Raw genomic sequence first — 56,642 nt, 5'->3', positions numbered from 1 at the left:
CCAAGTCAGCAAATGCTTCTTGAAATTCCTCAGCATGATTCTCTCTAAGATCATTTTTAATCTCTAATAAGAGATCCTCAGATATAGACATTACATACCTTCCTTTCTCCTAAGCTCTTAACCATTTACAATATCTGTTACAAAAGTCGTTTGATACACCGTATCCTCATCATCTGTAACTTTTATTTTCACTGCTTTTAAATAACCATCACTGGTTTTTAAATATTCAAAGCTATAACTTTTTACATTGACTTTCACATTTGACTTTTCAAATTGATTCTTAAACTTTTCCTCAAATACTGGTTCAACTATAGCTGCTTTATCTTCAATAGCCCTTGTGCTGTTATCCAGGCTTTTAGTAAGTGCAATATTAGCAGCCTCATTTAAAACATTGGTTAAATCGTTATATCTGTAACTTTGCATGGAATAGATGCTAACTGTAACAATAGCGATGATTCCTATTAAAAATAAAATCATCCACTTGGGAGCATGTCTCATCTAAAAAAGTCCATTTTATAAGCGATTAATAGTAGAAAAACAACTACAAGAATTACACTATAGATGTTATAAAGTACTTTATCTCTCTTTACCTTCGCCAATTTAACTCTAGTCACGATTGTTAGAACCATTAACAAACCACTAGCTATTAGTACTATCCAAAAGTAATCATTTAAAATATTTATCATATTAATTTCCTCCTAATAAAAAAAGAAGTCTTTTTAATAAAAGACTTCTTTTCTTCTGAATTTTATTTTGTTATCCAATCTATATCTGATTGAGTCCAGCCAGCTGGAAGCCCTTCAGGGAATGGATCATCACCATTAACTGGTTTTAAAAGTATTGCGTCCTGATCAATCGTCTCAGAATCTATATGAACATACATATGAGCAAAAAGATTAATATTATCTTCTATTTGAAGCTTCACCTTATTTGCTCCGATTTCTGTAGACTTATAAGATACGTCATATGTTCCTAAGTCATTCCAGATTGGTGTATAGAATTTATTACCACCATCTCGAATCTCATCTGTAATGTTACTATCTTTATTAGCTACTTGCTCATCCGTGAATAGATTTCCTGTAAGTTTTTCAACATTCATATGAGGAAAGATAAACTCATTGGAACGGACAAAATCACCATTTAGCTGTTTGGAAGTTTCCTTATTGAGAAGTTCTATTTTCATATCAGATCCTTCAGTTGGATAATCAAGATAGGAATCTCTTAAACTATCAGGAGCATAGAAGGAAATTTTATTTTCATTAACCTTTGTAGCGAACTGATAATCTGTTCCCAGCTCATTGCTGTAATCAAAACTCACTTTTGTTTCTACTCCATATCCAGTTCTTACCTTTTCTAAAGGTGTAGCCTCATATTTAATAGTCTCATAAAATGATTTCATTGTTGTTTCAGGTGTCTTTTCTGTCATAACAACATAAGATTTACTACCTTCATGTGCAGACTCTCTTTTCACATCGAAGGTAACAGTACCTTCAAAGGCTGTATACCCTTTTGTCGCAAGACTCTCCTTCCCTTTAATTACATCAAAATCATTTTTATTAAACCCTTCAAGTTTAACGGTATATGTTTTATTTTCATTAACTGCTAACTTATTTTTAGGGATTTCAAACTCCAAATACTCAGGAAGTTTGGAAGCCGTGTATTTCTTATCTGTAATCTTTGTAGACCCTTGATATAAAGAAACGTTTATTGTTTTATTCGTATCATCATAGTCTTTTATTTTAGTACTATCACCTTTGTAATTTATTACTTTTGAAAGATAAACTCGAACTGGTAATCCTTCTTCTGCTTTAGCTGTATATATTTGTACTTTCTCTAAACCAGTTTTAATCAACGGTTTATCGTAATAATAGTTAATAACAATATTGTTAGTTCCCATTATTCCACTTTCCGTATCCCCATCAGTTCTGACATACCGAAGGGTATATTCACCATCTTTTATAGTGATTGGACCTTCTGAGTATTTATCCTTTTCGTGTAGATTATATGTCTTTACTTCAGCAACCTTTTCCCCTGTTCTTTCATCCAAATAATTGACTGTAACACTTCTGCGAAGCTTATAATCAAAAGTGTGCGAAGCATCATTATTATGTGGAGTTAAAATTGATACGGAATTGTTGCCAAATAAATCATAAATTCTATTACCACTTAACTCATGTGTATCTGGAGCCGTAAATTTATTTGTTGTACCTACTTTATATCTTTCCTTTATATGATTAAATACATCATTTTCAGGATACATATTTTGTTCCCAAACATTCACCCACACATAAGGATCATAATTAAGTGTAATTGTTTTGTCTTTCCTTGGCATTGTACCCGATTTAGCTGCAGAACCTCTTAATTTATAAGAAATATCCTGATAAGTTATACTTGTCCTGGCATCGAAGTTATAATCTGTACCTACTTTATAAGTACCGATCTTATCCGTCTTTCTTATGGTTTCACCTGTTTGGTAGTCCTTATATTCTGCATATAAATCCCATGCTGTAGTGTACCAAAATGTTACAGTGAAATTCTTATTTGGTACAGTTCCACTCTTTGATTTATCATCATCGAGTAAGGCATCCTGACCATCTGATTTCAAGTTATTCTTATATGACACTTTATAACTGTCACCTATTGTAACTGTTTTCTTTTCTCCTAAAATCTTTTCTCCTGTTTGTCTATCTTTATGGTCGATCCACATTGTAACTTCTTGCTTTTCAAATTGAGCTTGAATTCGGACTGTTTGAGCAGGGTCAGTATACCATTCTCCATAACCCAATGTTTGATAGCCAGAAGATTTAGGAACTGAGATTATAGATTGGAAAGCTTTCATAGAACCTCGAATATTTCCTGTATCCAGCTTTCCAGCATAATCTGAAGGTGCCTCAAAATAGAACCAATCCCCACCAGAAACTGTTACCTTCCCACCACGTTTAGAGTAGTTATCCGTCTCATTAATCAACTTAACTTCATCAGGAATAGTAAAAGTTAAAGTATTTGATTTATCTGCTTCAAATTTAGTAGTTTGGGTTTTTTGAACTCCATTAGAAAAGCTTACTGTCAGCTTTTCTCTATACATTGATACATCATCATCAGGTACAGACCCATTTTGAGATAAGTCCCACAGTTTATCGTAACCTGAGATACTTTGACCACCTGCATAATCCCCATTGTAAAGCCTAGATAAAACCAATGATGTGACCACAATACCGCGTGCTTTATCACTACCAAATATATTTTCAGGGCCATTCCAGCCATAATACAAAGCTTTCAGGATCTTAGCATTATTATAGGGAACAGGAGACTCATAAGATGCTCCAGTACCAGGAGTAGGCTTTTCGTGTTCAATACAGAAAGCTTGTACTCCATTAACTCGAAAATCACCTACAATTGAACCACCATAACTAATTTGTCCACGGTATTCAATATCTGGAGCAGACGCAGCACTTACGATTTTACCAAATATAATGCTTTTTACCGCTGTTGCTACTGTAAGTTTTTGCTTAACACCCTTTTTCATTAGATCATCAAGCTTGGCAGGTATCAGTTCGTTACCTGCACCAACATATAAAGGCTCATCTCCATACATTAACTCGCCTTTTTCGTTAACTGTAAGGTAGTCTATTTCTTTTTCAGCCTCTTTTTCACCTACAATTTCCTCCAAAGTCGGCTTTGCTATAGGCTCATCTCCTGAGACGTATTCTCTTCCAGTCAACTTTTCAGTCTCGTTTACATTCGTTTCATTAATTTCTTCAGGAGAATTTTCATCCTCTAAGGAAATCGTTTCTGCAAAAGTCACAGATAAAGGGTACTCAAGTATTTGTAAAAATAAAGTCATTAATACAAATACAGAAATTAACTTAAAGCTAGTTTTTTTAATTTTATTACCCATTAAAATAATTCACCTCAAAATCCGTTTAAAGGCATAAAAAAAGTCTAGCAACTATATATTAGTTACTAGACTTTTTTCTTTATTACCAGCCGCCCCACTCAAAAGTTCCTTTTTCATAAGTCGATGAACCTTGTTCTGCAGTTTTACCATTACCAGTAGGATCAATTGTTCCTTCCCCTGTCTTCTCAACATTTGAAACTTTTCCAGTGTTATTAGAAGAAGTAGAACCACTAGACTTACTAGAAGAACTAGATTTATTTGTAGAACTGCTATTTGACTTGCTAGTACTACTTGAACCATTTGACTTATTTGAAGTCGCTGAATTGTTTGAGGTAGCAGTTGTTTTATTGCTTGATCCAGTTGAAGAACTACCACCACTTGTCGAACCAGTAGAACTACTATATGTAGCACTTGAGCTTGGATTACTTGCCCCACCTGAGCTTGAGCTATTTGAGCTTGAGCTTGAGTTAGAAACTGAACTTGCACTTGAGCTTGAGCTTACACTAGTTGTAGAAGAAGTATTGTTAGAAGAAACTGCAGAAGTTTCTTTAGCAGCAATTGCCTCAGCTTCTTTTCGTTTAGCTTCTTTTCGTTTAGCTTCTTCTGCTTTAGCAACTAGCTTTTCATTTACAGTCTTCAATTGTTTAGTAAGCTCACTTTGCTTTTCATCATTCTTCACTTTTGCAACAAGTTTGGATGCAGAATCATAATCCTTTTCCTTCAATGTCTTTTCTGCTTCTTTCACTTTTTTAGATGCCTCATTAATTGTAGCTAATTGCTTACTAGCCTCATCTAATTGCTTTGTTAATGAACTATAAATTGCTTCATTCCAATCTTTAACCAAGCTTACCTTCTCAGAAACTGTTTTAACTTGTTTTTCAGAAGCTTTCTCAACAACCACTCCATTCTTTAGGATGCTGGAAACTTCTGATTGAATATTGGATATCTCTTCGGCATTACTAATCTCTTTTGATAGAAGGGATTTTTCATCTGAATCTCCTACCTTCTTAACCGCAGCCTCAGCAGCTTTCAACTTACTTTCAAGGCCAGAAGCTAAAGCTGTTCTATCGCTGTTATAAAGAGCTTTTACAGCCTTCTCAGCCTTCTCGACTGTATGAATTCTTTGTTGCTCTAGTTGAGCAGCTTCAACTTTCTCATTATAAGCATAAGCACCTGTTCCTACGGCAAGTAATGAAATTGTTATTGCAGTTGCGAGTACCTTTTTTTTCATTATTTACCAACACCTCCTCAATTTTATTATCGTTCTTTATTAACAACTGTTAAGGATTAATTAAAGGAAAATCTAATTTGTTTCATACGTTATCATGTTTACAATTCATTTTTACTATATCGGAGGTCGCATAATAGCAACCTCCGTTAATTTTATAAAAACGCTATTGCGAGTATATTCATATTCATTCGAGAACAAGGGTTTATTACTTTATATCGTCCTACCGATAGCAATAAACAATCTTCTCCCCATTTTTGTTGGTTTTTGGCTTGTTCCAACAACCTTACCAATAGTTAATATTACTGGACGTTTTATTAGGTTTTGGCTTGTCCTAACAACCTTACGATTAAACATCGACGTGTTTTTTGCTGGATTTTGGCATGTTCCAACAACCTTACGATTAATAGTGTTTAATATTAACCGATGCAGTCAATTTGTGGATTTTTAGCAGTTCCCCCACTAACTCAAGTAAGTCGTATAGTACTCGAATATGACCATTTCCATCGAGACCACGCATATTTTATTTTCAAGGATCATTGGTGCAAATAAATAAATTGCACACATCATAACGTATTTTTAACAGTTTGTATTAAATAACTTTTGCTTTTGCTCTTGCTTTTGTTGAATTAAAGTATAATTCTTTTCTTCTATTTGTACGTTTAGCTATAATATTTCCACTAATGTTTCTTACAGTTCTTATGTCATAATAGATATCTTCAAGCCTTTTAATTTCATCCGTTTCCATATTTTTAACCATTAAGTTTGACTTTAATATGTAAACTTCTTTGCCAAAAGTTCGAACAGTTACCCGATTGACATAAGGTAAAAAATGAAATCTACACATTTTCACTAATACTACCTTGTTCACCGAACACATCACCTTTCATACAATTTTCTTGATAGTCTAAATTAACTTCCTCTTGTACAAAAATTTCTTCAACTTTAATATTTAAAGCCCTAGAAAGTTTCATAACAATAGAATGACTAGGATTTTTTCGGTTTCCTGTTTCAATATGAGAAATTGTAGGTTGTGGCACACCCGACACTTCAGATAATTTAAATTGGGTCCAGCCTTTTCCTAGTCTTAGATCCCTTAATCTACTAATGGTATTCACCTCCTTATGTATATAATATTCCATTTGTAATATTTATGTCAATAATAAAATTATTTCATTTGGAATATTTCGTTGAACAAATTATAATCACATATTTTTTTTGATATTATTATCATAATTAGGTATTTGTGAGGGACGTATATGAATGAATTTAACGAAGAATTAGGGAGAAATATATATAATTTTAGAAAAGCTATTAATATGTCTTCAACAATGCTTGCAGAACTGTCTGAAACATCCCAAAGTAATATTAGTAAAATAGAAAATGGATTAACAACAGTAAATATACAACTATTAATAAAGATATGTGAGGCTATGGGAATTACTCTTTATGATGTACTTCCAAATACCCCACCCCCAAAATCTTTAGAAATCAATTCTGTTGATCCTAAAAAGACACAGCTATTCAATCTAATTGAACGCATGTCAGAGAGTGAAATAGAACTCATTTTTACTTTTGTATTAACTTTTCTCAAAATAGATATAGCTCCAGCATTAAATAATATTTATTCTCTCGCAAAAAAATTCGAAACCCTTAGTGATAAAGAACGCGAATACATAATTACTTTCTTTAATTCCATTACGAATAAGTGATTATAGTAAAATCTTACTAGATATAGTTCTTTTTGGGGAGGGTTAAAATATTACCCCCCCTTTTTTCATGAGACAGAATCATTAAGTTTCTTCTTAATAATTTGTAATTGCTTCTTAATTGTTTCTGTGGATTTAACTAATTTTTGCGCTATTTGACTACGTGTAAATCCTTTTATTTTCAGCCTATAGACTTCACTTTCTATTGGCGTTAGCACTCTTGTTTTACGCTCTAGCTTTAATTCATTCATAATGACATTAAATATATCTGGTCTTATATTCACTTTATTTAAATGGGCTTCTCTAATTACGTTAGGAATCTCTTTATAGGAACTTTTACTTATAAAATTAATCGCTCCATTATCAAAAGCCTTCAAAATTACAGCTGGATCTTCCCATGAAGTTAGCATGATAACTTTATCTATTCCTTTTTCCTTCAAATGCTTAACTACTTCTAAACCACTAAAATCTTCTTTTTTAGATAAAGAAATATCTAAAAGAGCAACATCTATATTAGAGCAATCTATATTTAAAGCTTCTTCTTTAGAGTATGCTTTTTTATTAACAGTTAAGTCTTCTTCAGCCTCGATATAATTCGCTATACCCTTCATCCAAACAGGATCATCTTCTACTAACATTAATTGTATTTTATCCATAAGTTATTTCCCCTGATAATTTATTTATTGAATTCTTTTTAGGCCATATTTTTAAAATTCTCTTTTTAGGTAGTAATAATTTTATGGTTGTACCTAAATTAAGTTGGCTTTCTATCTCTATATCTCCCCCATGTTTAGCCAGGACGTTATAGCAATAGGTTAAACCAAGACCATAGTTTCCCACTTCTTTTTTTGTACTGTAGAAAGGTTCTATTATCTTAGTAAGATTCTCTTTCTCGATTCCTTTGCCATCATCTGAAAATTCAATACAGAGATTTTTTTTATATTGATAAACTTTTATTAACATTGTTCCATTCTTATTCATAGCTTCAATGGCATTTTTCATGATATTTAAACATGTTTCTTCAAGATGAATAAAATCACCATAAACTTCAAAATCAGCTTCCAGATTTTTTATCACTTTCACGCAAAAAAGATGAGGTTTCATTAAATCTATAGATGATTGAATTAAATGGCTTATTAGGAACTTAGATTCTTTAAGTTGCATTATGTCTAGCTTTCCTTGTATTCGGCTAGTTAACTCCATCATATGATTTGTGGACTTTAATATTAGATCAACGTTTTCTATAGCATCCTTTGAAACATTTTCTTTTAATTCATTTGTTAATAAATCAATCTTACCTATTTCATTTTTGATTGTATGATTTAGTAAGGTTGTTCCTGAGGTTACAGCTTGCATAGTGGAACTTAACCTTTGTTTTTCAAACTTTATTTTCACTCCTAAAAAACCGTACCTGCTGCCAAAATAAATAAAAAATAGAAACTCAGTAATCATAATCAAAGGATTTAGCTGCCACCCCCCCCTAACACCAAATGCTGGAAGAATTACATTAGTAAGCATTACAAAAATAAATAAAGGAATAACAATAATACATGTAATAATTTTATGATTTTTAATGGTTTTCCTTTTCTCTCTAAAGGCAGCGAATGTTAATAGGACGCAAGTTATTAATATATAAGGAATAATCCAAATTGCAATAAGTGGAAAGTTCGTCTCGAATACTGGATATAAAGAAAATGAAAATATTGGAGTATATGCAAGTATAGTTGGTATAACTAATATGATTTTCGAAACAAATTTCATTTTCTTACTTTTAATCGCATCCGAATATAACAATCCGAATATCAAAATGATATAAGGTGTCCAAAAGTGACCGATAGATGTTGAAATACTATCCATTATGATTAACCATTCTGGACGATCTGCTCCCTTTCCTAGAACAATCCCTAAGCCTCCAAATCCTTCACAAAATCCTATATAGCTCCCCCACCTTGTTTTATCCTGTTTTATATTTACAAGCAATAAGATGAAGGCCATAAGCCAGGATAATAAAACAAAGGAAATCATCTCATTACACCACTTAGCTTACGCTGATCAGGTTTTTCTTTAGTTTCATTATTCTTGTTGTTAGTGGGATTATTCCATATAGAATACGTTTGTATTTTTTTGCTTGAATCATTTATAAAGGCAGCACTGTAATAGTTGAGATTGTTTAGGACCCAAATATCAATGTAAATAAACTGTTTCAAGGCTAGTGAATCCTTAGCAGTGGTAATTGGATTAGTTTGTATAAAATTCTTTACAGAACTTAAATAGGAGTGAGCTGGAGTCTTTTTTCTGTGATAAGAAAGTGGAAGTGTAAACATATGTTGTCCTATAACCAATATTCGATCATGATAAATCTCGGCTAACTTCGAGTAAGAATTTATTTGTTTTTCGATAGTTAGTACTTGATTTACTTTTATAGCTTCGTAACTCTTTTTATTTGAAAACATGGTGTATCCTCCTTTATGAAATTACCGAATAATCATTACTAAAATAACTCAATTATAGGAATAATTACCCGTGTATATTATACCATCAGAAATAAGAATATCTATTCCTTTTTTATAGATAAATGCTTATATTAAGCTCATATTTAAATAAAAATGTAGATGTTATAAGCATCATGTAAAAAAAAACTGTAAAAATTATATACTAGTTTTATGAAAACATTAGGCGATCGTTTAAGAGAATTAAGAAAAGGAAGACGTTTAACGCAGACCGAACTTGCTAGCCAGCTGCATCTAACAAGGCACCAAATCAGTACATATGAAAATGATCAAGTATTGCCAAGTTTAGAAGTAATAATTAACTACTGTAAGTTTTTTAATGCTAGGGTGGATTTCTTATTAGATATAGATAATGATTTTGAACATGCTGATTTAGAGCAGCAGGTTATTAACCAGATTATAAAATCGTCTAATAGGTTATCTTCAAGTCAAAGGAAAAACTATTTGAATCAGGTTAGGTTATACGCTATTTTTTTGGAGAGACATAAAGAAAATTTATAACAAGTAAGATATATATTTATATTTATTTGTAAACACAAACGTTTAAGGAACAATAATATATAAAGAATCAATAATAATAAGAAATTCAATTAATAATAAAAAAAACAAATAAATATAAGGGGAAAATAATAAAAGGCTGAAACCTATATACACCAAGGGTTTCAGCCTTTTATTATTTCTATTAAAATACTATATTCACAGTTCACACATAATTTGAAATACAATATTCAGTTCACACATATTCTGAAATACAATACTCTAAATTTCAGATAACTAGAAATACAGTTAATGAATTTTAGATGTTTTGAAATACAGTTTAAATTCACTATACTTTCCCCTTGTTTTATACAATTGCCTTAATACCTGGTTATTGAAACCTGTATTCTTATATTCTATTAAAGGAAAATATAAATGATTCTTATTAAATTGCATGACAAAAAGCCCTCCCTATTTGAAAATTTTGAAAAGGCTACAGGTAGTTATTCGATTTTTTAAAATTACTTATTAGTGTTCTGTGGTGTTAAAAAGTCAGGGTAGGTACCATATGTTTTATTGTAAGCATGGCCTATCTCAATAACGTCAGACTCGTCCATATATTTTTCTTTAAAATTGAACAATGCTTTTGTAAATTGACTGTTTGCAAATCTACCAATAGATTTAATAGATTTTAATTGCCCTTTAATATGTAGTTCCTCCAGCGTGTCTGCAACTGACGAAATAGTGAAGCCTAACATATCTTTAGATAAGTTAACAACTTCAAAATGAACAGAATAGTTGACCATTCTACTTATAGATTTTTCTATGTCTATTTTATCTCTGAATTTCAAAGGAATTTTAGCGTTTTTAATTCTAGCTGACATTTCCTTTTTCCAAGTAGCAAATGTCTTCCTTTGACTTTTTTCATCAATTTTCTTATAACATGCGCTGTTTAGAGTGAAATTGAACTTTTCTATACACACTTGTACAAATTCTCTTCTTCTGTTCATACGATCTTTAGATGGAGTTTTAAGCGTTTTATCTACTGGAATAAAAGAAAATACATTATTGATTATAGATAAGAAATTCCTTACTCTTTTTGCTGTTGTGTTTAAAGTCTTTTTTAGATAAGACATAGTTCTATCACCTTTAACAAGCTCTACATCTTCAACCAATCTACGGTTAGTCCCAATTTGCCTTTGGAAAAATTCACACAACTTAAGTAAAAGGATTGGTCCTTTGTGATAACGTTGTTTTATTAGTTGACCGAAAACTTTCTCCTTGAATAGGGCTAATGGGATATGGAAATATGTTGATTTCTCAGGATTTTTACTAGCGATTAACTGATTATACTTAGCAAAATCAACAATTTCATAATGTATCCCAAATTCTGTATATACTTCTTGGATATATTTTCTTTCTATCAATCTATCAAAAGCCTTCTTTACTGTTTCATATGTAAGAGAATGCTCAGAAGCAATGTTAGAGATACAAAGAAGTTTACGATCACTTACATTTGGATCTTTTGTAAAAGAACGGATTTCTCCCATTTCATCAGTATATAGGTGAAGTATCATGTACAAAGAGATTTCAGATGTTGTTATTGGATGGTCTGTCACCTGTGAATCCAATTCAATTTTTTCTAAGTGTTTCTTGAAAAATTTAATGCCTTCGATGGTGAAGTTTTGAGGTTTAACTGGTTGTGTTAACACTGACATTTTCTTTGCTCCTTTTAGTACAACAAAAAAGACGATGTTCCCTTATGTATAAAAGGAAAACATCGTCTTTTTATGTCAGAAAATGGCACACAAAATAGACTGAAAAACGGGAAATAGCTTTGACTTTCTTCTTATATTCAGTTAAAATACTGATATATAAGTTTTAAAAAAATGATGTCAAAAACGACTTCCTGTCAGTGTTTTCCCTAGTGGTATTAGGGGAAACCGTCTAAGAGTGTGGGGACACTACTTAGATGGCGGGGGTCTTTTTTATTGTCGTTCGATTTATTTGTGATTAGTATAGCAATAATAACCAGCCGTTGCAATATGCGAACTTAGGCTAGAAGTGTATATACACCGCAGTTTATGGGTGTATTTTTTAGTATATATGTATGCATGTATGCGTGTATACTTATATAAAACCCTTGCATGTATTGATATAGCAAGGGTTTTATATATCTATTTTACATACATGTATGCAAGTATGCAAGTATGCATGTATATGTTTGTGGTTGAAATTTATTTAAAAATTTATTTTTTTTTGGAATAAATTTTTAAAAGAGTGTCGTAATCTTTCTTTTTATCTTTGGACAAAGTAGTTTCATGTTGAGTTAACACTACATCTAAAACTTGATCAATGGAGTCCTTTTCTAATAACGACATAAGGGCTTTTAATTTATCTCTATTCTTTGTCGTTAATCTTATTGAAGTAGTCTTTTCTTTTATAATTTCATCTTTTTTATTTTGCTCAGGAACAAATATGTTATTAGGGTTGAAAGTCCCCTTTGGAGGCTGATTTTCAATTCTATCTATCTTTTTATTTTTATTAAGTAAATCAGACATATAATTCTGTCTCCTTCTCAATTCGTTTTAAAAATTCTTCGGTCACTTCTTCATACAATTCTATAATTCTCTTATCATGAATATCTGCTTTTATATCTTTATCTGGATCAACAATACCTATCATGTCGTACCTTTTTAGTCTCTCCATATTTTTAACTATTGTTTTAAATATATTTTTTTCTCCAAACTTCTCTTTAGCATTTTCCAGAGTATTCATATCTACAGCAGCATTGTTCTTTAAAAGTACTGGAAGAATTCCTAATATATCAAATTGAGCATTATAATTATCAATTAATTCCTGTAGGTATTTTATATAAGATTCAGCTCCAACCAAGGACCTCTCCTGTGTTTGTAAAACAATCACAGTATAATCACTAGCCATTAGAGCTGTATCCGTATATATAGATAGTGTTGGTGGAACATCAATTAAAATGAAGTCAAATTCTTGCTTAAGTGGTTCTAATAGATAAGCTATTGATTTCGTTCTATCTACCAGGCTATCAGGGTGCTTTTTCTCTAAGAACAAGGGTAATGTTGAATAATCAGCATAACTAGGCAATAAATAAAGGTTATCTGTAATTTCGGTAATTACCTGTTGTAGATTTTCTTCTGCTACAGCTGCCATAAGTGTCTTGTCGATTTCTACTTTTGATTCAGGATTTAATCTAGCTTTTGTTTTTAGATATAGATCAGTTGCGTTTGCCTGAGGATCTTGATCAAGTACAAGAACTCGATAGCCTTTTTTCGCTAAAATATAACCAATCATAGTACAGTTAGTAGTTTTTCCAGTTCCACCTTTGAAATTAGCAAAGGTAATGGTTTTCGCTCGCATATATATCCTCCTTTTATGTAATTTCTATATTTGAATACATATATACAATTATACGAACATGCATGCATACAAGTATGCGTTCTTTCCTATTAGTATACTTTTATCAAACCTATCTTGTAAACATAGATTGATAAAAGGTAACAAAGTTCTACAATTTTCATTTTGAAATCTTCCCTTTAATGTTTTTATATATAGAAAATATATTGTATTTATATTAAAAGAATATATTAGTTATATAATTTGATATTGTATATTGTATTTATATAGCTAGTCCTTAATTAAAAGAATATAACTGTTATATAAAAAATATATAAAAAGAACTTAGATAAATAGTTTGTCGAATTTTTATATATTTTGTATTAAAAAATTATATAAAAAGTATATAAAAATTATTTACTTTTTAATAAAAATAGGTTATTATATATATAAGGTTAATAAAACAATATATGAGGTGAACGGAATATGAAATTGATCGTTGGTAAGGATATAGGGAATGCTAAAACTGAAATTACATATGAAGTAAAAGGAAAAGAGACTTCTGTAAGACAGCCTTCAGTTATCTCTTATTTACCTAGAACACCAGAATCAAATGATCAGCCTGTTAATCAAATAATGGACAACCTATTAGACAATCTTGTTGTTAATATTTCTTCTCCATCAATAAAAAGAAATGGAGATTACTATGTAGGTAAGAAAGCAATGCAACACGATGGAATCAAAACAAACATGATGATTAGCTTAGGTGGTAAGTCTACACATGATCTACCAATTATTACTTCATTAGCTTTAATTGCAGCTATTGGAGTAAAAGAAGAATATGAGAAAAATGGAGAGTTACCAGAAAGCTTATCTATGGAAATACAATCAGCAACAGCTATTCCTTCGTCTGAATACACTCGACAAAATGCTAAAATTTTGGAAGATAGATTTAAAAATAAACATATAGTTACTTTATACATCGGTGATAGCCAGGTGTTAGTTTCTATAAAATTCACTGACTGTAAAGTTACTGAAGAAGGAAAAACATCTATGTTAGCCTTTTTAAATAGTGATGAAGATATATTGAAAGATTATAATGAAACCTACAAAGAAAATAAAAAGCCATCTGACTTTACAAAGGCTAAATCTCTTCATACAGATATAGGAGACGGAACCTCTGAATTAACTGTTATTGAAGGAGTTAATCCAGTACAAGGATTAAGTAAGGGGAAAAGACTTGGAGTAGGTCATGCGTCGGATTTAGCAATTAGACTTTTGCGAGAGCAAATAAATATTAGCGACAAATTCACAAGACAGCAGCTGCAAGATTGGCTTGAACGTGATAACGAAAAGGGTGAGATTGCAAGAGATTTGATGAAAGAAGCAACATATGGACAAGCTCAATCTCTTCTAGAAGAAATACAATTAGCTTATCAAGAGTTAGCGTCATCGGATGTTGATTATGCATTTGTTCATGGTGGTGGAAGCGTAACATTTAAAGATGATTTACGTGAAGAATTAATGAGTTTTGCTGAAAGTAACCATTTTAGAGTAGTGTGGATTCCTAAAGAATTTGCAACGAATATGAACTCTCGTGGAACTTTCTACTTAGCAAAAGCTTTATATACTAAATAAAACTAAAAGGGGTCATCCTGGCCCCTTCTTATTAGTTTTTAGGAGTGTGGTTTTTATGTCTAACAATAATGAAGAAATAAAATTAAAAGAAACTTTTCTAATAAATATAAAATCTAGAAATGATGAGAAGAAATTAAAATTTAGTAAATGGCTCCAGGCACAAAGTAACCCACAAAATAGTTTTTTATCATTAATTGAACATTGTATAGATCGTTTTGGTTATGAAGATGTAACTGATCATGAAATCGCAAAAAAGTTACATACAGAAATACTTTACTTCAATAATCAGAAGATATCTGAGGTAACAGAAAAGTCAGAGCAGGTAATTAAATCACTAAATGAAACAAAAGCTAATCATATTGAAGAAGAATTGAAAACTAATAATTTTGTTACTGAATCTAAAAATAATGGTGTTGCTAATAAAGAAGAATCAACAGAAAATAAAAATGAAAAACCTGAAATAGACTTAACTTCATTTTGAAAATATTATCTAAACTAACTTTAAAGGAGTACATCTTTAATGAAAAATAATAATGTGAACGGCATTGAATCAGTAAAAGCATCATTAGGCATGGAAGGGTTAAAGTTATCCAAAGAACAAGAACAACTAATTATCGATAGTGTGGAAGGAAGAATTTCTGAAGAAGAATTTAACAAACGAGCAAGGGAATTAGCTAATGGCTAATTATAAAAGTCAATCAATTCATGAATACGAAGGTACAAATGTATTAATAAATAAATTTAATGAGAGAGATCCAGAAAAATTAAATCAATTAGATGCACTATATACTGGTAGAAGAATGTTGCAGCTGCAAAACAAACCAATGTATGGTGCATTTGGTTTGAAACATCTACAAAAAATACATAAATTTATTTTTCAAGATATATATCCTTTTGCTGGAGAACTTCGCCAAGAACAAATTGAAAAGGGAACTACACCTTTCGCCCATCCATTGCACCTTGATGAGAATGCAAGAAGTTTATTTAAGGATTTAAAAAATGAAAAGTTTCTAAAAGGTTTAGATAAAGAAAAGTTTAGTGAAAGAGCTTCTCATTATTTAACTGAAATAAATATACTGCATCCATTTCGTGAAGGAAATGGTAGAACACAACGTGAATTTTTAAGAACTTTAGGATTGAAAAATGGATTTGAAATAGATTGGTCACGTATGGATGGGAATGAGATGCTGCAAGCCTCAATAAAGTCTGTCTTTCGTGATAATCAATTTGTTGATATTTTTAAACAAGTCATTGTTAATGATGAACCTAATTTGGATTTGATAAAGGAATTTAATTCTTTATCCAAAAAGAATGAATTAGAATTATAAAATTCAATGGAATAAAAGAACTAATTTATAGTTTTATTCAATTAATAATCAAGTAGGAGTTATTATGTTTATTATTACTATGTTGATGGCTTTTTTTGTTTTTTCTATATTTGTTTTAATTTTCACCTTTATTATGTGTTGGCGATCCAGAGAAGTATTCCCAGTTGATATACTTAGATTTAAAGGAGCGTTAATAATGTTAGTTTCAACAGGGATATTATTAATACTCAAAGAGAAAGTAATTAACATTTATAATACGGTTAGTACATATATTTCAAATTTAAATACATTATTATTAATTATTTTAATTCTTGTTATTATAATTGGAATTGTGAAAGTAAGGTATAAAGATAATTAAATAAAATGATGTTAAAAATACTACTTTATTTGTTTTTTGTTATAAGTAGAGTAATCCATATGAAATAAAAAATAAATATCTTCGACCTTAATTTGTAAAACCAACTGCTGAAGAATTTTAAAGTGAAAGTATAAGAAATTATAAGAGAAGAAATGAATAATATCATTTCTTCTCTTTTTTGTGTTTTTCTAACTTGTTCGATTTTACATATAAAGAAAACTGAGAAAAAATTTCTTCAATATAGTGAAGATCATTCTCGAATAGATCAAAGTATTTTTCTGAGAGTGCCCCAATCTGAATTAATCTTCTGGTACGTTTCTTTCTGTTTTCTTTACTTAAAGAATGTTCAAATATTTTCTTTTCTCTTTCTAACTTTTTAATTTGAGCATCTATTTTATTGAGCTGGTTGTCCATTATTTACATCACTCGCAGATTCACTTGGTAATGAATCTTTTGTTAGTAATTCAAGAGTATCCATAAAGGAATATATCTCATCAAGTGATTTGTTTTCTAGATTGAATTTCTCAAGAAACTTTTTTCCAGTACTTCTCTCTAGTTTGGTGATTTCTCTTTTCTTTTTGTCTTGTAGCTTCTTAATCTGTTCGTCAATTGAAAGTATTTTTGATTGTGTATTTTGCGACATTTTAAATCCCCTTAAAGTATTTTCTATAATCTTATCAAATTTCCTTTTATGCTTCAAATACTATCGAAAATATTTAAGGTATTTATTGAGAGTGTGACTACATAGTGGTAGAATATATCCATAACGAAGTGACAAATGGCGCACTTATACACTCTACCGAGTGTGTGCTAAAATCTGTGAGAACTAGGTTCTCTCAAGATTTCCGTCAGGCGTGTTTGTTAAAATTCGCTTCGCTCATGTTTTATAGAAAGGAGATTCCTCAATGGCTATTTATCATTTTAGTGGACAGATTATGAGCAGAATATCTAAACACACTGGAAAACCTAAAAGTCCTTTAGCAGCTGCTGCATATCGTTCGGGAGAAAGGTTAACTGATGAAATAGATAATCAGGAATTCTTCTATAAACGTGATGTTGCGCCTGTCACTCATATTCTTTCACCAAAAAATGCTCCTGAATGGACTTCTAATCGTGAAAGATTATGGAATGAAGTTAATAAAATTGAGAAAAATTACAATGCTCAATTTGCGAGAGAATTTAATGTTGCTCTTCCAGTTGAGCTTTCAAATGAACAACAAGAGAAATTGACTTTAGATTTCTGTCAAACAGCTTTTGTTGATCGTGGAATGGTTGCAGATATAGCGATACATAGAGATGATAAAAATAATCCTCACTTTCATGTAATGTTAACAGTTAGACCTTTTAATGAAGATGGATCTTGGGGAATTAAAGCGAAAAGAGAATATAAGTTTGATCAGTCTGGTAATCACATTTTAGATAAAAAAGGAAAGAAAGCATTTAATAAAATTGAAACTACTGATTGGAACAATAAAGATGTTTTTAATTCTTGGAGAAAAATGTGGGCTGATAAAGCGAATAAATATTTAAATGAAAATGGAGTTAAAGAAACTATTTCCCACCTTTCAAATGAAGATCGTGGTATTGAGCAAATGCCAACAATTCATGAAGGTTACGTTGCAAGAAAAATGGAGAAAAACGGACAAAAATCTGAACGTGTTTCCTTTAATAAAGAAGTAAAAAAATACAATAAAACAATTTCAGATTTACAGAAATTCAAAGCAAAAAAGGAACAATTAAGTTATCAAGATAAATTTGTTAGAAAGTTCTCTCCGATGGAAAAAAAGCATCTTAGTGATATTGCAAAAGAATTAAAGATGTTTGTAAACTTTAAAACTATAAACGAGAGAAAAGAACAGCTCATAGGTTGGAAAAAGTCTATTCAATTTACTAAAGATAATGAAAAGAAATTGAGCCAATTATCTAAGATTGAAAAACAAGAAAATTTAATTTTCACTGCTGAAGAAATCTTTAATTCTGAAAGTACAAGATTTTTACAACAATATTACCCAACATGGGATGTCGATAGTTTTAATCTAGATGAAAAAATTGCAATTGTAGAAAGAACAATTGAAAATAAAATGTTACTGTCTGACGATGAATTGGATGAAATTGAATATGAAGTAACTTCAGATAAATTACTATCAGAAATCAACAGTTTAATCCACAATAGATATGCATTTGTTATAACCATTAATAACAAGTTAGAAGAATTAATTCATTCTAGAAATACTTTGGAAAAGCAATTAAATATTTCACCAAGTCAATTTGGTAAATCATTAAAAGAAGCAGCATTAAAGCATCCACAAGAGATTGAAAAGTGGAAACTTATTATGAATAATACTAAAGAATTATTTACAGCTCGTGACTTAATAAATGATTTTTATAACTTGGAAATCATTAAGTGGTATCCTTCTGTCAATGTTGAAAAATTATCACTCGAAGAGAAAGAAATTTTAGTTGTCGGTACAGAGTATTATGAAAAACCTATAACATTAGAATCTATTCATAATCTACAGCGCTATACAACTGAGGAGCAAACAATACTAATCAAGTTATTGACTAGTGGTGAATCTGGAAGTGCTGAAAATATTAATAACATGTTCCCTAACTTCCAAGTGAATAATCCTCGTTACCTAATGTTCTTTAAAGATGAGTGTTTAAGAAATATTAATGAATTACCGAAAAATGTAGCGAAAAAATTAAAAGAAATCGATCCGACTAAATTTGCTGAAGATGAGATTAGTAATAGCCTGCTTATTAAAGACGTGGATATGAGCATGAACGAAGAAATTGACAATTATAACACGGATAATTCAATTTCATTTATTCCTTCAGGTGTTACGAGTGGATTGTTCCAAGGTATTTTAGAAAAGAGAAACTTTGCATCTAAACAACAATTTGAAGATGACTTGAAATCTAAGAAAACCAAGAAGAAAAATATTCATAGATCTGGCCCATCACTATAGGTTCAATGAATAAATATTGGAGTGATACTAGTTGGCGAAAAGTAATTTCAAACGAAAATCTTATGAAGAAAGACAAGCCGAGATACAAGCGAATTACGATAAGTTAATGAACGGTGTTAAAAATGCAGCTGCAAGTCCTGAAGATTATATGCAATATTTAAACTTTGCTAGTAAGTTTCCAAAAAGATCTGTGCGAAATCAAATGTTAATTTACTTGCAAAAGCCTGATGCTCATTTGGTTGCTGGTATGAAAACTTGGAACAAGTTTGGAAGGCAAGTTGTAAAAGGATCTAAGGCAATTCAAATTTATGCTCCGATTAAAGTTAAAGAAAAAGAGATAGATAAAAAAACAAACAAGGAAGTAGAAAAAACTGTTCTTAAAGGATTTAAGATGGTTAATGTTTTTGATGTGAACGATACAAAAGGAGTACCATTACCACTTAATCCATTAGTACCTGAAAACGTAAAAGAAAGTGAGTTTGCAGAAAAAACGTATAAGCATGTTGTAAATGAATTACAAAAAGAGCTTCCTATAGAATTAGATGATAAATATTCAGATACTAGTAATGGTTATTACAATCGCTTAGAACATAAAATTGTGATAAATGCCAATGAACATCGTGATATTACAAATCAATATAAAACACTAATCCATGAATATGCTCACTCTATATTTCATAATGAAACAGGAAAATATAAAGGTTACGACAAGGACTCTAAAGAAGTACAGGCGGAAAGTGTTGCTTATTTAGTAACGAAGAGCTTCGGTATGGATACAAGTGATTATAGCTTTGCTTATATAAAAGGATGGGCTTCAGGTAAGGATGAGGAACTGCTACTTGCTTATCAGGTAGACATTCAAAAGGAAAGCGCAGGTATTATAAAGAAAATCGAGGATGTAATAATAGAAAGAAATATCTCCTTTAATGTTCCAGCAGTTTTAGATAGTAATACTACTTCGGTTGAAGAAGGTGAACAGCAGCTATCATTAATCAAATATGGAGATACATATACGATAGCTAAAGGTGAATACAAGGATAGTTCTTTAAACAGCATAGAAGGTTTAAAAAAACTTGGAGTGTCATTTGAAAGTCGGGGAGAAGCAGAAATAGCTTTTGAAATAATGAAAGGGCATATACCGTTACAAAGCGCTGAAAAGATTGGTAATGGAAAAGGGAAGATTCATGTATTTCAAAGAAATTTAGTTGATCCTACAGATCAATTAGAGAAAACAATGTATTTTGTAGGTGTTCCAAGTTTTACAAATATAAAAGCATTGACTGCTCTTACACCAGATAAAGAAATAGCTATGTCTAACTTAAGTAAGATGATATCAACAAAAGATGATATAGGTGAAAACGAAAAAATACAAAAGGATTTATCAACTAGAGACCTTGATAAGGATGGTCTTACGGATCTTCAAGAAATCAGAACAGGTAGTGATCCGACCAATCCTGATACAAATAGTGATGGGATACCTGATAATCGAGATATCCATCCCCGCAGCGTGAAGAAAAATCAGCCAGATTTAGAGTTATCCCTTTAATAATATATAAACAAGGAGTGTATAAATTGAGAGAGTATTATTTATATGAAATTGAAGCAGATGAAAAACCTGTCTACAACATCGGAGAATGGGAAAATGAAAATCATCTCACTCAGGACTCCAAAATAGCCCGAGAAACGATTGCTATTGCTTATGGGGAAGTAGAAGGTGGAAAGTACATAGAGCTATTTGAGAAGTCTCCTGTAGCTTGAGAACAGTATATGAAACAAAAAAGTGTTAGGGAATAATCCCTAACACTTTTTCTACAAGGTCCTAAATTTATATGCCGAATCAGGATTACCGACCCCTTTTTGTTTGCCGTTATACAGGGGTAACGACTTCCTTTTTATCAGTCGCTCAGGAAGTGGCGACACACTTAATTATGTATCTTATTATAGATTCTAAAATTAATATATTCAAATCATTATACTTAGCAATATATATAAAATAAAACCCTCTTATTTATTGCTGGATGCTTTTTTATTCTTTAGGGTAATTCCTCCGTACTTTTTTTCGCTACGCATTATCATTTTCTTAGCTAATAACTGAGCCTCTTCTTTCGACATTTTCATACTTAATCTCCTCTCTCCACTTCATTTGTATAAGTATGGACAAATTCTGAATATTTTAAACAATCCTCCCTCTGCCCAAAATATATTTAGTACATTTAGACAGTGTCCTAAGCTTAACGATTAAAAAGTGGAAATCAAAGAAAGGAATGTAATTTAAAAACGCACGATAAAATAGTGTATATTTCGACTTCTTGAGAAAGAACGTTTGTTCTGTTATATTATTCTTAGTAAGCCTCAATAAGTTTCTTATTTTTTATCAGGGAGTGGAGTAATGACAAAAATTATAGAAAAACACAGGGTTATATTGGAGCATTCCATTTATTTGCCACTTGTTTTATCAGTTCTGGAATATGATCGCAAAGTAACCCAAAAGGCGCCCTTTAAAATTAAAAGAGTTTATTTAAATTTAATTGAGTTTACCATGCTCAAGGTACAGAAAGATCTAAAGGTAGTTCGTGATAAAATGCGAAAGCTTAATATGAAAACAGTACCTGGCAACAATGATGGAGTTTTTACGGAGTACGAATTTTATTATAAGGGTTACCATGAGCAGCATCGGTATTTCAATGCTAATTTAAGAAACAACACTGAAAAGCTACTTAAATACTATTTCACTAAGGATTTAACTAAATAAAAAGCACATTGCTACGATGCAATGTGCTCACCCCAACTATAGAAAGAAGGAATTCTTAATAATCCTTGTGAAGTTAGGTTTCTATATTTAACGATACATGGTATAGGGCTTTTTAAGGAGTAAAACTTATCATTATCAGTATCTTTGCTCCTATCAATATTTTTATAAAGTATAGATCGCTCCGCTCCAGATGCAAATTCCATAACTCCTGCATACCTTCCATCTTTAAAAGTTAAAACAGCTCCAAATTTTTCTTTTCTTATTTTGGTTATAAAAACTGGTTCATATTTATAGTTAATTACTTTTAACCAGGCATCAGAACGCTTATTCTTACTATAACGGCTGTCTGCCTTTTTAATAACAATACCCTCAAGATCATTCTCAACTACCTGAGTGAAGTAATCCTCCGCTCTTCCCTCTAAGTAAGGAACTGGAAATATGGTTGTATTTCCATTAGCTAAAATATTTTTTAGCATTTGTTTCCTCTCTGATAAAGGAAGGTTCATGATATCAACATTATTGCAATAGAGTATATCAAAAACACCATACTGAATGGGATTTTTGTTTTTAGAAGACATAAAGCGTTCCATAATAGACTCAAAACAAGGAACTCCGTCCTTTGTTACAATAACTTCTCCATCTAAAATAGTACCATCTGGAATAGGTAGTTTAGTCAGCTCCTGAAAAGTTGAAGTGCATTCATTCCCATGCCTAGTATATAAACGGATCTTCCCACTAAACTTTGTAAGTAGGAGCCTAATTCCATCTAATTTAAGTTCTGTATAGTAATCTTGATTATTTTTATAGTCAACCGCTTGTAAATCCACTGCGGTAATTCGCTCTAATAACATTGGGCTAATAAACAAAATATTCACCTCATTATAATGATATTCTTTTAAAGCGATAAATTCATTATGAGGTCAGTTCCAAGACAGGGAGAATTAACCTTGTATGTTTCCCTTTAATAGAAAAAGGATTGCTGCTGCAATCCTTTTTTGTTAGCTATTTATTTTAAATAATATTAACTCTTGTTTAGGATACTTTGAATATTTTTTTGAATTTCTTGTTCTCTTTTATTCTTTTCATCAATTTCAAGTTTTTGTTCCAAAATATAGATTATTGCAGCGTATACAGTATCGTAGTTTTCCAAACATTCTTGTTCTGAAAGTTCATGAATACCCTTGCTTAATATACTGTATAGAGATTTATTATTTACTAGGAACTTAGGTAAATAATCCTTAAGATAATCAATTTTTTCAGCCATACGTAAGTTTTTGAAATCCTCACTATTATCAGTTGGATTTTCTGTTAGAAGAATATCATATTGACCGTATATTAAACGCTCAAAGATTCTACGCAGATAAACAAATGAACCAATTCCTATGCCGTGAGATTTTAAGCCAGTTGAAGTATTTAGTTCTCTTATGATTTGTTTGTTCTGTTTTCCTTTTAATATTGATTTATATCTTTTAGAAGAATTATCAAATTCCCTTATGGATGGACTCTGGCCAATCTTAGTTAAATAACCTTTCTTATCTAGTGCAAATATAATATTGAATTTATGCTGCTCTTTTGCAGTACAATTTAATTCAATATTTAAAATACCATTTCTATCAAACAATAAATCTCTAACAGCTTTATATCTTTCTTCAAATACAGTTTCAGCGTGATTTACGTTAGCCTCATGAAGTTCCGAACTGTCAATATGATCAGATGTTAAAATATGATTTCTGATTGCCTCAGGAATCTCTATTGGGCTTTTATAAACAATCGGAACTGATTTATCGCAGAAGGGACAATAATGAAAGTTATTGATTTCTTCATTTAAGAAAATACTTTTCAGTGCTTGGAAATCTCTATTTTCCAAAAAATGCGTTAGGGTAAAGACACCTATGAGTTCACCACCACCATAAATGGCTTCGTTTTCATCTTCTATTTCGAACTCTGTATTAATTAGAATTTTGTTGTATAAAGGAAAGTCTAACAGTAATGAATATTCATCACCTATAAATTCATGTAATCTTTTCATTAATATCCGTCCTTAAGTTGAATTTAAATATATAAAAAGCTTATTAATCATGATGAATTGGTATATCTTAACAATATTAGATTGAAATGAATACAACTATACTTAAATGTAATTTTATCAAGAAAAACTATGAAAAAGGTGAGCATAAGCACCTTAAACAACATGGAATTGGACTTTCCTTATGAAATCTAATCATTGAAAGGGCAACGGAAGTTTGATATAGTTTACTCAAGAAAACTATTTAAAAACGATTAAACAGTATTACCACTTACATATTTGGTAATACTTGCAAGAAGTCTTAATATAGATAATATATAATTATCTAAACTAAGACTACTAAGAGTAAAAAAGCACATTCGTTGGAGCGAATGCGCTTTAAAACAAACATCGATACCAAAATACTTTGTAAAATTGATTTACACGTTTGGGCTGTCATTGTCTGTGTTTTTGGATTTTTTCTTAATTTCAGCGTTGGAGCGCTGTAATTTACGAATTGTCCAATAAAGGGCACAGACTAAAACCCAAACAGTCGACCAGTTGCTAAAAACATACCGAATCACTCCTAAAAGTGTCGGCTCAATTGCCCCCGAAATAAAACCATTAGCAATATGTTCTATGCTACCAGGTAGTTCGTTCACTATGAGTGAGTTTAATAATTCATTCATTAAATCATTTTTCAAGTTCTCACCTCCCAAAGAAAAGGAAGAGAAGAGTAGTTAACAATTAATGAATTCCAACCATTGAACAGTCGATAAACTTTCAATAATTAACATCAGTCCCCCAATTTCGAATTTCACAAAACCCTTATGTATGAAGACTCTAAGCTAGTATTTATAAAACCTATTAAACCCTTTTTTGGAACTTGAGTCAATAAAGTCTCTTTGAATTTCTTAGTCAACAAAATTACTCAAATTTTAACGATTTTCGATTTGAATTTACTCTAAAAAAATACAAAAAGCCTTTGAGAGTAGTCCTCATAAGACTTTTTTTATACGAAAATATATTCTATTTATCTACCTTTTATTAAATAACTTTATAAATAGTTACGAGAAGACACCAAATTATTTTCTATTTTGGTGTCTTTTTCTTTTTATAAAGTGCGAATTTAGTTTCAAACGATATTATTTGCCGAATAAATGTCCCAATTTGAATTTTACTTCGCTAAATAAGTATGTAGGACATCTTTAATTGCTGTGCAAAATTATTTTCAACTTATGTACCATTAGTAGGATTTTTTATTTTTCTTTAGAAATTGTTTAAATTTTCGCCTACTAATTTCACCTTATATATTAGAAGGATTTCTTTGTCCAGAAACAAGAACAACTTGCATGTATTAGGATGAAAGGGTTAGAAATTAAAAGTAATTCGCAATATTTTTCTATCTAAAAATTTTATCGGCTTAAATGACCCACAATTGATCTCCTTTCACTATAACTACATTGTAACAAGGTTATGTCACAGTTTTACTTTTTCTCTCTAATTGTAGAAGTGTATACAACTGTAGCTTTATAAGCATTGTTGGGACTATTAGGTGGATAAAAAAGTTTTTCTGAAGATTAGGGATTTATTTTTAAAAGTATCGGCTTATATTAGGTAATTAATTTTATTAGGTACTTAACTTTTTCGATTTAACTGCTTATAAGTTAACGAAGGCAATTTTATCCTTTAATGAATGTCCCAATATCCTAATTATTGCAAGTTGTACTATTGAACACTAAAAAAATATGGAGGTTTACCAAAATGAAAAATACTTTACAATCAATCAATGAACTATTGCATGAGATAAGCAGGAGGAAAGAAGATCATCTTCTTAGCAGCCTGTATAAAGATAACATCCTGGATGATCTTTATTCAGATGCTCTTTTTATTAAAATCACACTAGAAGGCAATTCTTTAAATGGACAGGTATTAAAAGATCTTGAGATTCATATGAAGCATTTCTTATCTATTATCCAGGAAGATTGCTTTTCTCCCTTCTTCTACTTAACAGCAGATATAGAAAGATTATTAGAATAAGTGCTTTATTTGGGCGGCAGCACTGACTACTGGATAACCAGCTGCCTCCCTTTGGTCCGCATCTGCTAACCAGTAGTAGGTGTCGCTACGGCACTAAAAAGCTCGCTAACCACGGACTGTACGGCTTGCGCCTACATTCCGTAGGTTCCAGATCTTTTTGCCTTTCAGGCCGCACCGCACGAGCCGAAAACCATCAAAACATAAAGAAACGTAAAACCAAAGGATAGCAGGCTAACGCCTGCTTTTTTATTTGAGTCATTTTTCCCCTTTTGCCTTCAGTATGGTATTGATTCGCAAGGCCACTAAGGCTGCAACAGGCAGGGCACCCGAACCTTCCCTGCTGCAGCCTAAGTGGCCGAGGAAATAGGTCAAGGGGACAAAAACTTTTTCGTTTAAGGGCAAAATCGGAACGAAAAACTTTCTGTCTTTAACCCTTGACCCATTCCCTATGCGATCAATTCATACTCCATGTCAAAACGGGAAAAATAATTCCCATTTAGGGAACAGCCTTCCATACGGAAGACAAAAGAAAAATGAAATTCAAAGGAGCAAAATCAAATGATTCTTAAAAACTTACAAAATCAAATAATAAAAAATGTAAAAGTTCATGTGGAAAACAGTAAAATCTTTAATTTTGAGGGACTGGAGTTTAGGCACTATGATAATGGAATTTTTAAGTTTTTAAGCTTTGAAAAGGAAATGAAAATTAAAACTATGATTAAGTTTGACCCTTATAATGGTCAAGTTTCTGCAGTATTTGAAGATAATAGAGAAACTTCTTGGCTTATTGGAGAAATCACAGAATTGCAAAACTAAAGGAAAGGAAGATCCTTTCCTTCCTAAAATAAATTATTGGGGGAATTAGATATGCCGTACAAATGGGAAAAAGAAAGTTTGCAAAAATATGGAGAACAAGCAACTCAAAATTTAATTGCTGGACAAAGAAGATATGAAGAACAGCATAAGGATAATGATTATAAACACTGTGGGAAAGGAAATGAAGGAGCAATTATCGAGTGGGGGAATGGCAACCCTTTTATTATGCACTATGGATTGTGGAGCAATGGCCGATGTGAATTTTGTGGTAGATATTCGGGGGGAAATTAATGAATAACAATAACATAACTATTTACGGATATATAAATAAGCTGAAACAAATTAAACAAGGAGAATTTGAAGGAGTCGTAAGCGCCTTTTATAAGGTGCCTTACGACTGGATGGAAAACATAGTACTTTGTTTAGGATACAAATCCATTAATGAATTTTTGGACACATATACATATGACAATACAGATGAAATTATTGATTTTGCTATTGAAGATGGGATGCTGATTGAATGCGGTGCTGAAGAAAAGATCCTTGAGACGATGGCAGAATGGTGTCCTCATTGTTGCGCTGAAGTAGAACTTCCATTGATTTTTAAAAAACATATTTGTCCTAATTGCAAATTTGAAATTATACCGTGTGCTCAATGTGAAAAACAAAATTGTGGCCATTGCCCTTTAGCTTCTTAACTCGTATACTCATATACTTGTATGCAAGCATATAAGTATATGAGTATACATTAACAATGAAAATCTTATCTTATAACAAAAGGAGAATCATAAATAATGAATTCAAAACAAGCCTATTTACTAGCCAATGAAGGTACTTACATTACAGTGACTATGAATAGTGGGGAAGTTATTAGTGGCAACGCAGACCATATTAGCAAGTATTATGACTTCATTATCCTAATTGATGAATTTGGTTACGAATATGAATTAGAACTAAATGAAATCAAAAGCTATTATCCAGCGATTAAACTCTACACTAATAAAGCTGGAGTAGAGACAATGGAAGAAAACACATACACATTTTATGCGTGGGAACATAACTCAAAATCCTACGCTACTCAAGTAGAGCGAAATATTGTTCAGGGCAACATTGCTATCTTAGTTCCAAAACGCAATGCAAACTCTCACCAGTATCAGCTAGGTGTATACCAATGTAAAGGAGGGAAACTAGCATGACAGTACAATATTTCCAATCAAAAGGCTGTCTTGTAGCTACCTATGCACCTAATCAGGTAGTAGCACATGTTCCACACAGTCTATACGCTTCAGCTAAACAATACCTTTACATGCAGGAGATTTCACATTCAGTCCATATTAATCCTGATTACGATTCTATAGTGCTGTTCATCTTTGAAGGCAATCTAGATATACCAGAATGGGAGTTACAATGTGATTCCCTCCATTATGAAAATTACATGTATTTACTCGATTACAAAGAACTTTGGATAGACGATGGAAAGAGCCAACCTAAACTTATGGCAATGGATTTATTACCTGATTTACTTCGTAGTTCGTTAGAAAAAGCGCTAAAGGAGTGGTACATATGAAAAACCTATATTCCATTACAGACCTATTGCAAGATCTGCAGGTGGTTGTCGATTATAACTATTGCCAACTAGAAAAAGTAGACGGCGACCAAAGTAACGCTAATATAATTACCCTATTCGATGAAGAAGAAGGTGTATCTATATTTGACCCTTTCTTGTGTACTACCTTGATGAATAAAGTAGATCCTTTGACATACGGCAGAGAAAATCTTGAACAGATGATAAGTGAATACAGACTATTATTAGTATCCGAATGACCAAATAAAATCCTTTCTGTCTATAAGAAAGGATTTTATTTTAATGATTTTCGGTAGATCATAAAACAGATCAATAATAAAAAAAGGAAGAAACGAGAAATGGCTAAAAGGCAGCCATTTCCCGTTTCTTCTTATTTAAATTCCCCACCCACCCCCCTTAAAACCAACTATTGGCCCCTGTTCATCCTCACTATAGCTCAGTCGTCATTCCAGGCAAGGGAGCGAAAAAATTTTTATTTCTAGTTAAACACCGCTCTTATCGTGGTTTGACCTGGTGCGTCTCTTTCAAGGTGTGATGAAAAAGCATATCACACCTTTCCGTTCCTCCCATCTCAACCACGTTAAGGTTTTGGTCGTTCTTTGACCTGGTGCGTCCCTTCAGTCCTCCCATCCCAAGAACGAATTCAAAACTCGACTATATATTGCGGAAATAAAATTTTTTTCGCTTTTTCCCTTGCCTTCCAATCCTCCTTCGCTTCCGTTACAGATGAACAGGGGAAAAGAAAAAACATTCAAACCCTAAAACCTTGAAACATCTGGAGGAGTATTTATATGAAAATTCAAAGCATTACTTATGAATTGGTGAACGGTATGTATGAAGGAAAAAGGTACGATATAGATAGATATTTCATTGTAGGTAGAAGACCTTTATCTACTCATGAGCTTACTGTTTATGTGAACCATTTAGACAAAACTATATCAGGTGATTGTATCCGTTACGGCTCATGGGGAGATATAGACCTTGATGAAGTAATGGAAATGTTAAAAATAGTAGAAGATGCTGGAGAGTTAAAAAGACCTTATGACGGTTACAAAGGTAAATAGGAGGGCTTGACGAATGAATATATCTCCATTGGATAAACAATTTTATTCTCATTACTGTAAGATTTGTAGGGCTTCTTTAAATGAGTTAATGGAAGATAAATGTACGGATTGTGGCTCAATTAATGTTGATTTGATTTATTACACGCTACAAGATGAACAAAGCAAAATGGTATGGACATATCTAAATGCTAACAAACTAATCGAGTTAGCTAAGAAATCTATCCACCATCATGACCCATCATTTAATTTTAATGAGTTTTCACTTGATAAAGCAATTAAAGCATTAGAAGCCGATGAATATTGCGTTACAGTACAGCAATGGATATTCACTATGACTAAAGATGAACTGGAAACGAAAGGCTGTGAGTGCGGAAACAAAGGACTTCTTCAGCTGGATATAAAGGAATTTGAATGTAAAGATTGTAGAAAAATTTATAGGATTGTTAATTGAATATAGGTGGTTAATCATAATGAAAAGGCAAGTGTAGAGCTTGTCTTTTTTGTCGTGTTGGTGTGGCCTGAATTTGCTCCAGCGCCGCTGCTTAACGTGGTATGACCTGGTGCGTCTCTCCGAGGTGTGATTTATTATCATATCACACCCCTCCATTCCTCCCATCCCAACCACGTTTAAGGTTTTGATCGTTCTTTGACCTGCTGCGTCCCTTCGGTCCTCCCATTTCAAGAACGAGAGCAAAACACCAGCTGAGAATATACTTAATCTTAAAATGTTAATATAAAATTAAAATTTTACGCATTCATAAATTTTAATTTTATATTCTTATAAAGAAGTTTGATAAGAACTTTTTAGAGATTAAATGTACAACAAAAAACAGGTAATTATCATACCTGCTTTAATCCAGCAACTTTTCTTGCTGGCTCTATTACGTTTTTTTCAAAGCTTTCTACAAACTCTTTTTGGCTTACATATTTCCCAGGTATAAAACTAACTTCCATGTTTTCTTTTTCTTCTTCGATGATTGCGAAATAGTCATTTTTTCCTTGGATTAAGCGATCTTTGAACTGTTGTTTCATGATTTCTACCCATTCTTCTTGACCTTCATTATACTGGATAGAAATTTTAAAGCGAGGATTTAAAGTCATAATTCCACCTCTTTTGTAAGAAATTTCTGTTAATTATACTAATGAAATTATAACAATAAATGTAATAAATAATCAATTGTGGAACATTTAATGAACTAGTAAAAAGAATATAAAAAATATCGTTTTGGTCATACGTCTTCCCCATCCCCCATATATATATAAATATCTTAAGGACACTAGGACAGTGTCCTAAACTAAAAATAAGAAATGGACTGATAAATATGAAGAAAGTAGAAGTAGTAAAAGATAAAATTAGAAAAGTACGTTCAGATAAAAAAAGAGATGTTAAGCCAACAATATCTGCTGAACTGAAAAATTGTGTCTATCGACTTTCTTATATTACAAATACACCTGTTAAAGATGTAGTTGAAATAATTTGTGAAAAAGGATTGGAATCTAGAAAAGTTTTAGAGTATCTTTCTCAATACTTCAGAAGAGATTATCATTTTGTAAATACCATTTTTATTGGAGATCCAGGAAGGGAATCTCTTCAGAAGAAATCACAATCAGGAAAAAATGAGCGCATTACCACAAGATTTAACCAAGATACATATGAGAAAATAAAATACTTATCAGGTGCATTAGATGTAACTCCCTCGAAGGCAACCGCACTATTATTGGAAGCGAGTATAAGAAATACAGAACTATTAAATTCTTATATGAGAACCTTTTTACGTGGCACTTTAGATAAAATGAGATTGAAGGAATTAAAACAAGTGCAATCATTTGTTAAGAAGAGCAATCCATATAGTAAGGAAACTTCATGGTTTGATTTAATTGATACGATTGTAGAAGATGTTAAAGATAATACAGTTAACATTAAAGAGTCCATTACAACTTGGTTAGATAGGCTTAAATAAAGCACAAATAGCCCTAATAGATATGCTTTAGGGCAACAACTTCCTTTAATGCTAAAGTTCTATATAAGAGTACCTATCTTACCAGCAACTTAAAGGCACACACTTTAGGTATTGTTTCTTTTGCCATTGTTCGAACAGGGCATCTGATATTTGTGTTTGGAGAAAACAATTTATTATTACTTTCAATATTCATCCTTTGTACTCGAAGGAGAGTAAGAATATCCGAGTTGCGCGCTAACTCATCCAGATAATAATATTTTGTTCCCATTCACCTTTTATCATTATGGACAAGTAAAACAAATTTTAAAACATTTATTAAAGGGAAATATGATATCAGCCCTTTTTCATAGCCCTTTCTATCACACTTTTTTCCACCGCAATTAAATTATCCTTATATTCTGTAAGTAAATTATAAAAGCACTCTTTGTCTACTTGATATACTTTTTTAAATGTTCTTTCCTCTTTAAAAATCTGAATAGCCTCTTTGCTTAATGTAGAAAGCATCCTTTCTCTTGAATCTGCTTCCACAACTTGACTTGTAGTTATAAGCTTATTTTCCTCATTTAAATCGGTTATATCTTCAGAGAATGAAATTAAATCAAAGAACATGTTTTCATCCTCCATTAGAAAGCGAAGTCTAGAAATTGTATAGGTATAAAGGGGAAATGTAGGGAAACCATCTGTATAAATTACATTTTTCATTTTTTCTCTCCAGTAATTAAATATCATTAAAAAAAAACCGATTTAATGTCTCCATTAGAACGGCTTTTAGAGGATTTTATAAAGTCAAATTGACTTATTCTCATGCGACGAAACATGAGAATAAATTAATTTTAACATAAAAATTTAAATATATTAGGATTTAATCTCTATTAAATTAAAACAATATCTTTTTATAATGTAAAAACGTTATAAATAAATCAAAATATATATAATTTTATAATGTATTTATGTTATAATTGTATTAAGGGAGGAGTGGCAAAATGAATTTAGTTTTTCGATTGGCTATTGAAAAAAAGAAACTTAAAAGGCATCAACTAGTAGTAATTAAAGCTCAAAAGAAAGAGTTTCGGTTTACGATTGGTGAGCTAATACAGTTAATTGATCGGAAGATCGGATATGAAAAAGAATTCATAAATCAAACCATAATGATTATGTTGTTATTAGATTACGACATATGGGAAATTTTGATTTTTTTAGCAAAAACTCATATTATGGAAAATAGTAATTATTGAGGTGATGGTCAATTGTTAAAGGATTTCACAATAGAAATTGAAAGTAAAAGAAAAGAAATGATAAGGATAGGATTGGAAAAGGGCTTAACTCATAAACAAACAATTAAAATAAGTCAGGAAATAGATGAATTAATGAACTTATGGATTAATACTAAAAGACAAACTTAAAAGCCTTATTAAAGGGAAAAGGAAAATTCATTTAAATAATAGTTATAAAAAAATGTATACAAATACTCATATTTTACTAGTTTTTCTTTGCTTTTATAATGTATAAATGTTATAATTGTATTATAAAGGAGGTAAGGAAAACAACAAAAAAAGAGCAAATCTAATATATGCTCAATAGAGTAAACAATCACTCAAAAGAAAAAGGAGAGCGCAGAATGGCACATAACTTAGAACTGGTAAAAGAAATCGTAAGGATTAAGCAAGTTGTAACGGAGAGTGAATTAGAAAGAAAGATAATTACATCTCCAGATGATGCTGCTGCGATTGCGACAGAATACATAGGAGACGAGGATAGAGAAGTTTTCTTAGTAATGGTTTTAAATACTAAAAACCAAGTGAACGCAGTTCATAGATGTCATGTAGGTAGTATTAATGCCAGCATCGCACATCCAAGAGAAATATTTAAAGCAGCTATTTTAAATAACGGAGCATCAATTATGGTTGCACATAATCATCCTTCTTATAATCCAGAGCCATCAAATGAGGATATCCAAGTAACCTTAAGACTTCAAGAAGCTGGCGCCCTATTAGGAATAGAACTCCTTGATAGCTTAATAGTTACACAAAATCCCCAAAAATATATCTCATTAAGAACTAAGGGATATATTTAAAAAATAAGGAGGGAAGGGAATCCTTTCCTTCCCTCCTTTCTATACTTCAATCAACTTGATCTACAGGGAAATTAACACTTAATAAAAATGGTGGTTTGCAAACAAATTCTATTGACAATTTTTAGCGGTTTAAATAATTAAATAATAATTTAGGAGATGATTCAGATGTATAGAGTTCTACAAGAAAAGTTTATATTAGTAGGTTACGAGCGTGAAGAAAAGTACGCGATTCTCAAATAAGAGAAATATGACACCAAAAAAAGTAATGATGGAAATTTCTTGCAAGGTGTATTTTATGAAACATTATTAAGCTTGGTATTATGGATTTCATTCTTTGGTTGGATAAAAATATTTATTCATTATTAGAAACAAAGGAGTATAAATTAGATTGTTAAAGTATTATATATTGCGTACAAATTATATGAAAATTATTATACATTCAACTTCTATTAAAAGTGCTGTAGAAATATTTAAACAGTACTATCCTAACTCATCTTATAGTATTCGTAAGTTAAAACTAAATGACCTAGCGAAGAATAGTGACACGCCTTTATTAGTGCTACCAGAAATACAATATTTATAAAAATACTGTTTTTAATTATGAAAAAATTTTTTAATGGGTTATTGGTTATGTTATAATCTCAGGGAGGAACAAAAGATAAAAACTTTTTCGTTTTTTCTTTTGATTGATTGTTTAATTTGCTCCTAATTAGGAGCCTTTTTTTACAAATATTTTAATGTATTGATGTTATAAATGTGTCTTATTAAACGACTAATAAAATAAAAGTTGGAGGGATTTAAATGAAGTTTACGAGTATGGAACATCAGAAACGTTTTTTTGAAATTAAAAAGCAAATGCCTTCTAATCTCAATGGGAATAATAAATTATTATCTATTGCTTATATTATGTCCAGCAGCAATGAACTTAAAAACAAGATACAACCCTATATTCAATGGGGTAAAGGATTTGATTATGAAAAGATGGTTAAGGAAGTCTCGTTTTCTAAAGCAGAATTGATTTTAGTAAAAGCTTCAGTTACTTTTTTTGATAATGGTGTAATCCTTCAGTTTGCTGAGGTATTTACAGAATTAGAATCACAAGAAAGGGAAATAGTTTTTAATGCTGCTGATATCAGATACTCCAAAAAAGATATTTATGAACAAACAGACGGTAATTTATATATTAAATAGTAAAGGTTGAATTTAGTTGAAACAATACTCCTTTAACATAACAGCAGTAACCTTGGAAGAGTTTAAAAAACTTCTTCCGACCCATAAAAGTAAAAAAATACTTAAAAGTTATTTACTTAATGAGTACGAACTTCCTGAGATACTCAGTGATCTACAAGCAGATTTTGAAAGTGAAAAAGTAGTACAGCCATATTGGATGGCGGACGATGAAATTAATAAGTTGGATTTACTAGTTAAGCAAGCAAAACTAAAAGATTATAATTTAAGTCGCTCTGCCATAATGAGAGATATAATGAAGAATTTAGTGGAATTATATAGAAATAATCCGATACAAAAAAGTGAGTACGGTAGACAAACTTTTAAAGTTCCGACAGGTACAAAGAAAAGGTTATCTTCGTTGATTGAGGATAGAGAGTTATCATATGAACTGTCTTCCTTCATTATGGAAGGATATATTCCTTCTAATAATTTCCCTTCAATGAGAAATCAAGAACAGGAGAATTTAGATTTTAAATCAGATATTGATGTTTTTAATAAGTTAGATGAAGTTGCTGAAGAATATGGATTCAAAAAAGGAAGAGCCAAAATCTTCAGGGATGCGCTTAGTCAATTTGAAAAATCGCTGCAGTCTAATCCAATTAAAAAGGCTGCATTAAAACAAGAGTTAAAATACCTTTTGGATGAGTATAAGACTATTGAAGATGTTGCGATTATTAGGGAAGTAATTAGTAACTACTTGAAAGAATGATTTTCGAAGTGAAGTTAAAAAAGCTTTTTGAAGCGAGGTAAAAGTATGATACTTAATAATCTATACAACTTTAAAAATCCTGTGAAGAACTTTCTTGATATTGACAGTATGAAATTTCCAGAGGATATATCTAATTTTGATATCAAAAATTTATCGTGGGCAGAACCCGTTAATTTTAGAGTGAAGAAAAAGAATAAACATAGGACACTAAAAATGCCTAATATATTAAATTTTGTGGCTGCATATGAACATTTTAAAGACATATCATCTTTTGGCTCTATTCAAGATATGGACCCTTCTCATAAAAGATTATCAGCAAACATAGAGACTGGAGATTTTTTATCAGGTGAGTATGAAAGGCATTTAGAAGAAGATTTTAATAGATTATGTATATATGATCAACTAATAAAAATGGATATAAAGGAATATTACGGAAGAATATACACACACCTAATAGACTATGAAGCACACGACGAACGTTATCTTTCTAATATGAATCTTGGAAAAACAAATGGCTTAATAATGGGGAATTATTTATCATTGTACTTCGCAGAGTCTAACTTAAAAAATATAAGTAATGATATTCAATCTAAAATTACCAGAGCAGGTATTGAATGTGAGTTCTCATACTTTTCTGACGATTTCTATTTCTTTTGTAATAAGAGTGATGCTGATAAGGTAATTATTATTTTTGATAAGGTGTTAGAAAAATATGAACTTGAAAGAAATGATAATAAAGAAGAAATATGGACATATGAAACTTTTAATAATTACAACTTGGTTGCAAGGTATTGGAAAAAAATTATTGCTCATTGCAATGTTAGATACAATAGGGAAAGCGAAGATAATAAATTATATTTTATAAATCAACTTGTATTTAGGATTTCTAATTTGGATGATGAAAAACTTAAGATAGTCTTTATCAATAACTTTTTTAAAACCAAATATTTTAGAGAGTTAGACTTAGAAACATTTCAGGTTAAGGAATACGATTATCACCAACTTTGCTTTCTACTAAGCTTATCTCCTGAGTCCCTATTATATTCTATTGATAAATTTAGTAATATGAGTAGCTTTGAAAATCAAAATTTGAAGAAATTTTTAAAAGTAAGATATAAACAAGCATTACAAAAATTATTTAATGAAGAGCAATTATATTATTACTATGCAATAAAAACCCTTGATTTTACAGATATATTGATTAATACAAAAGAAGCTGTCCTGAAGTCAAATAATCAATTATTGATTTCGTACTATCTTAGTGATGAACTATTTGTGGAAGAAGAAATTAATATATTAAAAAATAATGACGATGAACGCTTTTGGTTTCAAAATTATCATCTGATTCTGTATTCTCCAGAATTACTGAGTAATTTAGAAGCTAGTATTGATAGGTATTTAATCCCCAAAAGAGCTATAAAGGAAAGGCAAAAAAATGCGTATAAGGAATTCTATACTCAAAACTTACAATTAGAAATTCCTATAATAAGAGATATCCCAAGTGTCCTTGACGAAATAAAAGATTATTTGGAATTGAGAATAGAGGAAATGGAAATAGATTTTGACGATCAGGAAGATTAGCTGTAATTATTTAAGAAACTAATACTACTTCAAGTGAATTAAAAAAACTGAACCGCCAAAAAAAGCTGTTCAGTTTTTTCTTATTTTAATCTTTAATGCTTTTAGATTCCATCTGTTCTGCAGCTGTGATTTTACCCAAAAACCAATGGTACTTGCTTAAAACACTTAAATTCGGCTTTTTTGATGAATTTATAGTATTAATTTTTTCTTCTAAGTTAAGTTTTAATTTATGTAGGTACGCTTTATCTTCTTCTATTGTAATAAGCCACTTAAACAGATCAACATAATAATGGCCATCAAAATCTCTAGTGACCTTCGTTCTATTTATGTCTTTTCCTAATTTTTTAATTAAATTTGTCTCTACTATGAACCTAGGATATATGCTGATTTCGGATTCTAATTCATATGCCTTAATTAAAGCTGGTCCAAATAACTGATTTATTTCTTTATTAAAAATAATATCTCCGAGAACGATTGAACCTCTAATCAATACTCCATATGTATTTAACATTGTATATTGAATATTTGAAATGTCACTCATTATTGCGTCTAAATAATAAGAGAAATTTTGAGTTTTAAAGCGAGGTTTAGAATCTATAATATTGACAACTGAATCAGAAAAGAAAATTACTTCTGAAGAGTAAGTACCACTTGACATTAAATGCATAGTAGATAGTATTTTCGATATTTTATCTGGTTCGTCTTTATAATCATTTAAAACTAAATTTTTAAATCCCAATATATCAAAAAATATTAATATCTTTTCTTGATATCCCTGAATTTCATTCATGTCTAATATTCCCCTTTTAAACAACATTTCAGTGTCATTGAAAAGATCTAGTTATTTAATAAACTATATCAAAATTTTATTCACTGTTATTCCCATTATACGTTATTTAAATGCCGTTTCAGGAGTTTATTTATCATAAAACTAATGATTTTTGGACCAATAAGTTTTTGTAATTCATACGAATTTTTAATTGTACAAAATAAAGCCGTATAACTTGAACAAACCAACAGTCTTGAACTGTAAACATCAAATGAACACTTGGTTTTTGATTAAAAAGAAAATTATAGAAATTTAGGTTTTTATCGTATATAATTAATTTAGACACAACATATTGAGATATATTCAATAACTTTTAAGAGCCATAAAAACTTAAAAACTTAAAACCATAAAACCATAAAAACTTAAAACTATAAAAACTTAAAAACTTAAAACTATAAAAACTTAAAACCATAAAACTTAAAACTATAAAACTTAAAACTATAAAAACTTAAAAATTATATTTAAAAGATGCTCGGAATTAAGGAAATGATTTAAAAATTGTAGTAAAAGGCCTTTTACTCCCTAAAAAAAATAAAGGGGGTAATCACATGAAGGATGTAACTTCAGTGATATCTGTAGTATTCGAAGGAATGACTTTCGTAGTTGTTCTTATTACAGCGATCTTTAATTTAGTTAAAGACAAAGAATAAAAAGACAAAGGGCTTCATGAACCCTTTGTCTTTTTTGTACTGCAATTTTAATCTTTAATTTTGATTTTTTAACTTTTCAAGAGTATGTAGGATTTTATTTAATTTATTTTCATTCTGTCTATCTTTAATGTCATTGAGTCTTGAATGAATTTCATTAATTTTTCCAGCCAATCTATTTTTCGCAGCTGTTTCCATCATAGGATATAGAGCCATACCAAAGGCCGTAATTGAAAGCCAATTTACTAAATCAGTAAATTCTCCATTTATAAGCTTTAATGCTACTATAAACAAACCAACTCCAAATACACCTATAGAAAAGCTATAAACTAACTTTTCATTGATATTCATTACTCTTCGATATCCTTTACCTAAATTTAATTTTTCTAATCTTTCTAATTCCTCTTTTAATTTTTTTATATCATATGTTGATGTTGGGTATACGGAAAGATCCACATCTTCTTTACCAACTAACATTCTGTGTCCGTAATCATTTATTGGTGATATTAGGAGCAAAATTACTAAAATAAATAAAAGAGTGAAAAATCCTGACCATGAAAAATCATTTAAAAATATAGATGATAATATTGCAAAACAAAAAGCTAAACAAAGTATCGTATTTAAAAAACTATTTTTTGAAAAATAAAGTTTTTTCCAATTAAAATTATCATTATTCTGATTTATCATCTAGTTTCCCCTTCTCTTTTCCCCATATATAAATTAAAAGAATCTGATTAACCTTTTCTTAATAAAGTTTTACAACTCCTTGTATAAATGTTAGATGTATTCATAATACCAGAAGTTAATAATAGTATTTGTTAATTTGCACAAAATGTTCAATCAGGGTAAAACCCTGTTAAAACAAATGAAGTTATGATAAAATCAAGCTTATCACTTTAGGAGTTATTTTTCATTTAATTTAAGTGTTAATTTACACTGAAAAAACTCTTATATTGAAACATCTTTTTTTACTAAAGCCCCCTATTGTTTAAGTGTAGATATTCACAAACTTGTACCTAATCTTACTTCACTAAATAAATGTTTTAAGAAAGTAACATAACAAGGAGCTACCCTTTTAGGAAGCTCCTTGTTATGTTAAAGTTCACAATTTAAGCTCGTCTAGTTTTTCAAACAACTTCCAATACTTATCTAAAGTTTCTTTATCTGTTATTAGATTACCTGATTTAAAAAATTTAATATCTAATTTCGATTGATTATTTTGATCTCTAGATTTAAGAATTCTATCCAAATTCTTTGCAGTTCCAACGCTGCCTGATATAATGTCTACACCTTTTGGCAAGATATTCTTAATGCTATTCGTAAAATATGGGAAGTGTGTACACCCAAGAACAACCGTTCCATAATCATATAAATTTAAGGGATATAATGCGTCTTCTAAATAAGGGATCACTGTTTCATCATCAAACTTAAACTTTTCAGCAAGCTCTACTAAGCCTGGCAAAGCAATAAAATCTACAACATCGTTTTTGTCTACACTTTGAACAAGGCTATGAAATTTTTCTTCTTGTAGTGTTAAATTTGTAGCCATTACTAGTACCTTTTTAGCATTCCCCTTACTATTCTGAACAGCTGGTTTTACAGCAGGTTCAATACCTAATATAGGAAAATTATATGTTCTTCTTAAATCATTAGCAGCAATACTTGTAGCAGTATTGCATGCAATTACAAGTGCCTCTATTCCTTGATTAGCTAAAAATTCAACTACTTGAAAAATGTATTTTTTCACTTCCTCTTTTGTCTTTTCTCCATAGGGAACATTTGAGGTATCCGCATAAAAGAGATATTCCTCATTAGGAAGTAACTTTAAAGCTTGGTGAAGGACAGTAATTCCACCAATTCCAGAATCAAAAAAACCTATCTTCATTGCTCTACTCCTCTAATACTTTTATTTCATTTTTTACTGATACCAAAAACTATCTTATAAAAGACAGCATACTCAATTAGATAGTAGCTGTAAAATCAAGAATTTAAATAGATGTTATATTTTAAAATGATAACTAATCTACTTCATCTGTCACCCCATTTAATACATGGAGGAACTGCTTTAATGCTCCAGTTAGATATTTATCTTTTCTATAGATAAAAAATGTGTCCACTTTAGCATACTTTTCAGGAATGTAATGTGTTCTTACTTTTCCTTTTTCTACTTGCTTGGAAATTACACTTTGCGGCAATAAACTAACACCTATTCCAGCCGCAACGCAACCAATAATTCCATCTAATGTCCCGAATTCCATCAACTTGTTCGGAAGTCTCCTATTTTCTTTTTGAAACCACTCTTCAAATTTACTCCGGTAAGAACACCCCGAATGAAAAACTAATAAGGCTTTATTTTGGATGTCTTCTATATGCTCTATCGAACGTTGTGAAATGTCGGTAATCAAAACTAATTTCTCTTCAAATGCCTTTTTACTTAGAAGATCTTTGTGGTTTATTGGACCTGCAACAAAAGCTCCGTCTAACTCATAATTAAGAACTCCCCGTATATTTGCCTCGGTTGTTCCAGTCCTTAAATTTACATCTATTTTAGGATAACTCTTAAGGTACTCTGCTAGGATGGCAGGTAACCGCACACCTGCAGTTGTTTCCATGGATCCAACAGTTAAAGAACCATGTGGTTCCTTCTTGTCACTAATATCATTTATTGTTTCCTCCATAAGTTGGAAAATTTTTTCTGTGTATATTAATAATCTCTCCCCTTTTGAAGTTAAAGAAACTCCACGATTATGTCTGTTAAAAAGAGTTACTTGTAATTCTTCTTCTAACTGTTGTATTTTCATTGTTATATTTGATTGTGCGTAATTTAGTTCTCTTGCAGCATTTGAAAGGCTTCCTTGTTTTGCGATTGTTTGAAAAATTTTCAGTGTACGTAAGTCCATAATTTCATTTTCTCCTTCAATATCTGATATCAATTTAATTGATATCAGATATCGCATATATATATTATTCAATATATCAAAAAAAGAATATGATTAAAAGGAAATAGATCAATGGAGGTGAAATAGTGAATAAGCAATTGATTCTTTTTTTATTTGGAGGAATCTTTTCTTTAATCATTGCAATGGGGTTCGGCAGATTTGCATATACACCTATTCTTCCTTTAATGCAACATTATTTATCTTTTTCAGATTCTATAGCAGGATACTTAGCGACAAGCAATTATGCGGGTTATTTATTTGGGGCTATACTTACTGGGGCTATATCATTTAAAGAAAGAAGAATACTTATTTTAAGAATTGGCTTATTATTAAATATTCTTACTACAGCACTGATGGGTTTGGTCAGTTCTAACCTTTTATGGATAGTACTACGCTTTTTATCCGGTTTTTCCAGTGCCCTGGTGTTAGTTTTAGCATCCGGTCTAGTACTAGATAGGCTTGCTAGTAGAAATAAGTCAAATTGGTCCGGTGTTTTTTATGGAGGTGTAGGATTAGGAATTTATTTATCGAGTCTAATCATACCAAGTTTAAATGATATGTTTCTTTGGAAGGGTACATGGATGGGACTTGCTGTAGTTAGTCTTATTCTATTTATTTTTGTATGGATGTGGCTTGAAGAAACCCCACAAGAGATTAAGATAAAAAAACAAGAAATTAACCCTAATTTTCCTCCAACAAAATGGTTGTTTTGGTTGATGATTGCATACGGGCTAGAAGGATTAGGATATATAGTTACAGGCACTTTTATCGTTTCTATTGCACAAGAAACTCCATCATTTGAAAATAACGCTACTATAGTGTGGATGATTGTTGGATTGGCTGCCATTCCTTCTTGTTTTCTTTGGACATTATTAGCCCAAAAATCCGGCTTTGTTAAATCTTTAATACTTGCGATGGTTTTACAATCAATTGGAGTGGTTTTGCCTGTACTTTATATATCCGAAGTCAGTTTTGTTACAAGCGCATTATTGTTCGGAGCAACATTTATGGGAATTACATCACTAGTCACAACATTAGCTCAGAAAATCAATCCAAGTATAAGCGCCAAAACAATAGGTAGTTTAACTGCGATATATGCTGGTGGGCAACTGATAGGACCAAGTCTGGCAGGTATTATATCCTCTCACACGCATAGCTTTGATGCTGCTTTAATTGGAGCCTCCTGTGTGATTTTTATTGGTGCTCTTTTTCTTTTAACAGGTATTAAGTTTGAAAGTAAAAGAGAAGTAAGCGAGAGTAATTTTTTTAGTAAATAAAAATAATTACGAGGTGTTCAAATGAAAAAAAATGTCCTTGCAGATCTTTTAAATATTAAGTATCCAATCATACAGGCACCTATGGCTGGTGGAATAACAACATCAAAGCTTGTAGCAGAAGTATCTGAGACAGGTGCTTTAGGAATGATTGGTGCTGGTTATTTAACCCCATACCAATTAAAAAATCAAATAGATGAAATAAGAAGTTTGACTTCAAAGCCATTTGGTGTCAATCTCTTTGTACCACAAAAATTTGAGGTTAACACTCAGGATGTTAATTCAGTTAACCAAATTTTAGATGCAATAAATAAAGAGTTAAATGTTACATATACAGAAGATTTAGTGCTTCCTAACTTTCTTGAAGAGTATGAAAAATTTAATGAACAAATAAAAATTATTATAGACAAGAATATCCCGGTATGTTCTTTTACTTTTGGTATCCCCTCCAAGGAAATAGTCGCTAGCTTACAAAATGCGAATATTATTGTAATCGGCACGGCTACAACAGCAGAAGAAGCAATGGAAGTAGAAAAATCAGGTATAGACATCATTGTCGCACAAGGTGCAGAAGCAGGCGGGCATAGGGGGAGCTTCATCGATGAGTCGGAAGATAGTTTAATTGGCCTCATGTCGCTTGTTCCCCAAGTAGCCGATACTGTTTCCAAACCTGTAGTAGCTGCAGGAGGAATTATGGATGGCAGAGGTTTAATGGCGTCCCTTTGCTTAGGAGCTGTTGGTGTTCAAATGGGTACCGCCTTTTTAACATGTGATGAAAGTGGAGCTCATGATGTACATAAAAATGCCATTCTTAACTCTACTGAAAATCAAACAGTTTTAACTCGCTCTTTTTCCGGCAAATGGTCAAGAGGAATTAGGAATAAATTTATTTTGGATATGCGTGCCCATGAAAACATGTTCCCCGTATATCCTGTCCAAAATAGTTTAACCCAATTAATAAGAAAGGCTTCATCCCTTCAAAATAATAAACACTATATGTCGCTTTGGTCAGGCCAAAGTCCAAGACTAGCAAAAAGACATACTGTAAAATCACTATTTCAAAATATTATAAAAGACGTAAAAGATATAACTTCTAGTTTAAAGTAAACACTAATATTGGAGGATTTTTAATGGCATTTGTTTTAATTTTATTTGCGATACTAGCTGGAATGGCTCTTCCAACCCAGTTTAATGTGAATGCACAATTAAAAACCATAGTAGGATCTCCTATTATAGCTTCAGGGATTTCTTTTACAGTAGGTGCTATATCTTTATTAGTGATTTCCCTATTTAGTAGTGGAATACACATTAAAAAAGATTGGTTGAATGCTCCTTGGTGGATGTGGACAGGAGGAATACTTGGTGCTTTCTACGTACTTGCTACTACAATACTTATGCCTAGAATAGGTGCAGCCGCAACAGTGGGGTATGTATTAGTTGGACAAATTATAATATCTATTCTAATAGATCACTTAGGTCTTATAGGTGCAACAACTCAAACATTAAGTTTTCCTAGAATATTAGGAGCTGTGTTAGTTGTTATTGGAGTCATTTTAGTACAAAAATTCTAATTTTTCAAAACTATATGTCCTTTTAGCGAGAAAAAAGTATGTAATTTTAGAAGTTGGAAGCCATACTGTAGTGATAAATGACAATTGAAAGTAGGTATAATGATGAAGGATAACCAAATTAAAACAGGAGTTCTATATGCTGCTTTATCTTATTTGTTTTGGGGTCTACTTCCAATATATTGGAAACTCCTGCAAGGATTAGGTGCAGTTGAAATTCTAGCTAATCGAGTGCTATGGTCTTTTGTATTTATGGTATTCCTAATGCTAGTAACAAAAAAATGGAAAGAGATTACTACGTTGCTTCGTAGCTTTAGGGCAAATAAAAAACAAGGATTTATGTTGTTTCTTGCATCATTGCTAGTAAGCTGTAATTGGTTTATCTATATCTGGGCAGTTAATGCAGGACAAATTATTGAAACTAGCATTGGCTATTATATTAACCCTTTAGTAAGCGTCTTGCTTGGCATGATAGCTCTGAAGGAAAAATTAACGAAAATGCAATGTATTTCTGTAGGGTTAGCAACTATTGGTGTACTTATTTTGACCATTTCTCATGGAAACATTCCTTGGATTGCATTATCTTTGGCACTCACCTTTGGCTTGTATGGGTTGGCTAAAAAGCTTATTCCCCTTGAAGCTGGGGTTGGTCTTACTTTAGAAACTCTATTTATAACACCATTCGCTTTAATTTATCTTGTTTACTTATTTATAAATGAAGACCATGTTTTTCTTGCCGTTTCACCAGGTTTAGATATACTAATAATTCTTTCAGGTATTTTCACAGCAGTACCGTTGCTCTTTTTCACTAAGGGTGCCCAAAGACTCCCTCTGTCCATGCTCGGATTTATTCAGTACTTATCACCTACAATTGCACTGATTTTAGGTGTTTTTATTTACCATGAATCATTTACATCAGCCCATTTATTATCTTTACTTTTCATTTGGACAGCATTAACCATTTATTCCTTTTCAAAGACAAAGTTATTTTCTCAGACAAGCAGATTTAAAAGGAAGAAAGGTGCAAAAATTTAAATAAATTTGGATATTTTCTGAAAAACTAATTCGGAAATTTAAAAACATTAATATAGGAGGAGCATTATGACAAAATACTTCAAAATCAAAGTTAATAATGAACAAATTTTCTATAGAGAAGCTGGAGATAAAAATAATCCAACATTATTATTACTACATGGCTTTCCTTCCGCTAGCCACATGTTCAGGGATTTAATACCTGAATTAGAACATCATTTTCATATCATAGCACCAGACTATCCTGGCTTTGGTAATAGTTCTTCCCCATCCAGAGAACAGTTTGAATACACTTTTCATAACATCTCAACAATCATAGAATCATTCTTAGAAGTATTAGAAATCAATCAATATTATATGTTTGTATTTGATTATGGAGCACCTATTGGTTTCAGAATGGCATTACGAAAACCAGAGAAAATATTAGGAATCGTTAGTCAGAATGGAAATATATATGAAGAAGGGCTTGGGCCAAAATGGGAAACAAGAAAAGATTTTTGGAAGAACCCTACAAATGAAAAACGTGACAGTTATCGAACAGCGTTTTCTAGAGAAACCATTATAGGACAGTACACAGAAGGAACTAAAGAAGGTAGTGTATCTCCAGATGGCTATACGCTTGATATTGCCTATACTCATAATGAAGATTATGCAAATAAACAACTAGATTTGATTTACGATTACCAAAATAATGTTAAAATGTATCCAGATTTCCAAAGATACCTTAGAGAAAATCAACCAAAACTCTTAGCTGTTTGGGGGAAGAATGACCCTTCTTTCATATACCCTGGAGCAGAAGCATTCAAAAAAGACGTTAAAAATGCTGTAGTACACTTAGTTGATAGCGGACATTTTGCATTAGAAACACATTATAAGGAAATTGGAAAACTGATTAGAGAAAGTTTTAAATAATAACAACAAGAAGAAAGAACCTGTTTTGTCTCAAACGTCAGGTTCTTTATTTGAAAGCTTAGGATATCAGACTAGATAATATTTTCTCGTGAGCTCGGTAGAGTTAATGTTATTTGTGTGCCCTGTCCCACTTGGCTTTTAACTTCAACTCCTCCTCAATGGCCCTTAATTATTTGTTTTACGATAGCCATACCAAGACCGGCGCCACCACTAAGCGTACCAGTAGAAGTTCCCCGATAATAGCGATCAAATATTCTTGATATCACCTCTTCATCCATTCCAATCCCATTATCTTTAATCTTTATTTCAGACATATCTCCTTTACTTACTTCTAATTCAATTTGCGTTCCTTCAGGATTGTGAGATAATAAATTTTTTAAAATCATTTATGTCTTTCTTAAAGTAATACAAAAGAATTCCTATATATATCTATTTACTCAATCACAAGCATGTCGTAAGGGTGTTGTGTTATAAAACTTTGTTGCCAAGGAATTTCAAGAGAATTCCAATTTAAACCGCCATCCACAGAAATAAATACACCTTTATTACTAAATAGATAAAAATCCCCTTCTTTTGAAACCTTCATTACAGGTATTAACGTTCCTTTAGAATCAGGTAATCCAGTAGTGCTAATTTTCCAGGGTTGATTTTTTTCTTTTCTATAAATAAATGATTCGCAATTCCCGTTTTCATACTCATGTGCAGCAAAGGGATTTGAAGACGTAGCAATAATAATATTATCCGAATCAGCCGGATTCACCGCCATTTGATAAGCATAATGATGTGTTAGACCCTCAGTAATATAGTGCCATGTCTTACCTCCATCTTTACTTTCTGCATACTCATGACCTTCTTCTTTCAAGAACGAATCACCCAAAACTGCATATAAACGATTAGGATTTTTTAGATGCGACTTAATTACATGTATATCCTGGGGATAATCTTCTTCTTTCTCTTCGGTCCAAGTAATACCACCATCAATACTCTTGATTAGTCCCCCTACTTCAATTGTTGTATAGATAGTTTGTGGATTAGAAGCATCAATTTCAATATGTTTAACATGGTGAGTATCGGTTCTTTGGGGGAAGAACCAAGATGGATAAGAAGGGATTTGACGATAGTCCTTTAGCAGCTCAAAATGGTCTCCTCCATCTTTTGATATAAACATAGCGCTTGGTTCAGTGCCTACGTATACTATTCCGTTACCGTCTTCGCCATTTAAGGAAGATACAGCGACAGCCGTTACTGAACTCATTTTACTAGCATGAAGTGAATACGAATCACCAAACGAATATAATGTACCTATCGCTTCCCATGAGCTACCTCCATCTAAGCTCCTCCATAACCCTCTGTCAAAAGTTCCACAATAAAGTCGAGCCGGATTATTTGGATCACACGCTAATGTAATTGGATTAGCACCTTTAAACTGGTTACTTATCTTCCATGTTGATCCTTTTCTTTCTGCTACTATAAGTTCTCTATCAAATGCTAATAACAATTTTTTCATTAAAATCAACTCCTCTTCTATCTTATTTATTTCATATTGAAATTTTTAATTATTCATTTCCATGCCTCCAGATACGGGAGCATAAGTTCCTGTAATGAAAGCACTTTGATCACTTACAAAAAACAATACGGCGCTTGCAACGTCTTCAGCCTTAGCGATTCTACCTAATGGAGTAAATTCCGAAACCTTCTCAATTTCTTCTACCTGAATATGTTTAGTAGCTTCTGTTTTCACCATAGAAGGTGCTACTGTATTCGCAGTAATATTATAAGGTCCTAACTCCTGAGCTAAATATTTCACAAAAGAATTAAGTGCTCCTTTTGCTACTCCATGAGCAATAAAGTTAGGCATAGGTTGATGACTTAAGCTACTAGAGATATACACTAACTTTCCATACCTTTGTTCTTTCATAAATGGTAGAACTGACTTTGTTGCAATAAAAGCTGCCTTAATTTCTCCTTCTAGCTTAGGTTTAAAATCATCCCAATCCATTTCCGATAAAGGTTTCATAGCAAACCCAATTGCTGCATTGTTCACTAGCACATCTATTTTTCCGAATTTTAAAAGAGTTTCATTTACTAGAGATTGCATTTGATCATAACTTCTGACATCTGCTTTTATTGCTATAGCTTCACCACCTTTTGAAGTAATGGATTCTACAACTTTCTGTGCTGCCTTCTTATTACTGGCATAGTTTATAACTACTTTTGCTCCATATTTAGCCAATAACCTTGCAGTTTCAGCTCCAATTCCTCGACTTGCTCCTGTTATGATCGTTACTTTTCCATTCATCATTCATTTTCCACTCCTTAATAAGTATTAAAAAGACTATACTGAGAAATTTTCATGCCATAGCATGCAAATTATAAAATTATTTACTACTAAATTAATTTCTAAGTAACCTCTTTAAATAGGAATGTGCAATTCCAGTTAGATTGTTATAAATTCATATACCTTAAAAATAAGAAAATCATCAATATATATATGCTATAACATATATATTGATGATATAATTGTAAATTGTCAATTTTCAACCAAGTTTCATATTTCCTAATTGTTTTTTTAGGTTATACGAACTTCTCTTTATGAATATGCTTTTTGAGATATAGATCTAAAATGTAATTTCCAAACGGAATAAATGTAACTACTATAGATATTAAAAACCACCATATTGACCACTTTACTATATAAGTTGTCCAAATCACTACCAAGATATAACAAACAAAAAATATACCATGAAATACGCCAACATATTGAACTGGTTGGGGAATGTTTGCTAAATATTTCAATGGCATTGCAATAAACAATAAAACCAATAATGAAGTTCCACCAATAAAACTAACTACTCTAAAAAAATTTAATGTTCTTATCTTCATTAAATTATCCTCTTTTTAATAATATATTTTTATTTTTACATTTCATTTCTATCATTAATCTAAAAATTTTAATATCCAATTATCCAATAAATATAGCTATTAATAACCCTGTAACGCTTAATAAACATGTAAGCGTGCGAAGGTTATTTAAGGAAGTCCAACGAGATTCGAAAGAACTTCTAAGTTTAATCCAGCCAAGTTCATCCGTAGGTAATTCTGCAGATATAATTGCTTTATTGAGTGGTAAGTTGCCTAAAAAAGTTATCAACAAGGTAGATATATAACCAATTAAAGCCAATACATAAAAAATTGTTCCTGCTAATTGATTAACATAAACAACAATAACTAAAATAATTTGTGCTATAAGAGCAAAGTTGGAAATTAGGAGAAAAACTATATTATCAACAGAGGAGTTAAGTTTTCTAACGGCAAGAACAAAAGTACGATCATCCGTTTGCTTTAAGCCAGGCATTACCGAGTTGCCGTATGCAAATACAGTTCCAGTAACAATTCCAGTTGTTACAACAGCCAGAAATGCTGAAACATTAAATAATAAATCCATGTATTTTACCATCTCCTTACTTAAATAGTATCGCTTTTGAGAAACTTTCTGTACCTTTAAACAATCTTTATTTCATAGGTAATCCTGAACAGAATTCTATATGCTAATCTTTCCTCACCTACTTATATGTCCTCCAAATTTAATTTCATCTTCTCAAGAAGAACTAGTAAATTTTCAATATCTTCTTCATTAAAATTGCTAAACAATTTTTTGTTAAATTCATTTATTTTCTTTTTGCACTGCAAAGTTGCCTTTTTACCTTTTGGAGTAATTCTAACCATCATTTCTCTATTATTTAACGGATTTCGCTCTCTAATAATATATTCCTCATCCTCCAATACTTTTAAATGTCTAGTAATAGCTGCATTATCAATTTTGACTATTTTTTGCAAGTTTGTTTGAGTATGGAATCTATTATCAAGTAATTTAAAAAGCAACTCAAATTTTGTGAAATTAAAACTACTAACTCTTGAAAATTTCAAAGACAATTGGTTGCTAAGCTTACTCAACAATAAGGTGGTTTTATAGTCATCTAGATGGATACTCTCCAAGGGATTTCTCTCCTTTCTAATACCCTAATTACATGCTATAGCATACATAGAGCAATACAACTTTTGATAAGGTAACACTGAACAAGAAAAATATTTCCCTAAGCATTGGTTACTGAAAAGTTTTCAACTACATTAATTTCTTTGTTTTTTAAGGTCTTAGATACTTATATTCCAATTCATCTTTATCCGCATTATAATCGACATATAAATTGTGACCATTGAAAAACCATAGATCTGCTTCTTCTACAAAAAACGTTATTTCACCTGCTACTGTATACACAGTAACATCTCTAGGACTGTTATCAATTGTAAAGGCTAGTGCATAACCTTCTTGAATAGGACTTGTTCCGTAAATTTGGGTAAAAAACCTTACTTTATTCCCCTCCTCTAAACCTACTTCTTCTACAAACCATTGCAATGCCTTTTCACTTATCTCGATATTCATTTTTTCAAACCAACTCCAATTATCGTTATACAATTATTTTATAATATAAATACTTAGTTTCCATCCATTACTTCTATCTGCTTCAAGGTCACTGTAATATCTTATCTACATTACATTATTATCAAATCTTGACAGCCGATATTATTAATAATAGTATATATGCTATAGCATGTATACTATTATGCTTAGAATTTAATAGCGTTTAATAAGAAAAGGTATCTTAGAAAGGAGTTGAAAAATGAATTTCTTCCAAAACAATGTGAATATTTTTAGTGGAATGCATCAAGGTTCTTGGGCATTACTTTTCATTCTGTTTTTTGTAACATACTTTCTATATATTAAAACAAAAAACAGACTAGCAACTATTATGCATATGATACTTAGATTGTTTTATGTTATCATGCTTTTTTCAGGAGCCGGATTGGTTATAGCATATGACTACGTAACTTTCTATGTAATTAAGGGAATAATCGCAGTTATAATGGTAGCATTAATGGAAATTAGCTGTGTGAGGGCCAAAAAAGGGAAAAACAATTTGTACGCTTTTTATAGTGGTAGTGCCTTATTAATTGTTGTTATCTTAATGGGCTTCCGTGTTATTTCCTTTTGATACAAAGTAAAGTTTCGCAAATATCTCTAACCAAAGGTTAGAGATTTTTTTTATAAGAGTGACTAATATCTGGTGTCCCATAATTTATTTAGTAACTCTTTTAGATTTTGTATTTCTTTATCACTTAAATTATTCGTTACAGACTTATGAGCATCAATAACTACTGGTAATATTTTGTTTTTTATCTCATGTCCCTTTTCAGTTAAGAAAAGGTTTTGAGAACGTTTATCTTGAGTATTGTGTTTTTTTTGTACAATTTCTTTTTTCTCCATTGACTGTATCATTCTTGCTACTGTGGTCTGATCTTTATCAATAGCTGCTGCCAATTCTTTTTGTGTTGTCCCTTCATGTTTACTAAGCACACTAATGATTCCCCATTGCTCCGGAGTAACTTCGAAGGGCTTTAATCTCTTGGTAAAATAATTAGTCATCTTTACATCTGTTCGATGAACAAGATAGCCAATTAAATCATGTAACTCCATATTCCACCTCTATAAAATTATATTAACAATAAAACACCAAAATTTTATTGAACTAAATGCTATCGCATGTATGTAGGGTACCATACAACTATGTTTTGTCAACAAATTAATATATATTTTTCCAAAAGAAAAAGCTGCTAATTGCAGCTCTTCTTATAATGATATAAATTTATTATCCAGAATGTTGCTAATTAAACTACTAATAGGAACATTGCATGATGCTGGTGATACGAAACAAACATCTGCTACTCCGTAAATTCCCCAGCTTAAAAACGTTGCTTCTATAAAACAGCTTGGCTTTTCCCCATGCTTTTTTACTAATAGACAATATAAAGCATCGGTTAATTCCTGTTTAATATCTGGTTCGCAATAGGTTTTAAATATATTGAGATTATCTCCTAATAATTGAAAAATTCTTGTTCTTAGATTACTAATAGCCTGTACTGCTAATATTAAAGTCTCTTCATCAATAGAATCTTGTTTCTTTATATCTTTAAACTGTCCTTTTATCAAAATTTCTTTACTTATATAGCTTATAAGATCTTGTTTATCACCAAAATGGCTATAAAATGTAGAACGGTTAATGTTCGCAGTAACCGTTATATCCTTAACCGATATTCCATCAATATTTTTATCCTTTGAAAGATTAAAGAATGCATCAACAATTAACTGTCTAGTCCTTTGTACACGAGGGTCTAGTCTTTCCATCCTTAACTCCCTTGACGCAATATTTTCACCCTTTTTCAAGTTTTATAATATTAAGTAACGCCTCTTTAAAACTATTGTAAATATAAAACCAAATTTTCTCGTCTTTAGTATATCGTTTCCTTAAATCCATTATAGCTTCTCTTTGTTCTTCTTCAGAAAGGTTTCCTTCTCTTATACCATCCACAATTGCTTGAACCTCTGGAGCCCGTGGTCCCCATCTTCCTATTAGTTCACCTTGTGTATTTAAAAACAAAACGATTGGTATAGCACGACCATTATTTGTTAAATGACGATCAATTAAATCTGTATCTTTATCTCTTGATACAACTTTCATCTCATGGTTTGATTCTTCTGCTATCTTACGAATAATTGGATTTATCACCATTGCATCGCCACACCAATCTTCTGTTATGACTAAAAATTGAAGTTGATGTTTCTCCAGCTCAGTAGAAAATCCATCAGCTGGTAATGTAAAACGCTCATATATCGAAAAACTTTCGGCCTTTAATGTACTCATATCATTCATATACTGTTGAATAGATAATCCTTCTTCGAAATACTGTTGCTCCGTTTTCACCATAGCACCTTCTCACCATGAATTATTAAAAAATATAAAATGAACTTACAGCTATACTTAAAATCATTAAAATTATTGCTGGAACTGACTTTTTAAATGGGTCTTTTACTATTACTAATAAAGTAAGTGCTGCAACAAACATAGTTCCCCCTAATAGTAATCCTGCAAATACAGCAACGTAAGGAACCCAAATACCAATTAACATACCAAGAGCACCTATTATTTCAAAAGCACCAGTAAGAAAATTAAAAATAGATGGAAAACCAAACCGCTTAAATTCTTCAGCCATTTTTCCGGAAATTATTTTGGTTCCGGTCATTATAAAAAATAAAAATAATAATACTTGAACAACGTTTACTAAAATAGAAATAGTAATCACATCTTTCTTCTATAGAATAAATACATGCTACAGCATATATTTTGTAGATACTCACTTTTTTTAGCTTTAAATAACAGTTAAACTATTCGTCACCTTTACTCCCTCCTATTTTTCGTTACACTAAACATAACATTTATACCGATATAAATGCCATAGCATATATATATTGATTTATTTTATGCTAAATGTCAAATCGATTACTTATTACTTTACATATAAAACCCTCTAGATAAATTAGGAATAACCAATTTAATATACTCTTCCGGTGGTAATTCACTATTTTTATTCCAATCAATAGCAGCTCCATATATTCCCCAACTCAACATAACTGAAGCAACTCTATTTTTTTCTTCTCTCTCACTTTGCCTTTGTAACATTTTATAAAAGATAATCTCTAGTTGTTCCTTGATTATTCGTGCTATCGTGTCTTCATATCCATTATGGCAACGACTTGATAAAGAACAATGGAAGCTAGTTATAGCTAAAAATATGTTCACTATTACTTCTTCTTTTAGTTCATAATCCTTTATTAATTCATCATTTAAGTTAATTAGGAATACTTCAGACAAGACCTTCTCTAATAAATCATATTTATCTACAAAATGATAATAAAACGTTGCTCTGTTAATCATAGCCTCTGTTGTAATATCTTTGACGGTAATATCCTTGAAGTCTTTTTTCTCTGATATCATCATAAATGCATCCATAATTGATTTACGAGTGCGAATATATCGCAAATCTTTTTTTACTTCCGTCATTTTAATCTCCTCCTTTTTTAGACAAATAATTGAATATGTCGTATATACGATAAATGACAACATCTATTGGTATTGTTGTTATTTATTATGTACTAAGATAATGTCGTAATCAACTTTACAAACTAACTTTGAAGGAGAGATATAAAATGTTAAACATTGGAATTATAACTGGAAGTACAAGAGAAGTAAGAGTTGGAGATCAAGTAGCTGAATGGGTTAAAGGGTTGGCAGACCAAAGAACAGATGCTACTTTTGAAATTGTAGACATTAAAGATTTCAACCTGCCACTTTATAATGAACCAGTCCCTGCTGCTTTCACAAATGATTATCAAACACCAGAAGCAAAACCATGGTCTAAGAAGATAAATGAATTAGATGGTTTTGTTTTTGTAACACCAGAGTACAACCGTAATATCACTTCTGCTTTAAAAAATGCAATCGATTATCTAAGTGCTGAATTCCATAATAAAGCTGCAGGAATTGTAAGTTATGGATCAGCTGGCGGTACTACAGCAGCAAATCAACTTAGATTAGTACTATCAGTTCCTCAAGTGGCTACAGTATCAACGCAACCAGCTTTGAGTATTTTTACTGATTTTGAAAACATGAATAAGTTTACACCTGGAGACTTTCATCAACAAACTGTACAAACTATGTTAGACCAAGTTGTATCATGGTCTTCTGCTTTAAAAACAATTAGAAAGTAAAGGAGTGAATAAGGTCTTATGGACAAAAATCCTATGGCTTGTGATTTAGAAACAGGAATTTGTGGTGTACCTGGTAATGATGATATGGAAGTAATTGATTTAAATCATTCCAATAAAAATATTGATTTATATTACGTAACAGATCCTATTTGCTCTCATTGTTGGGCACTTGAACCTACACTTCGCCGTTTCATATCTCAATATGGTCACTACTTTAATTTCCATACTGTTATGGGAGGACTATTAGAGAAATGGGAAGACTTTGGTGATGCTGCAAATGGTATTTCTAAACCTTCCGACGTTGCAGAACATTGGAAAGAAGTGGGTGTACACAGCCGAATGCCAATAGATGGATCTCTTTGGGTGGACAACCCTATTCAATCTTCTTTCCCACCATCTAGAGTATATAAGGTTTTACAACAAAGAGATAAATCCTTAGCAAATGCATTTTTACGTCGTGCGAGGGAATCCGTATTTGCTTTCAATCTGAATATAGGGGATCAAGCTGTCCTCATTGATATAGTGAATAAGTTAGGACTTGATGGTGCATCCATTGTGGAGGAAGCACAAAAAGAAACTGGACGAAATCTCCTTAAAGAAGACTTCAGACTAGCTGCTAGTTTGGGTGTAAGAGGATTCCCTACTATTATCATGGTTAATCAAGAAAATAAAGGTGTCAAGATTGTTGGAGCACGTCAACTAGAATATTATATAGACGGTTTAAAACAAGCACTCGATCAAGAAAATATTCAACCTAAGGTTCAACCTAAACTTTCTGACCTATTGAAGGAAGAAAAGGTATTATTCTCGAAAGAAATCGAAGTCATGTACGATATTGATCAAGCAGAATTATCATCATTTGTTAAAAAGGAACTTTCTTCTGAAAGCTATATTCAAAAAGAAATACTAGGTGAGTCCTATTTTCTACAAGCAGATTAATTAGGAGAGAATATAATGTCATATATTTTACAGGTTGATTTTAAGATGCAAGGTCCCTTTGGAGATGAGATGGCCCAGGCTTTTTCCGGTCTGGCGGAAAGCATTAACAAAGAAGAAGGATTTCTTTGGAAGATTTGGACGGAGAATCAGGAAACAAGTGAAGCTGGAGGCATCTATTGCTTTCAAACAAAAGAAAACGCTGCTAACTATTTAGAAATGCATACTAAACGATTAGTTGATTTAGGAGTAAATGATATAAACGCAAAGATTTTCTCCATTAATTCTAAATTAACTAAAATAACAAAAGGTTTATATTAGATCCCAACATATCAAGTAGATAAAATGAATTGATAATAAAACCTTTTTCTCATAGTGTTACACCCCGAAATTTAGAGTTAAAATTTAACTTCGGGGTGTTTTTTTGGCTAAATGTCCGAACTTTAAACTGAAAATTGGTTCAAAGATTTGAAAAGTACTTGCTTTGAGTTATGAATGATTATAATACTGTATTCCCGGGTGGGTTAGTCGTATTTATTGTG

Annotated in this window: 70 protein-coding genes (1 of these 70 running past the window's edge); 35 read left to right on the top strand and 35 right to left on the bottom strand. The window is 31.3% G+C overall.

The genetic code is table 11. The annotated features are described in order from the left end of the window. The 6 genes from CEQ21_RS00815 to CEQ21_RS00790 all read right to left on the bottom strand — a co-directional run. Positions 1–91, bottom strand: the start of a protein-coding gene (locus CEQ21_RS00815; RefSeq protein ID WP_185762764.1) for a CpaF/VirB11 family protein. 1,100 nt of this gene lie to the left of the window's left edge; the window shows 91 of its 1,191 coding nt (coding positions 1–91); it begins with the start codon at positions 89–91; the stop codon falls past the left edge of the window. Between the two features lie 26 nt (positions 92–117). Then, positions 118–498, bottom strand: a complete 381-nt coding sequence (locus CEQ21_RS00810) for a hypothetical protein (protein WP_185762763.1) — start codon at positions 496–498, stop codon at positions 118–120. Positions 499–748: 250 nt separating this feature from the next. Next, a complete protein-coding gene (locus CEQ21_RS00805) occupies positions 749–3,898 on the bottom strand; it encodes a thioester domain-containing protein (RefSeq protein WP_185762762.1) in 3,150 nt (1,049 codons plus the stop codon). A gap of 82 nt (positions 3,899–3,980) precedes the next feature. Then, the gene (locus CEQ21_RS00800) at positions 3,981–5,129 is read right to left on the bottom strand and encodes a hypothetical protein (protein ID WP_185762761.1); all 1,149 of its coding nucleotides are present in this window, start codon (positions 5,127–5,129) and stop codon (positions 3,981–3,983) included. Positions 5,130–5,718: 589 nt separating this feature from the next. Beyond that, a complete protein-coding gene (locus CEQ21_RS00795) occupies positions 5,719–5,997 on the bottom strand; it encodes a hypothetical protein (RefSeq protein ID WP_182102371.1) in 279 nt (92 codons plus the stop codon). Then, a complete protein-coding gene (locus CEQ21_RS00790; RefSeq protein WP_185762760.1) occupies positions 5,966–6,268 on the bottom strand; it encodes a helix-turn-helix transcriptional regulator in 303 nt (100 codons plus the stop codon). The genes CEQ21_RS00795 and CEQ21_RS00790 overlap by 32 nt, the downstream gene beginning before the upstream one ends. Before the next feature lie 117 nt (positions 6,269–6,385). Between CEQ21_RS00790 and CEQ21_RS00785 the strand changes: the two genes are divergently transcribed. After that, positions 6,386–6,838, top strand: coding sequence for a helix-turn-helix domain-containing protein (locus CEQ21_RS00785; protein ID WP_182102373.1), 453 nt, complete (start codon positions 6,386–6,388; stop codon positions 6,836–6,838). 65 nt (positions 6,839–6,903) lie between these two features. On the opposite strand, the gene CEQ21_RS00780 is transcribed toward CEQ21_RS00785, so the two are convergent. From CEQ21_RS00780 to CEQ21_RS00770, 3 genes are read right to left on the bottom strand one after another with little or no spacing between them, the layout of a single operon-like run. After that, positions 6,904–7,491 (bottom strand): response regulator transcription factor, encoded by a 588-nt coding sequence (locus CEQ21_RS00780; protein WP_182102374.1) that lies wholly within the window; start codon positions 7,489–7,491, stop codon positions 6,904–6,906. Next, a complete protein-coding gene (locus tag CEQ21_RS00775; protein ID WP_185762845.1) occupies positions 7,484–8,860 on the bottom strand; it encodes a sensor histidine kinase in 1,377 nt (458 codons plus the stop codon). Before CEQ21_RS00775 ends, CEQ21_RS00780 begins: the two co-directional genes overlap by 8 nt. Beyond that, positions 8,857–9,288 (bottom strand): hypothetical protein, encoded by a 432-nt coding sequence (locus CEQ21_RS00770; RefSeq protein ID WP_185762844.1) that lies wholly within the window; start codon positions 9,286–9,288, stop codon positions 8,857–8,859. The genes CEQ21_RS00775 and CEQ21_RS00770 overlap by 4 nt, the downstream gene beginning before the upstream one ends. Before the next feature lie 210 nt (positions 9,289–9,498). On the opposite strand from CEQ21_RS00770, the gene CEQ21_RS00765 reads away from it, so the two are divergent. Next, positions 9,499–9,846: a helix-turn-helix domain-containing protein gene (locus CEQ21_RS00765; RefSeq protein ID WP_182102377.1), complete on the top strand. Its 348-nt coding sequence runs from the start codon at positions 9,499–9,501 to the stop codon at positions 9,844–9,846. A gap of 497 nt (positions 9,847–10,343) precedes the next feature. On the opposite strand, the gene CEQ21_RS00760 is transcribed toward CEQ21_RS00765, so the two are convergent. The 3 genes from CEQ21_RS00760 to CEQ21_RS00750 form a co-directional block, all read right to left on the bottom strand. Continuing rightward, positions 10,344–11,540, bottom strand: coding sequence for a hypothetical protein (locus CEQ21_RS00760; protein WP_185762843.1), 1,197 nt, complete (start codon positions 11,538–11,540; stop codon positions 10,344–10,346). A gap of 531 nt (positions 11,541–12,071) precedes the next feature. Next, positions 12,072–12,383, bottom strand: coding sequence for a hypothetical protein (locus CEQ21_RS00755; RefSeq protein ID WP_185762842.1), 312 nt, complete (start codon positions 12,381–12,383; stop codon positions 12,072–12,074). After that, positions 12,376–13,215 (bottom strand): ParA family protein, encoded by an 840-nt coding sequence (locus tag CEQ21_RS00750; protein WP_185762841.1) that lies wholly within the window; start codon positions 13,213–13,215, stop codon positions 12,376–12,378. Before CEQ21_RS00750 ends, CEQ21_RS00755 begins: the two co-directional genes overlap by 8 nt. A 462-nt stretch (positions 13,216–13,677) precedes the next feature. Here CEQ21_RS00750 and CEQ21_RS00745 point away from each other — a divergent pair, with 462 nt between their 5' ends. Genes CEQ21_RS00745 through CEQ21_RS00730 form a run of 4 tightly spaced genes read left to right on the top strand, consistent with a single transcriptional unit; the run spans position 13,678 to position 16,157 of the window. Further along, the gene (locus tag CEQ21_RS00745; RefSeq protein WP_182102381.1) at positions 13,678–14,829 is read left to right on the top strand and encodes a ParM/StbA family protein; all 1,152 of its coding nucleotides are present in this window, start codon (positions 13,678–13,680) and stop codon (positions 14,827–14,829) included. 55 nt (positions 14,830–14,884) lie between these two features. Further along, positions 14,885–15,310 (top strand): hypothetical protein, encoded by a 426-nt coding sequence (locus CEQ21_RS00740; RefSeq protein WP_185762840.1) that lies wholly within the window; start codon positions 14,885–14,887, stop codon positions 15,308–15,310. A gap of 39 nt (positions 15,311–15,349) precedes the next feature. After that, positions 15,350–15,514, top strand: a complete 165-nt coding sequence (locus CEQ21_RS00735) for an antitoxin VbhA family protein (RefSeq protein ID WP_185762839.1) — start codon at positions 15,350–15,352, stop codon at positions 15,512–15,514. Then, positions 15,507–16,157 carry a Fic/DOC family protein gene (locus CEQ21_RS00730; RefSeq protein WP_185762838.1) on the top strand — a complete coding sequence of 217 codons (651 nt, stop codon included), beginning with the start codon at positions 15,507–15,509 and terminating at the stop codon, positions 16,155–16,157. Before CEQ21_RS00735 ends, CEQ21_RS00730 begins: the two co-directional genes overlap by 8 nt. Before the next feature lie 520 nt (positions 16,158–16,677). Here the strand turns inward: CEQ21_RS00730 and CEQ21_RS00725 are convergent. Together CEQ21_RS00725 and CEQ21_RS00720 are read right to left on the bottom strand one after the other, a co-directional pair. After that, entirely contained in the window at positions 16,678–16,929 is a 252-nt protein-coding gene (locus CEQ21_RS00725) for a hypothetical protein (protein WP_185762837.1), read from the bottom strand. Next, positions 16,910–17,158, bottom strand: a complete 249-nt coding sequence (locus CEQ21_RS00720) for a hypothetical protein (RefSeq protein WP_185762836.1) — start codon at positions 17,156–17,158, stop codon at positions 16,910–16,912. Before CEQ21_RS00720 ends, CEQ21_RS00725 begins: the two co-directional genes overlap by 20 nt. A gap of 262 nt (positions 17,159–17,420) precedes the next feature. On the opposite strand from CEQ21_RS00720, the gene mobQ reads away from it, so the two are divergent. The 4 genes from mobQ (at position 17,421) to CEQ21_RS00700 (ending at position 22,236) form a co-directional block, all read left to right on the top strand. Next, positions 17,421–19,484, top strand: coding sequence for a MobQ family relaxase (gene mobQ / locus CEQ21_RS00715; RefSeq protein ID WP_185762835.1), 2,064 nt, complete (start codon positions 17,421–17,423; stop codon positions 19,482–19,484). 31 nt (positions 19,485–19,515) lie between these two features. After that, complete coding sequence (locus CEQ21_RS00710) at positions 19,516–21,030, top strand: ArdC-like ssDNA-binding domain-containing protein (RefSeq protein ID WP_185762834.1); 1,515 nt, start codon at positions 19,516–19,518, stop codon at positions 21,028–21,030. A gap of 26 nt (positions 21,031–21,056) precedes the next feature. Beyond that, the gene (locus CEQ21_RS00705) at positions 21,057–21,242 is read left to right on the top strand and encodes a hypothetical protein (protein ID WP_185762833.1); all 186 of its coding nucleotides are present in this window, start codon (positions 21,057–21,059) and stop codon (positions 21,240–21,242) included. 631 nt (positions 21,243–21,873) lie between these two features. Next, positions 21,874–22,236, top strand: coding sequence for a YhjD family protein (locus tag CEQ21_RS00700; protein ID WP_185762832.1), 363 nt, complete (start codon positions 21,874–21,876; stop codon positions 22,234–22,236). Between the two features lie 11 nt (positions 22,237–22,247). On the opposite strand, the gene CEQ21_RS00695 is transcribed toward CEQ21_RS00700, so the two are convergent. From CEQ21_RS00695 to CEQ21_RS00685, 3 genes are all read right to left on the bottom strand, one after another. After that, positions 22,248–23,102: an ATP-dependent DNA ligase gene (locus CEQ21_RS00695; RefSeq protein ID WP_235907129.1), complete on the bottom strand. Its 855-nt coding sequence runs from the start codon at positions 23,100–23,102 to the stop codon at positions 22,248–22,250. Positions 23,103–23,257: 155 nt separating this feature from the next. Then, positions 23,258–24,265, bottom strand: a complete 1,008-nt coding sequence (locus CEQ21_RS00690) for a hypothetical protein (RefSeq protein ID WP_185762831.1) — start codon at positions 24,263–24,265, stop codon at positions 23,258–23,260. Between the two features lie 416 nt (positions 24,266–24,681). Continuing rightward, positions 24,682–24,945 (bottom strand): hypothetical protein, encoded by a 264-nt coding sequence (locus CEQ21_RS00685; RefSeq protein ID WP_185762830.1) that lies wholly within the window; start codon positions 24,943–24,945, stop codon positions 24,682–24,684. A 1,060-nt stretch (positions 24,946–26,005) separates the two neighbouring features. On the opposite strand from CEQ21_RS00685, the gene CEQ21_RS00680 reads away from it, so the two are divergent. From CEQ21_RS00680 to CEQ21_RS00640, 9 genes are all read left to right on the top strand, one after another. Next, on the top strand, positions 26,006–26,281 hold the full coding sequence (locus CEQ21_RS00680) for a hypothetical protein (RefSeq protein WP_185762829.1): 276 nt from the start codon (positions 26,006–26,008) through the stop codon (positions 26,279–26,281). Between the two features lie 558 nt (positions 26,282–26,839). Further along, entirely contained in the window at positions 26,840–27,097 is a 258-nt protein-coding gene (locus CEQ21_RS00675; RefSeq protein WP_185762828.1) for a hypothetical protein, read from the top strand. 51 nt (positions 27,098–27,148) lie between these two features. Further along, positions 27,149–27,388, top strand: coding sequence for a hypothetical protein (locus CEQ21_RS00670; RefSeq protein ID WP_185762827.1), 240 nt, complete (start codon positions 27,149–27,151; stop codon positions 27,386–27,388). Then, positions 27,388–27,795, top strand: coding sequence for a hypothetical protein (locus CEQ21_RS00665; RefSeq protein ID WP_185762826.1), 408 nt, complete (start codon positions 27,388–27,390; stop codon positions 27,793–27,795). The genes CEQ21_RS00670 and CEQ21_RS00665 overlap by 1 nt, the downstream gene beginning before the upstream one ends. Positions 27,796–27,891: 96 nt before the next feature. Then, positions 27,892–28,293 (top strand): hypothetical protein, encoded by a 402-nt coding sequence (locus CEQ21_RS00660; RefSeq protein WP_185762825.1) that lies wholly within the window; start codon positions 27,892–27,894, stop codon positions 28,291–28,293. Next, entirely contained in the window at positions 28,290–28,664 is a 375-nt protein-coding gene (locus CEQ21_RS00655; RefSeq protein ID WP_185762824.1) for a hypothetical protein, read from the top strand. The genes CEQ21_RS00660 and CEQ21_RS00655 overlap by 4 nt, the downstream gene beginning before the upstream one ends. Then, on the top strand, positions 28,661–28,921 hold the full coding sequence (locus CEQ21_RS00650) for a hypothetical protein (protein ID WP_185762823.1): 261 nt from the start codon (positions 28,661–28,663) through the stop codon (positions 28,919–28,921). The genes CEQ21_RS00655 and CEQ21_RS00650 overlap by 4 nt, the downstream gene beginning before the upstream one ends. 552 nt (positions 28,922–29,473) lie before the next feature. Further along, the gene (locus CEQ21_RS00645) at positions 29,474–29,746 is read left to right on the top strand and encodes a hypothetical protein (protein ID WP_185762822.1); all 273 of its coding nucleotides are present in this window, start codon (positions 29,474–29,476) and stop codon (positions 29,744–29,746) included. Between the two features lie 13 nt (positions 29,747–29,759). After that, positions 29,760–30,197 (top strand): hypothetical protein, encoded by a 438-nt coding sequence (locus tag CEQ21_RS00640; RefSeq protein WP_185762821.1) that lies wholly within the window; start codon positions 29,760–29,762, stop codon positions 30,195–30,197. Between the two features lie 389 nt (positions 30,198–30,586). On the opposite strand, the gene CEQ21_RS00635 is transcribed toward CEQ21_RS00640, so the two are convergent. Further along, a complete protein-coding gene (locus CEQ21_RS00635; RefSeq protein WP_185762820.1) occupies positions 30,587–30,847 on the bottom strand; it encodes a hypothetical protein in 261 nt (86 codons plus the stop codon). Positions 30,848–31,068: 221 nt separating this feature from the next. Between CEQ21_RS00635 and CEQ21_RS00630 the strand changes: the two genes are divergently transcribed. Continuing rightward, positions 31,069–31,707, top strand: coding sequence for a hypothetical protein (locus CEQ21_RS00630; protein ID WP_185762819.1), 639 nt, complete (start codon positions 31,069–31,071; stop codon positions 31,705–31,707). 333 nt (positions 31,708–32,040) lie between these two features. Here the strand turns inward: CEQ21_RS00630 and CEQ21_RS00625 are convergent, their stop codons facing one another. Then, complete coding sequence (locus tag CEQ21_RS00625; protein WP_185762818.1) at positions 32,041–32,316, bottom strand: hypothetical protein; 276 nt, start codon at positions 32,314–32,316, stop codon at positions 32,041–32,043. Positions 32,317–32,690: 374 nt separating this feature from the next. Between CEQ21_RS00625 and CEQ21_RS00620 the strand changes: the two genes are divergently transcribed. The 6 genes from CEQ21_RS00620 (at position 32,691) to CEQ21_RS00595 (ending at position 37,301) form a co-directional block, all read left to right on the top strand. Then, the gene (locus tag CEQ21_RS00620) at positions 32,691–32,942 is read left to right on the top strand and encodes a hypothetical protein (RefSeq protein ID WP_185762817.1); all 252 of its coding nucleotides are present in this window, start codon (positions 32,691–32,693) and stop codon (positions 32,940–32,942) included. Between the two features lie 12 nt (positions 32,943–32,954). After that, the gene (locus tag CEQ21_RS00615) at positions 32,955–33,110 is read left to right on the top strand and encodes an aspartyl-phosphate phosphatase Spo0E family protein (protein ID WP_235907128.1); all 156 of its coding nucleotides are present in this window, start codon (positions 32,955–32,957) and stop codon (positions 33,108–33,110) included. Between the two features lie 215 nt (positions 33,111–33,325). Next, positions 33,326–33,781 (top strand): JAB domain-containing protein, encoded by a 456-nt coding sequence (locus CEQ21_RS00610; RefSeq protein ID WP_185762816.1) that lies wholly within the window; start codon positions 33,326–33,328, stop codon positions 33,779–33,781. A gap of 801 nt (positions 33,782–34,582) precedes the next feature. Beyond that, positions 34,583–34,972: a hypothetical protein gene (locus CEQ21_RS00605; protein WP_185762815.1), complete on the top strand. Its 390-nt coding sequence runs from the start codon at positions 34,583–34,585 to the stop codon at positions 34,970–34,972. A gap of 16 nt (positions 34,973–34,988) precedes the next feature. Next, positions 34,989–35,720 (top strand): hypothetical protein, encoded by a 732-nt coding sequence (locus tag CEQ21_RS00600; RefSeq protein ID WP_185762814.1) that lies wholly within the window; start codon positions 34,989–34,991, stop codon positions 35,718–35,720. Positions 35,721–35,765: 45 nt separating this feature from the next. After that, on the top strand, positions 35,766–37,301 hold the full coding sequence (locus tag CEQ21_RS00595; RefSeq protein WP_185762813.1) for an RNA-dependent RNA polymerase family protein: 1,536 nt from the start codon (positions 35,766–35,768) through the stop codon (positions 37,299–37,301). 85 nt (positions 37,302–37,386) lie between these two features. Here CEQ21_RS00595 and CEQ21_RS00590 read toward each other — a convergent pair whose 3' ends face one another. The 4 genes from CEQ21_RS00590 to CEQ21_RS00575 all read right to left on the bottom strand — a co-directional run bounded on the left by CEQ21_RS00590 (position 37,387) and on the right by CEQ21_RS00575 (position 41,677). Then, positions 37,387–38,091 carry a hypothetical protein gene (locus CEQ21_RS00590; protein ID WP_185762812.1) on the bottom strand — a complete coding sequence of 235 codons (705 nt, stop codon included), beginning with the start codon at positions 38,089–38,091 and terminating at the stop codon, positions 37,387–37,389. A 743-nt stretch (positions 38,092–38,834) separates the two neighbouring features. Further along, on the bottom strand, positions 38,835–39,464 hold the full coding sequence (locus tag CEQ21_RS00585; protein ID WP_185762811.1) for a hypothetical protein: 630 nt from the start codon (positions 39,462–39,464) through the stop codon (positions 38,835–38,837). 415 nt (positions 39,465–39,879) lie between these two features. Continuing rightward, positions 39,880–40,662, bottom strand: a complete 783-nt coding sequence (gene murI / locus CEQ21_RS00580) for a glutamate racemase (RefSeq protein WP_185762810.1) — start codon at positions 40,660–40,662, stop codon at positions 39,880–39,882. Between the two features lie 133 nt (positions 40,663–40,795). Next, the gene (locus tag CEQ21_RS00575) at positions 40,796–41,677 is read right to left on the bottom strand and encodes a LysR family transcriptional regulator (RefSeq protein ID WP_185762809.1); all 882 of its coding nucleotides are present in this window, start codon (positions 41,675–41,677) and stop codon (positions 40,796–40,798) included. Between the two features lie 125 nt (positions 41,678–41,802). On the opposite strand from CEQ21_RS00575, the gene CEQ21_RS00570 reads away from it, so the two are divergent. The 5 genes from CEQ21_RS00570 to CEQ21_RS00550 all read left to right on the top strand — a co-directional run bounded on the left by CEQ21_RS00570 (position 41,803) and on the right by CEQ21_RS00550 (position 46,502). Further along, entirely contained in the window at positions 41,803–42,993 is a 1,191-nt protein-coding gene (locus CEQ21_RS00570) for a YbfB/YjiJ family MFS transporter (RefSeq protein WP_185762808.1), read from the top strand. 21 nt (positions 42,994–43,014) lie between these two features. Further along, entirely contained in the window at positions 43,015–44,097 is a 1,083-nt protein-coding gene (locus CEQ21_RS00565; RefSeq protein ID WP_185762807.1) for an NAD(P)H-dependent flavin oxidoreductase, read from the top strand. Positions 44,098–44,120: 23 nt separating this feature from the next. After that, positions 44,121–44,561, top strand: a complete 441-nt coding sequence (locus CEQ21_RS00560; RefSeq protein ID WP_185762806.1) for a DMT family transporter — start codon at positions 44,121–44,123, stop codon at positions 44,559–44,561. A gap of 99 nt (positions 44,562–44,660) precedes the next feature. Then, entirely contained in the window at positions 44,661–45,593 is a 933-nt protein-coding gene (gene rarD / locus CEQ21_RS00555; RefSeq protein WP_328593448.1) for an EamA family transporter RarD, read from the top strand. 66 nt (positions 45,594–45,659) lie between these two features. Further along, complete coding sequence (locus CEQ21_RS00550; RefSeq protein WP_185762805.1) at positions 45,660–46,502, top strand: alpha/beta fold hydrolase; 843 nt, start codon at positions 45,660–45,662, stop codon at positions 46,500–46,502. Positions 46,503–46,657: 155 nt separating this feature from the next. Here the strand turns inward: CEQ21_RS00550 and CEQ21_RS00545 are convergent, their stop codons facing one another. From CEQ21_RS00545 to CEQ21_RS00515, 7 genes are all read right to left on the bottom strand, one after another. Then, on the bottom strand, positions 46,658–46,888 hold the full coding sequence (locus CEQ21_RS00545; RefSeq protein WP_185762804.1) for a sensor histidine kinase: 231 nt from the start codon (positions 46,886–46,888) through the stop codon (positions 46,658–46,660). Positions 46,889–46,935: 47 nt separating this feature from the next. Beyond that, positions 46,936–48,009 carry a WD40/YVTN/BNR-like repeat-containing protein gene (locus CEQ21_RS00540; protein ID WP_185762803.1) on the bottom strand — a complete coding sequence of 358 codons (1,074 nt, stop codon included), beginning with the start codon at positions 48,007–48,009 and terminating at the stop codon, positions 46,936–46,938. Positions 48,010–48,054: 45 nt separating this feature from the next. Next, positions 48,055–48,804 (bottom strand): SDR family NAD(P)-dependent oxidoreductase, encoded by a 750-nt coding sequence (locus CEQ21_RS00535; RefSeq protein WP_185762802.1) that lies wholly within the window; start codon positions 48,802–48,804, stop codon positions 48,055–48,057. A gap of 272 nt (positions 48,805–49,076) precedes the next feature. After that, positions 49,077–49,385: a DUF3817 domain-containing protein gene (locus tag CEQ21_RS00530; protein ID WP_185762801.1), complete on the bottom strand. Its 309-nt coding sequence runs from the start codon at positions 49,383–49,385 to the stop codon at positions 49,077–49,079. A 79-nt stretch (positions 49,386–49,464) separates the two neighbouring features. Further along, positions 49,465–49,947: an anthrone oxygenase family protein gene (locus CEQ21_RS00525; RefSeq protein WP_185762800.1), complete on the bottom strand. Its 483-nt coding sequence runs from the start codon at positions 49,945–49,947 to the stop codon at positions 49,465–49,467. A gap of 122 nt (positions 49,948–50,069) precedes the next feature. Beyond that, positions 50,070–50,498 carry a MarR family winged helix-turn-helix transcriptional regulator gene (locus CEQ21_RS00520; protein ID WP_185762799.1) on the bottom strand — a complete coding sequence of 143 codons (429 nt, stop codon included), beginning with the start codon at positions 50,496–50,498 and terminating at the stop codon, positions 50,070–50,072. A gap of 148 nt (positions 50,499–50,646) precedes the next feature. Then, a complete protein-coding gene (locus CEQ21_RS00515) occupies positions 50,647–50,943 on the bottom strand; it encodes a HesB/YadR/YfhF family protein (RefSeq protein WP_185762798.1) in 297 nt (98 codons plus the stop codon). Positions 50,944–51,181: 238 nt separating this feature from the next. On the opposite strand from CEQ21_RS00515, the gene CEQ21_RS00510 reads away from it, so the two are divergent. Beyond that, entirely contained in the window at positions 51,182–51,553 is a 372-nt protein-coding gene (locus CEQ21_RS00510) for a DUF1516 family protein (protein ID WP_185762797.1), read from the top strand. A gap of 62 nt (positions 51,554–51,615) precedes the next feature. On the opposite strand, the gene CEQ21_RS00505 is transcribed toward CEQ21_RS00510, so the two are convergent. The 5 genes from CEQ21_RS00505 to CEQ21_RS00485 form a co-directional block, all read right to left on the bottom strand. Further along, complete coding sequence (locus tag CEQ21_RS00505) at positions 51,616–52,035, bottom strand: MarR family winged helix-turn-helix transcriptional regulator (RefSeq protein WP_185762707.1); 420 nt, start codon at positions 52,033–52,035, stop codon at positions 51,616–51,618. A 153-nt stretch (positions 52,036–52,188) separates the two neighbouring features. Then, complete coding sequence (locus tag CEQ21_RS00500; RefSeq protein ID WP_185762796.1) at positions 52,189–52,743, bottom strand: TetR/AcrR family transcriptional regulator; 555 nt, start codon at positions 52,741–52,743, stop codon at positions 52,189–52,191. Positions 52,744–52,768: 25 nt separating this feature from the next. Continuing rightward, positions 52,769–53,320 carry a thioredoxin family protein gene (locus CEQ21_RS00495; protein ID WP_185762847.1) on the bottom strand — a complete coding sequence of 184 codons (552 nt, stop codon included), beginning with the start codon at positions 53,318–53,320 and terminating at the stop codon, positions 52,769–52,771. A gap of 25 nt (positions 53,321–53,345) precedes the next feature. Beyond that, positions 53,346–53,696 (bottom strand): DoxX family protein, encoded by a 351-nt coding sequence (locus CEQ21_RS00490; RefSeq protein WP_185762846.1) that lies wholly within the window; start codon positions 53,694–53,696, stop codon positions 53,346–53,348. A gap of 212 nt (positions 53,697–53,908) precedes the next feature. Then, on the bottom strand, positions 53,909–54,457 hold the full coding sequence (locus tag CEQ21_RS00485; protein WP_185762795.1) for a TetR/AcrR family transcriptional regulator: 549 nt from the start codon (positions 54,455–54,457) through the stop codon (positions 53,909–53,911). Between the two features lie 146 nt (positions 54,458–54,603). Between CEQ21_RS00485 and CEQ21_RS00480 the strand changes: the two genes are divergently transcribed. Genes CEQ21_RS00480 through CEQ21_RS00470 form a run of 3 tightly spaced genes read left to right on the top strand, consistent with a single transcriptional unit; the run spans position 54,604 to position 56,421 of the window. Continuing rightward, positions 54,604–55,164, top strand: a complete 561-nt coding sequence (locus tag CEQ21_RS00480; RefSeq protein ID WP_185762794.1) for an NADPH-dependent FMN reductase — start codon at positions 54,604–54,606, stop codon at positions 55,162–55,164. Between the two features lie 18 nt (positions 55,165–55,182). Beyond that, entirely contained in the window at positions 55,183–56,103 is a 921-nt protein-coding gene (locus CEQ21_RS00475; RefSeq protein ID WP_185762793.1) for a DsbA family oxidoreductase, read from the top strand. 15 nt (positions 56,104–56,118) lie between these two features. Next, complete coding sequence (locus tag CEQ21_RS00470) at positions 56,119–56,421, top strand: monooxygenase (RefSeq protein WP_185762711.1); 303 nt, start codon at positions 56,119–56,121, stop codon at positions 56,419–56,421. Positions 56,422–56,642: the final 221 nt, after the last annotated feature.

The organism is Niallia circulans, assembly GCF_007273535.1.
GTDB classification, from domain to species: domain Bacteria; phylum Bacillota; class Bacilli; order Bacillales; family Cytobacillaceae; genus Niallia; species Niallia circulans_B.
This window is presented reverse-complemented; position numbering and strand designations above follow the sequence as displayed.

Excerpts from the sequence above, each read along its gene's own strand:
- CEQ21_RS00810 (WP_185762763.1), bottom strand. The coding sequence starts at position 498 with ATGAGACATGCTCCCAAGTGGATGATTTTATTTTTAATAGGAATCATC.
- CEQ21_RS00805 (WP_185762762.1), bottom strand. The coding sequence starts at position 3,898 with ATGGGTAATAAAATTAAAAAAACTAGCTTTAAGTTAATTTCTGTATTT.
- CEQ21_RS00800 (WP_185762761.1), bottom strand. The coding sequence starts at position 5,129 with ATGAAAAAAAAGGTACTCGCAACTGCAATAACAATTTCATTACTTGCC.
- CEQ21_RS00790 (WP_185762760.1), bottom strand. The coding sequence starts at position 6,268 with ATGGAATATTATATACATAAGGAGGTGAATACCATTAGTAGATTAAGG.
- CEQ21_RS00785 (WP_182102373.1), top strand. The coding sequence starts at position 6,386 with ATGAATGAATTTAACGAAGAATTAGGGAGAAATATATATAATTTTAGA.
- CEQ21_RS00780 (WP_182102374.1), bottom strand. The coding sequence starts at position 7,491 with ATGGATAAAATACAATTAATGTTAGTAGAAGATGATCCTGTTTGGATG.
- CEQ21_RS00775 (WP_185762845.1), bottom strand. The coding sequence starts at position 8,860 with ATGATTTCCTTTGTTTTATTATCCTGGCTTATGGCCTTCATCTTATTG.
- CEQ21_RS00770 (WP_185762844.1), bottom strand. The coding sequence starts at position 9,288 with ATGTTTTCAAATAAAAAGAGTTACGAAGCTATAAAAGTAAATCAAGTA.
- CEQ21_RS00765 (WP_182102377.1), top strand. The coding sequence starts at position 9,499 with ATGAAAACATTAGGCGATCGTTTAAGAGAATTAAGAAAAGGAAGACGT.
- CEQ21_RS00760 (WP_185762843.1), bottom strand. The coding sequence starts at position 11,540 with ATGTCAGTGTTAACACAACCAGTTAAACCTCAAAACTTCACCATCGAA.
- CEQ21_RS00755 (WP_185762842.1), bottom strand. The coding sequence starts at position 12,383 with ATGTCTGATTTACTTAATAAAAATAAAAAGATAGATAGAATTGAAAAT.
- CEQ21_RS00750 (WP_185762841.1), bottom strand. The coding sequence starts at position 13,215 with ATGCGAGCGAAAACCATTACCTTTGCTAATTTCAAAGGTGGAACTGGA.
- CEQ21_RS00745 (WP_182102381.1), top strand. The coding sequence starts at position 13,678 with ATGAAATTGATCGTTGGTAAGGATATAGGGAATGCTAAAACTGAAATT.
- CEQ21_RS00740 (WP_185762840.1), top strand. The coding sequence starts at position 14,885 with ATGTCTAACAATAATGAAGAAATAAAATTAAAAGAAACTTTTCTAATA.
- CEQ21_RS00735 (WP_185762839.1), top strand. The coding sequence starts at position 15,350 with ATGAAAAATAATAATGTGAACGGCATTGAATCAGTAAAAGCATCATTA.
- CEQ21_RS00730 (WP_185762838.1), top strand. The coding sequence starts at position 15,507 with ATGGCTAATTATAAAAGTCAATCAATTCATGAATACGAAGGTACAAAT.
- CEQ21_RS00725 (WP_185762837.1), bottom strand. The coding sequence starts at position 16,929 with ATGGACAACCAGCTCAATAAAATAGATGCTCAAATTAAAAAGTTAGAA.
- CEQ21_RS00720 (WP_185762836.1), bottom strand. The coding sequence starts at position 17,158 with ATGTCGCAAAATACACAATCAAAAATACTTTCAATTGACGAACAGATT.
- mobQ (WP_185762835.1), top strand. The coding sequence starts at position 17,421 with ATGGCTATTTATCATTTTAGTGGACAGATTATGAGCAGAATATCTAAA.
- CEQ21_RS00700 (WP_185762832.1), top strand. The coding sequence starts at position 21,874 with ATGACAAAAATTATAGAAAAACACAGGGTTATATTGGAGCATTCCATT.
- CEQ21_RS00690 (WP_185762831.1), bottom strand. The coding sequence starts at position 24,265 with ATGAAAAGATTACATGAATTTATAGGTGATGAATATTCATTACTGTTA.
- CEQ21_RS00680 (WP_185762829.1), top strand. The coding sequence starts at position 26,006 with ATGAAAAATACTTTACAATCAATCAATGAACTATTGCATGAGATAAGC.
- CEQ21_RS00675 (WP_185762828.1), top strand. The coding sequence starts at position 26,840 with ATGATTCTTAAAAACTTACAAAATCAAATAATAAAAAATGTAAAAGTT.
- CEQ21_RS00670 (WP_185762827.1), top strand. The coding sequence starts at position 27,149 with ATGCCGTACAAATGGGAAAAAGAAAGTTTGCAAAAATATGGAGAACAA.
- CEQ21_RS00665 (WP_185762826.1), top strand. The coding sequence starts at position 27,388 with ATGAATAACAATAACATAACTATTTACGGATATATAAATAAGCTGAAA.
- CEQ21_RS00660 (WP_185762825.1), top strand. The coding sequence starts at position 27,892 with ATGAATTCAAAACAAGCCTATTTACTAGCCAATGAAGGTACTTACATT.
- CEQ21_RS00655 (WP_185762824.1), top strand. The coding sequence starts at position 28,290 with ATGACAGTACAATATTTCCAATCAAAAGGCTGTCTTGTAGCTACCTAT.
- CEQ21_RS00650 (WP_185762823.1), top strand. The coding sequence starts at position 28,661 with ATGAAAAACCTATATTCCATTACAGACCTATTGCAAGATCTGCAGGTG.
- CEQ21_RS00645 (WP_185762822.1), top strand. The coding sequence starts at position 29,474 with ATGAAAATTCAAAGCATTACTTATGAATTGGTGAACGGTATGTATGAA.
- CEQ21_RS00640 (WP_185762821.1), top strand. The coding sequence starts at position 29,760 with ATGAATATATCTCCATTGGATAAACAATTTTATTCTCATTACTGTAAG.
- CEQ21_RS00635 (WP_185762820.1), bottom strand. The coding sequence starts at position 30,847 with ATGACTTTAAATCCTCGCTTTAAAATTTCTATCCAGTATAATGAAGGT.
- CEQ21_RS00630 (WP_185762819.1), top strand. The coding sequence starts at position 31,069 with ATGAAGAAAGTAGAAGTAGTAAAAGATAAAATTAGAAAAGTACGTTCA.
- CEQ21_RS00625 (WP_185762818.1), bottom strand. The coding sequence starts at position 32,316 with ATGTTCTTTGATTTAATTTCATTCTCTGAAGATATAACCGATTTAAAT.
- CEQ21_RS00620 (WP_185762817.1), top strand. The coding sequence starts at position 32,691 with ATGAATTTAGTTTTTCGATTGGCTATTGAAAAAAAGAAACTTAAAAGG.
- CEQ21_RS00610 (WP_185762816.1), top strand. The coding sequence starts at position 33,326 with ATGGCACATAACTTAGAACTGGTAAAAGAAATCGTAAGGATTAAGCAA.
- CEQ21_RS00605 (WP_185762815.1), top strand. The coding sequence starts at position 34,583 with ATGAAGTTTACGAGTATGGAACATCAGAAACGTTTTTTTGAAATTAAA.
- CEQ21_RS00595 (WP_185762813.1), top strand. The coding sequence starts at position 35,766 with ATGATACTTAATAATCTATACAACTTTAAAAATCCTGTGAAGAACTTT.
- CEQ21_RS00590 (WP_185762812.1), bottom strand. The coding sequence starts at position 38,091 with ATGAATGAAATTCAGGGATATCAAGAAAAGATATTAATATTTTTTGAT.
- CEQ21_RS00585 (WP_185762811.1), bottom strand. The coding sequence starts at position 39,464 with ATGATAAATCAGAATAATGATAATTTTAATTGGAAAAAACTTTATTTT.
- murI (WP_185762810.1), bottom strand. The coding sequence starts at position 40,662 with ATGAAGATAGGTTTTTTTGATTCTGGAATTGGTGGAATTACTGTCCTT.
- CEQ21_RS00575 (WP_185762809.1), bottom strand. The coding sequence starts at position 41,677 with ATGGACTTACGTACACTGAAAATTTTTCAAACAATCGCAAAACAAGGA.
- CEQ21_RS00565 (WP_185762807.1), top strand. The coding sequence starts at position 43,015 with ATGAAAAAAAATGTCCTTGCAGATCTTTTAAATATTAAGTATCCAATC.
- CEQ21_RS00560 (WP_185762806.1), top strand. The coding sequence starts at position 44,121 with ATGGCATTTGTTTTAATTTTATTTGCGATACTAGCTGGAATGGCTCTT.
- rarD (WP_328593448.1), top strand. The coding sequence starts at position 44,661 with ATGATGAAGGATAACCAAATTAAAACAGGAGTTCTATATGCTGCTTTA.
- CEQ21_RS00550 (WP_185762805.1), top strand. The coding sequence starts at position 45,660 with ATGACAAAATACTTCAAAATCAAAGTTAATAATGAACAAATTTTCTAT.
- CEQ21_RS00545 (WP_185762804.1), bottom strand. The coding sequence starts at position 46,888 with ATGATTTTAAAAAATTTATTATCTCACAATCCTGAAGGAACGCAAATT.
- CEQ21_RS00540 (WP_185762803.1), bottom strand. The coding sequence starts at position 48,009 with ATGAAAAAATTGTTATTAGCATTTGATAGAGAACTTATAGTAGCAGAA.
- CEQ21_RS00535 (WP_185762802.1), bottom strand. The coding sequence starts at position 48,804 with ATGATGAATGGAAAAGTAACGATCATAACAGGAGCAAGTCGAGGAATT.
- CEQ21_RS00530 (WP_185762801.1), bottom strand. The coding sequence starts at position 49,385 with ATGAAGATAAGAACATTAAATTTTTTTAGAGTAGTTAGTTTTATTGGT.
- CEQ21_RS00525 (WP_185762800.1), bottom strand. The coding sequence starts at position 49,947 with ATGGATTTATTATTTAATGTTTCAGCATTTCTGGCTGTTGTAACAACT.
- CEQ21_RS00515 (WP_185762798.1), bottom strand. The coding sequence starts at position 50,943 with ATGAATATCGAGATAAGTGAAAAGGCATTGCAATGGTTTGTAGAAGAA.
- CEQ21_RS00510 (WP_185762797.1), top strand. The coding sequence starts at position 51,182 with ATGAATTTCTTCCAAAACAATGTGAATATTTTTAGTGGAATGCATCAA.
- CEQ21_RS00505 (WP_185762707.1), bottom strand. The coding sequence starts at position 52,035 with ATGGAGTTACATGATTTAATTGGCTATCTTGTTCATCGAACAGATGTA.
- CEQ21_RS00500 (WP_185762796.1), bottom strand. The coding sequence starts at position 52,743 with ATGGAAAGACTAGACCCTCGTGTACAAAGGACTAGACAGTTAATTGTT.
- CEQ21_RS00485 (WP_185762795.1), bottom strand. The coding sequence starts at position 54,457 with ATGACGGAAGTAAAAAAAGATTTGCGATATATTCGCACTCGTAAATCA.
- CEQ21_RS00480 (WP_185762794.1), top strand. The coding sequence starts at position 54,604 with ATGTTAAACATTGGAATTATAACTGGAAGTACAAGAGAAGTAAGAGTT.
- CEQ21_RS00475 (WP_185762793.1), top strand. The coding sequence starts at position 55,183 with ATGGACAAAAATCCTATGGCTTGTGATTTAGAAACAGGAATTTGTGGT.
- CEQ21_RS00470 (WP_185762711.1), top strand. The coding sequence starts at position 56,119 with ATGTCATATATTTTACAGGTTGATTTTAAGATGCAAGGTCCCTTTGGA.